The sequence below is a fragment of the Methanocalculus alkaliphilus genome, assembly GCF_024170505.1.
GTDB classification, from domain to species: Archaea; Halobacteriota; Methanomicrobia; order Methanomicrobiales; family Methanocorpusculaceae; genus Methanocalculus; species Methanocalculus alkaliphilus.
The window spans coordinates 1-55,557 of sequence record NZ_JALJYG010000010.1 but is presented as its reverse complement, the minus strand read 5'-3'; the positions used below and the strand labels follow the sequence as shown (position 1 = coordinate 55,557).

Sequence of the window (55,557 nt, the reverse complement as noted above, 5' to 3'; positions counted from 1 at the left end):
GGATCTTTGCATATCGCCCCTTCAGCGCCCCATCGGGGTCGATGAGGAGGGTTGTATTCTTCACACCGCTGCCAGATAGTTCCCGGTGTGACCCTGCAATCCAGGCACCATACTCCTCTGCGATCCGGCGCCACCCGGTTATAATCGGGCCGTCATCACCCTCGGCATGGCGAGTGGATTTCGGATCCCACCCGGTGGCATACTGTTCAGGAAAGACGATAAGATCAGCGCCCCGGCAGACAGCCTCGGATACTGCTCCATCAGCCTTCTGAAGACTGGCATCCGGATCATCAATAACGGATGCAAGCTGGGCCAGGCAGACCTCCATCTACTCCCCCCGCCCTTCCTTACCTGAAAAATACCCGGTGAGGATGACCACAACAGCGACCATTGCAATAAGCATCGCGATTGTGATGAGTACAATAGGAGTGTAGTGTACCTCATACCCAAGTGTCATCAGCCCGACAAGTCCTGCTCCGATGATCATACACCCCCCGAGGAAGAGGAAGAAGAGATCAAACCCGTTTATATGCACCATTATAGACCTCCAACAAGGATCGGAAACGCCGTCCTGAGCCCGGTAATGACAAACTGAACAGCTATGGCGATCAACAGTATCCCCATCAGCCGCCCGATCACACGGTACTCCCTCGGGCCAATATATTTTGTTATGATATCAGCGTTCTTCATCATATAATAGCTGATCCCGATGACGAAGGGGCAGAGAAGGATAACGATGGCATATGCATACATACCAAGATACGATGCCTCGTTCATCAGCACAATGACTGTTGTGATCGTGCCGGGACCCGATATCATCGGAACCGCCAACGGGACGATCGAGACCTCATCGGTATCAATCCCTTCATACTTCTCGGTGGCGGTCATCTTCGTCCGCGATGTCTTTGCGTAGACCATCTCCATCCCGATCCCGAAGAGAAGGATGCCGCCTGCAACCCGGAACGCCTCAAGGGATATCCCGAAGAGCTGGAGGATCAAACCCCCTGCTATTGCAAATGTCAGCACCACAAGGAGAGCGACACGGCTTGCATCGTATGCAACTTTGAGCCGGTCCGTCTTCTCCATCATATCCGTCAGGCTTACATAGATAAGTGCCACTGCAAGTGGATTGACGATGATCAGGAGTGACGAAAGGGAGAGAAGCCCAAAGGTCAGAAGATCAGCCATTGATCTACGATTGAACCTCTATGTTTAAGGCATTTCTGGAAGTGGATGAAAAAGAAGAGTGTGGAGGTGATAGATCTTATTCGTACAGCATCGACTCAGCGATACCAGAATATGCTACGAGATCATCGCTTCCGAAATGGATGGCAATCTCGCGCTCTCCTGATGCCGGTGAATCGGAAGCATGAATGACGTTTCTGCCGATATCAACTGCAAAGTCGCCACGGATGGTCCCGGGAGCCGCCTCAACGGGGTTAGTTGCACCAACAAGCGACCTGATGATACCGACCGCATTCTTTCCCTCCCAGACCATCAGAAAGACCGGGCCGCTCATGATATAGGTCTTGAGACCGGGGAAGAAGGGCTTCTCAAGGTGCTCGTTGTACTGTGCTGCAACCCGGTCCTCAGGGAGGCATTCGAATCTGGCAGCGAGCATCTTCAGGCCTTTTCTTTCAAACCGGGAGATGATCTCACCGATGAGTCCTCTCTGGACACCATCAGGTTTAATCATCACAAAGGAGCGTTCCATTAGGATCACTCCTTGCCACGGGCCTTACGGCCTGCTGCGGTCCATTCGACACGGCGCGGAACTCTGCGGAGCCTGTAGTTGCTCTGGCACTTTGAGGAGCAGAAGTAGAAGATCGCGCCGTCCTTGCGGACGAAGAGTTTACCAGTACCTGGTTCGAGCTGATCGCCACAGAAACTGCAGGTGTACTTCTCGACCATCCTGCTCACCGCCTCGAGAGCTTCTTCGCTTCACGTTCAGTCTCAAGGAGCATCAGGATATCACCCTCCCGGATTGGACCGAAGGTATTGCGGGTGATGATCCGCCCCTTGTTTGGGCCATCAAGGATCCTGCACTTCACCTGGGATGCCTCACCGTGCATCCCGGTAAGCCCGATCACTTCGATGACTTCTGCCGGCGTTCCATTATCAGCCATAGAACACTCAGCCTCTCAGTGCAGTAACTTTTGTTACAATCTCTTCAACGAGATCCTTGGCTTTTCCGGATTTAACGATTGCAACTGCTGCTGATCCGACATCAAGACCACAAGCGGCACCGATCTCGGACTGTTTGGTAATGAAGATGAATGGAATCTCTTTCTCCATGCAGAGCGGGGGGAGGTGCATCACAATCTCTTCCGGCTCGACATCTCCGCCGACCAGCACAAGCTGGGCGATGCCGCGTTCCACAGATTTTGTTGCCTCGTTTGATCCTTTCTTGATCTTTCCGGTATCACGTGCAAGCTCGAGCGCTTCAAGCGCACTATTCTGAAGTTCTTCGGGAACCTCAAATTTCTGGTACATCTTTGACATAACTCACCTCATTCAGGAGGAATATCCTCCCTCATCACTCATCAGCGGTTCAGGAACCGATGCTGGCGTAACCATATTATTATGAAGAGAACGGGGATAAAGGTTGTTCTCATCTGATCAGGGAGCGACCTCATAGACCAATGTCCCATCCGCTTCAAAGACAAGAATAAGCCCTTCATCCGGGAGATGAACCCTGTATCGTTCATTCTCAAGTGGTCCGACGATGAGGTGCGTAATACCATACTCTTCAAGGAGAGGAAGGGATCGCCCAGGATCCTGATAGATAGAGCGGACATCGGCGATCCGCCTGCCATACCATCCATCTTCATTACTCCGCCATACCAGTTCATGACCCTGCCATCCAAGGATCGTCGGGATCCCTGTAAACGAGGAGATCCGCCCTGCATAGGAGTACCCCTCCCCGACAGCCTCAATGATACGGAGATCCCCGTCAAGGGAACGGAGATACGTGATCGCCGCTGCATCGCCCGGATGCGCTTCCTGAAGCCATGCTGATCCATCGAGGGTCTGCGTGGCATATCCATAGGTGAGCGGGGTAAACGGGGGGATCACAATCAGGAACAGGATGCCTGCTGCCAGAGCAGAACGGACAGCCCATGGTGGAAGGGCGCATGGCCATGTCTGCCGGGAGAGCCACCTGCCGATGATGATAGTTGTTGAAAGCCCCATCATCACCCAGGCGACCATCGAGAACTTAAAGACGGTATTCATCCGGTAGTAGAACTCCCCCATGTTATCCTTCAGATAGATGAGTTCACAGAAGATGATGACAGCAAGGCCTGCCATCCCGAGGATCTCTTCCGGCCGGCCGGATCGCCGTACCGCAAGGAGCAGGAGTACCATGCCGGCAAGACCTGCCGCCCCATATCCGGTGAGAAGGCCGAGGAGGGGGAGCGCCAGGAGCCAGGGATACCGGCTCAGATCCTTCAACCCATACATAAGAAAGATGGCAAGGAAAAATCCGTGCACCAGGATGAATTCCACGAGGCTGCTCCCCTCTGGCACAATACCCACCCCAAGAATTCCTGCCCCCTCAATCGCAGCCAGAAATGGCGCATACAGAAGGATGGAGAGGGGAGGGACAGAAAGGAGCGGCAGCCACCCCCGGAGATCCCACCCTGCATACCGGATGCCGGTCAGGAGTGCGATCAGGCAGTAGAAGGGAGCATAGAGGAGGACATCCCAGGAGTTCACCCCCGGCATGGTACCAAGAGAGAGGGCCAGAAGGAGAGCAAGAACATAACGGGATCGAAGAGAGAGGTCGCCATATCCGAGATAGAGGACCATACAGAGGGTGATGAAGAGTATCTGATTGAAGATACCGAGGATATGGGCGTGAGGATCACCCCAGAAGAAGGAGAAGAGAGGATATTCAGTGATTGTCCCGGTGATGACACGGGTGCTCTCCCAGGGGAGTACATCAACGGGGGTGCCGGCGATCAGATGCCAGACCGCAGCAGGGTTTGGGATCAGAAGGACGGCGGCAGGAAGGTAGAAGTATCGCGGGATCAGGAGATACCCAAGAGCCGCTGCAGCCACGACCGCCATACCTGCGACGGTCGGGAGCATCAGGTTAAAGACGACAACCGACTCTCCGCCAATTGTGATACCAAGTGCCCCGGCCATCCAGTGACCAAGATAATAGTAGATGGAGAGATCCCCCCCCGCAAACCAGGGGTCAGGAGGCGGAACCACCGGGTTTCTCATCACCGAGGCGAGGAAGGCGTGGTCCATGAACTTCTCAGCAAACGAGATCGATGGATTGAAGAACCGGATCTCAAGGAGATAGAGGAATCCGGCAAGGAAGACCGCATCCCATCTGAGATTTCGCTTCAGATCCTCTGGCACATACTCCTTACGGATGAGCATGACAGACCCGAGGAGAAGAAAGAACAATGCCGCAAGCTGTACCGGAAGATGGAGCAGACCTGCATACCATGAGAAGAGGGTAAATGCAAGGAGTGAGAGGGGATAAGAGAGCGGGTAGGCGATCTCGCCAAGGGTGGGTCGGAGGAGGGGATAGATCGATATCTGAAGTATTTTCAGGGCAATGAGCCAGAGGATGACCGTCAGTACCTGGGCTTCAGCTCCGACCATTGATCTCTCCCCTGATATCCCCTGAGTATGCCCGCTTCAATAATGCAAGCGTCCATTCCCCAAAGTAGTAGATGGAAACGACCCCGCCTGCAAGCGTCACCAGATTCTTGATGAGATGATCGATGATGGCAATAAGAACCGCCGTTCCCGGTGTAACCCCGGCAAGCTCAAATGTCAGGGCAAGAGCAAGCTCATAGGTACCAACACCGCCCGGGGTAATCGGAACAGCCTTGACGAGGTTGCCGATGACAATGGCTAAAACGATCACCTGAAAGGGTACCACTTCTCCAAACATCATCGCAACCATCGCACAGATGATACAGTCGATGATCCAGATGGCAATGGATGAGACTGAAAGAATCGCGAGGGCAGATGTGGTTCCTGAGACGGTGCGGATCTCATCCAGGATCTTCAGAATCTTTCCAAAAATACGGTTCTCCGAAGAGAATCTTCCGGAGAAGAGGAGAACCATGATGAAGAGAAGCCCTCCAAGCAGTGTAACACCGATGAGCGTTGAAAACCATGTCGCCTGGGTGACGACGAACGGAAGCGCAATTGCACCGATAAGGGCGATGGTGATGATATCAAAGACACGCTCAACGATGAGGGAGGAGAGACCGGTCGAGTAGGTCGTCCCCTTCTCATGCCTGAGGATCAGAAGTCTGATGAGATCCCCCAGCCGTGCCGGGATGATCAGATTTGCCGTCTGGGAGACAAAGATACAGGCTGTCGAGAAGATGGCCCCGACTGCTATTGAGAGTCGGGAGAGGATGAACCGGTACCGGCAGCCCCGAAGGTACCAGGCAGCAAGGCAGATGAGAGTTGCAAGAAGGAGAAACCGGAGATCTGCTTCATGGAGCGTGATGAGAAGTTCATCCCATACACGGGAGAGGAGAAAAATGATTAATCCAGCCGCAAGGAGCGTTGAAAGAATGACGGTACTAATCTTTCGAAGCATGGAGGCGCCACCAGAGTTTCAGGATGTCTGATCCCATTCCGGTTACATCGGAGAATTTCACTGTTGTCTGCTCACCCTGCCTCCAGACAACGGGGAACTCGCAGACACGGTACCCTGCACGCTCTGCAAGCACAAGGATCTCGGTGTCCCAGAACCAGTGTGGTGCCTGGACAGCGGGGAGGAGGGAGGTGAGGAGATCCCGGGAGAATGCCTTGAAGCCGCACTGATGATCATAGAGGCGGCTTCCCAGGAAGAAACGGACAAGGGCGTTATACCCTCTGCTTGCAATCTCACGCCCATGGCCCCGATCGATTGCCGAATCCGGCATCAGTCGGGATCCGGTTGCGATAGCACAGCCATCACGGATGGCACCAATGAGATCGGCAAGATGTACCATATCGGTTGCAAGATCAACATCATAATAGCAGAAGATTTTTCCTTGTGACTCCGCAAACGCACGATTCAGCGCACGGCCACGTCCGAGCCGTTCATCGGCATGAAGGAGGCGGACACGGGGATCGCGCTCTTCCCATGAACGGACATATTCAGCACTCCCGTCATTGGAGCCGTCTTCGGCAATGAGAAGCTCAAATGATCCGGTGATCTCCTCAAGTCGCCGGATAGATTCAGGAATTGCTCTTTCAAGTGCCTTTCTGTCATTAAACACGGGAATGACCGCTGATACCTCCATCATGACAACCACCCCATAACAGATTGGGCAACCGCCTCGCCCGCTGCAACGGATCCATCCATACTTCGTTCCGGATAATTCTCAAACGAAAACATCCCTGCAATGAAGAGACCAGGGGCAGGATTCTGATCTGGTATCATTGAACGATATCCGGTCAGATAGACGGGGCCTGCATACTGCTCGATGCGGAGGCGGTGCCAATGGATCGAGGATCTCGGAACCGAGAAGCGGGAGCAGAAGTCCGAGAGGAAGAGCTCCTCACAATCTGCCGGAGGGTCTCCTGAGAAGTAGGATGCGATGTAGACAATATGCTCTCCATATCTCTCAAACGGTACCAGGTTTGTATGCGTAATCACGGCACCATAGGGGGCAGAATCTCCGATATTCACCCAGTAGATCCCCTCCGTCGGATCGGAGGATGTTGCAAGGGTGAGGCAGGCAGACCCCTGGTATGGAAGAGGTGAAAGGGGAAGAGAGGAGAGACGCCCCGTCTCCTGTGGAGAAAGGGTTGATATGACGCAGTCATACCTCTCACCATCCACCAGCCATCCATTTTCTGTTGCCTCAAGAGAGGAGACCCGGTGGCCTGTCTGCACCATGCAGCCCATCTCATCCAGCCTCAGGAGGAGAGCATCGATGAGCTCTGCAAACCCATTTTGAAGATAGCCGAGCCGTTCACCCTCTGATCCACGATCAGATCGGATTGCTATCCTGCTCATCAGCCAGGCAGCGGAGACCTCCGAACGCCTCTCTCCAAATTTTGACCTGAGGAGCGGCTCAAAGAAGGAACGATAGATCTGATCACCCAGTTTTTCCCGGATGAATCTCTCTGCCGGGATCTCATCAAGGCTTTTGTAATCCGTATTCTTTGATCCAAGAACAAAGAGACCGAGCCGGATCTTCTCAAAGAGAGAGAGATGAGGGTAGCGAAGAATTTCAAACGGAGTAGTGAGCGGTGAGATCCTCCCTCCGACCATGTATCCGGTACTCCCTTTCAGCCATTCGAGTCGGTCAGTAAGACCAAGCTCATCTATAAGAGAGAGCAGATGCCGATCCCCGGAGAAGCAGTGATGGTACAGCGACTCGATCGCGTAATCAGGGAGCCGATAGGATGAGAGGCACCCCCCGGGCTCTTCATCCATCTCAAGAACAGTCACCGTATGATCTCCGGAGAGCCGTAGTGCCGCCGAAAGGCCGGTGAGTCCTCCACCGATTACGCAGATATGCATGTAATAATTGTGCTATCAGGAGCATAAGAAAGTTTTTGAATCTCTTAACCCAATAAACTAAGAAGTCATATATAGTGAGGATACCAAAGGTAAAATCATTAGTATGGATGGTGTCATCTAAATGCGAGTATTTTTCATCGGATTCGGACAGGCCGGGGGGAAGATCGTTGATATGTTCCTTGCCATGGATCGGAAACTCCAGTATGGCAGTTTCCGTGGTATTGCCGTAAATACGGCACGAACCGACCTGATGGGCCTGAAACACATCGATATGAAAGACCGTCTCCTTATCGGCCAGACTGTGGTTAAAGGGCACGGTGTGGGGACCGATAATGTGACCGGTGCCAAGATCGCAGCGGACGAGATCGACACCATCATCAATGCGATCGACACCAGAGGAACCCATGATATCGATGCTTTCGTCGTCGTCGCCGGCCTGGGCGGTGGAACGGGATCCGGGGGAACCCCGGTGCTCTGCCGCCACCTGAAACGCATCTACAGGGAACCGGTCTATGCCCTCGGAATGATTCCAGCCCCCGAAGAAGGGCGACTCTACTCGTATAATGCCGCCCGCAGTCTTGCCACCCTTGTCAATGAAGCTGACAACACCTTCATCTTCGATAACAGTGCGTGGAAGAACGAAGGGGAGAGCGTCAAGAGCGCATATGAGCGTCTGAATGAAGAGCTGGTCCGCCGGTTCGGAGTTCTCTTCCGTGCGGGAGAGGTTGGAAAGCTGGGTGTTGGTGAGATGGTCGTGGATTCGTCTGAGATCATCAACACCCTCAGGGGCGGTGGCATCTCAACCATCGGCTATGCAATCTCTGATGTGATCACAAAGAGCAAACCCAAGAAGAGTATCTTCTCAGCATTTACCCGGAAGGATAAGGGAGAGAATCTCCTTACCGGAGAGGATAAGTCCGCGAAGATCATCGGACTTATACGAAGAGCCATGCTCGGCCGCCTGACCCTTCCCTGTGACTACACAACCGCCGAACGTGCGCTCGTTCTGGTTGCCGGACCACCCGATGAACTTGACAGAAAAGGTGTTGAGAAGTCAAAGTCATGGGTCGAAGAGAACATTGCAGGGGTTGAGGTGAGAGGCGGCGACTATCCTGTCGATTCGACATACATCGCAGCTGTCGTCGTCCTCGCCACGATCGGGAATGCCCCCCGGATCACCGAACTGCTTGAAGTAGCAAAAGAGACAAAACAGGACGTCATCAGATCCAAGGAGCGGCAGTCGACGATGTTTGAAGATGCCATTGATCCGCTCTTTGAGTGAGGAGAAAATATGAAAAAAGGACGATTATTACTGATACTTATCGCCTTCCTGGCACTCTGTGCCGTATCGGTTTCTGCCTTTACGGTTCAGCCGCCATCAGGCATACCAACTGGAGATCTGGCACCCGGAACGAAACTGACCATCGATACAACTGTCAGCTTTAAACATACAGATGGAACTACCATCCCGGATGATAATTCCTTACAGCTCTTTACAGATCTCGACTCTCCACGGTGGACCTATACAATTGTTCTTGATGGGATCGATAATCCACGTCAACCGACAGGTTTCAGGACAACAAGAATATCGGGTTGGGAGCTTAATTACCCGTTCGATGTGAGTGTTCGTGTCAACCTTGAAGGAACAGTGCCGGAAGTATCGACAACCGGGGATAAATCCATTATTCGAATTCGCCAGCTCGGTTCTTCTGATAATGTTCGGGAAGAGTTCCTCGTAACCAGAACGGTCATTAATCCGGCAGAAGTACAAACCAGAATTGTCTCAGCAAAGTCAGATTTGCAGGTATTAAAAACAGCTATCGACAATGCTCATGACGACGGGGTTGATACTGCAAATATTGATACAAAATATAATGCTGCAAAAGTCTCCCTTGAGAGTGCGGAGGCCGCCGGAGCGAATGTTGCAACTGCACAGACACATTTGAACGCTGCACAGACACAGATCGCAGAGGCAGAGACTCTCCTCGAACAGACGATCGTCCAGCACTCTATCAGCAAAGCAGAAGGATACGTTGCCGAGATCGATGGTATCATCGACTATCTCTCAAATGAACGAGGAAGAGCAAGCGACTCCCGTGTCATCCTGCTCACCTCCAAGCGGCAGAGTATCAAAAATCTTGTTGATACGGCAAAAGACTCATACGAGACCGGAAATTATGCACGGGCCCAGACCCAGGCACGGGATGCAGTAGCGGATGGGGAGAGAGTGCTTCAGGAAGCACGTGATCTGAGAGAGGATATTGAATCTCTCCCCGCCGTTGTTGATCCGGGCAAGCCGTTCCTCTGGATCATCGTCGGGGGTGCGATCATCGGAGTGATCGGATTCGTTGTTATAAAGAAGCGGCGTGCCTGGGATGAACTTGGATAGCTGCACAGCCAAATCACTGGTATAAGAAAAAACCTGGGAAATAACCCCCCTTTTTCATCTTGTATGCCTGTTGCCCGTATGGGCATCATGAGCTTTTTTTCGATCTCTTCTTTACCACGACTCTTCTGGTAATCATGATGGTATCTTGTTGATCCATCAGCACAATAGACAATGGGTATGAGGCTCCTTCGTCGTAATCTCTCCCTGAGCAGGGGAAAGGACGAGATTGAGCTGTCTTTGGAGAAAGAGATGGAGACGTCAGAGAGTGGTGGAGGACAGCGTCAGATCCCTCTGAGAGAGAGTATCCAGGGATGACCCTGATCAGACAGGTATCAGGAGAGGGAAGGATAATCCCTGAGAGCAAAACAAAGAGAGAAAGAGCAGAGACAGAGCCTGCTCCTATGCCACCCGCCTGAAGACATCATAGTTCTGACCCCCGGTCGGGACCTGCCGGGTGAAGTAATACCATACCAGGTTCCCCTTCACCTCGTAATAGGTCACCCAGTAGCTGTGCCGTAGTGTCACTTTCTCATATCCGGGGAGTGCATCATAGCTGTTCCTGTCATGGGTGATGATGAGATCATAATTGCCGGCCAGAAGGGATCCTTCATTCGGCCTGTCACCAAAGAGGGTGAACGGCCCCCACCGATCCCCGCGATAATACCAGGGAAGCGGCCAGTAGATATCAGTCGCTATGGCGACACGATCAGATTCATCGATCCAGTCCATCAGAATACGCAGGTCTTCTGAATTCTGCACCTGGACAATCGGCTCAGGAATATCTGCCGGGGTAAATGCAACATGCATCGTCATCCCAAAGAGGAAGATGATGCCAAGGCCGACGATCACCATCTTGGTCCGATCCAGCATATATGTGGCAACAAAGATCATCGGGAGGAGCTGATGGAGGATGAGCCAGGGTACCTTCTCACCAATATATGCATAGACGGCAAGGGAGGTGATCATCCACCAGATTGAGAAGCGGATGAACTCCATCTTCGGATCATAGGTAATGCCGGGCTCGGGGCGGCGGAATATTGATCGGATCTCATCGGGTATGGCAGATGGGGCGAGGGGCAGCATCTGATCAGATGCCCCCTTCTCCCGGAGAGAGCGGATACGTTGTATGATCGTCCCCCCGAGGATGAAATGGATCATACCAAGTGCGGCCAGAATGAGGATCGGCACCTCATAGAGGACCAGGAAGACAAAATAAAAGTACCAGGGTCCTCCAAGCCGTTCAATCCCATGCATCTCCATCCAGTGGGAGATCGCCATCTGTCCGGCATAGAGGACAATCTCGGGATGTGAGCCAAAGGACGAATAAAAGAGGGCGATGATACCTGCACCAAGGAGGATCGCAGCAGTGAGATCCCGCCGCCAGGTGACCGGAAAGACCAGGCGCCTTGTCCAGATGGCAAAGAGGAGGTACGAGCCGAGGATCACAAGGACGATCGGCATATTCTCTTTACTTGACATGCCAAGGGCCGCCGCAACAGCGGCCAGCAGTGCATACCTGAGTTTTTCATATCTGAAGTACGCACACGCAGCGACGATGAGAAGAAGTGTGAAGAAGGCGATGAAGATATCGTTTCTGAGGAACCTCGAAAAATAGACCATCTCCGGCGAAAGCGCGAGGAAAGCCGCGGCAACAAGCATCTGCCGTGCATCAAGATATTCCATCCGGTAGAGCGGATAGACGAGTGCTATAAGAGCGGTTCCAAGAAATGCAGGAAGCAGTCTCCCGACAAGATCCGAGTCTCCAAAGAGGGAAAAAAGCCCCGCCGTCACATAGAAGAGGAACGGACCATGAAATTTTGGATCATAGATATAGGTTCCTTTCGTCAGGAGTTCATAGGCAAACCATGCATGAACTGTTTCATCATGGTGATAGAGTTTCAGATCCAGAAAGGCAAACCGAAGGATGCCCGCCAGAAGAATGATGTAAAAGAGTAGCAACTCCGGTGAAAGGAGCCGCTGAAAAATTGGTGTATCCGTTGCGGCTTTCATGCCGCTATCTCACGATGATCATCCCTCAAGGACGATCTCAATGCCGATGTCCTTGGGCACCTGTATCCGCATCAGCTGACGGAGTGCACGCTCGTCGGCATCGATATCGATAAGCCGCTTATGGACACGCATCTGCCAGCGATCCCACGTAGCCGTCCCTTCTCCATCCGGGCTCTTCCGGATTGGGACAATAAGACGCTTCGTCGGGAGTGATATCGGACCTGCTAAATTAACACCGGTTCTTTCAGCAATCTCACGGATGCGGGAGCAAACCGTCTCAATTTTTTCGTAATCTGTCCCGGTCAGGCGTATTCTGGCTTTCTGCATAGGGGGTCACCGTAAAAGATGAGAGTTTATCTCATCTGCTTCGCTTTAATATCGAGGACAATACCTGCAGCGATGGTGGATCCCATATCACGGACCGCAAAGCGGCCGAGCTGCGGAAGCTCTTTTGCCTTCTCGATGACGAGTGGGCGGGTGGGAACAATCTTGACGATAGCAGCATCTCCTGCTTTGAGGAAGGCAGGGTTCTCCTCCTTGACCTGGCCACTCCGTGGGTCAAGCTTCTTCTGAAGCTCAAGGAAGGTACAGGCAACCTGGGCTGTGTGGCAGTGGAAGACCGGGGTGTACCCGATTGAGAGGACACTTGGGTGCTGAAGAACAACGACCTGGGCAGTGAACTCTTCTGCAACGGTTGGTGGTGCATCGACCGGACCACAGACATCTCCACGGCGGATATCGTTCTTTGCGATACCACGAACGTTGAACCCTACGTTGTCGCCGGGTCCTGCCTGTGCGTGCTCCTCATGGTGCATCTCGATGGATTTTACCTCACCCTCTTTGTTGGCAGGCATGAACGAGACCTTCATTCCCTTCTTCAGGAGACCGGTCTCAACACGGCCGACCGGAACGGTTCCGATACCGGAGATGGTATAGACATCCTGGATCGGGAGACGGAGCGGCTTGTCGGTGGGCTTCTCAGGCTCTTTGAGCGTGTCGAGTGCCTCAAGAAGTGTCGGGCCATTGTACCATGGAGTATCCTTGGACTTCTCTTTGATGTTGGCACCGGCAAATGAGCTCATCGGGATGAAGATCGTCTCATCAACCTTGAATCCGACCATCTTGATCAGATCGCTGACCTGCTGTTTCACTTCATTGAACCGCTTCTCATCGTACTTAACAGCATCCATCTTGTTGACGGCGATGATCAGCTGGGTGATACCGAGGGTCCTTGAAAGGAAGACGTGCTCTTTGGTCTGCTCCATCGGACCGTCAGGTGCAGCGACGACAAGTACTGCTGCATCTGCCTGCGAGGCACCGGTGATCATGTTCTTGACGAAGTCACGGTGGCCCGGGCAGTCGACGACGGTGAAGTAGTACTTCGGAGTGTCGAACCTCTTGTGGGCGATATCGATGGTGATACCACGGTCCCGCTCCTCTTTGAGGCTGTCCATAACCCATGCAAATTCGAAGGAGCCCTTGCCCTTCGACTCGGCCTCCTTCTTGAATGAGTCAAGAACGTGCTGGGCTACAGCACCGGTCTCGAAAAGAAGGCGACCAACCGTAGTTGACTTTCCGTGGTCAATGTGGCCGATAACGGCTAAATTCATGTGTGGCTTTTCTGCTGCCATTCTCAATCCTCCACTCATATAGAGACAGTCAAGCGTGCAGCCTGTCCAATGCGAGTATAATAGATAGGAAAGGCAACTATATAAAATATTTCACTTTTTACCCGAAATCCCTAAAGGAAACGATACAATGATGAACTATCCGATCCTATCCTCCCGTCATGAAGACGCTTCCTTTTATTCGAGGACCAAATGACCGTATCACCGTTGAGTGCGCGACAGGTGAGGTCGCGATACATATCCGGTGCGCTTACTGCAGGCACTGTGCCGGGATACGGATCGCCAGAAGGCTGACACCGTCGCCGCTTCTTCAGACCCATGAGAAGCTCCGGCGCGGCCGGGCATCGGATCATGATCTCCTCACCGCAGCGATGATGTTCAACCAGCTGATCGACGACCCCCGCGCAGAAGCGATCGAGTGTGCCGATGAGAAGGGGACCGGCTTCTCCCACCTCTCAGCACGCTGATTTTTTTCAGGCGAGCATAATCACAAGTGTGAGGAGCACGACAGCCCTCACAATCTCATTTGATGCCCCGACGAGATCACCGTTGATCCCACCGAAGAGACGACGGGCACCAGCAAGCAGGATCCCTGTTGCTGAGGCTGCAGCTCCCAGCGCCACGGTAATCGCCACCCATGGAAGGGGGAGCAGAAAGAGCGGCATCGCGAAGAGCCAGGCGGGAATCAGGAACCACCATTGTGCGCGTTCGTAGAGAAAGCTATGAATTCCGTCACGAAACGGTGCACCAAGAGCCGTCAGGGTTGCCATTGATGCCTTCGATGCAACCTCGGCGATGAGGAGAACAGCCGGGATCGCAGCGAGCGCAGAGAGCGATCCAAAGGAGATGAGGGTGATTGTAAGCCCCATGGCGACACCCCCCGCACCAATCTGCCGATCCGTCAATGCCCTGACCCGGATCTCCCTGCTCCCGTGTGCCATCAGACCGTCCCCAAGATCAAGGAGGCCATCGAAATGGTTGCATCCGGAGAGGAAGAGGAGAAGGCCGATTGAGAGGGCTGCTCCTGCCAGAGGGTTTGGAATGATGAAGAGCGGGAGGAGGGCAACAGCCCCGATCAGGTACCCTGCAAGCGGATAAAGATAGGATCGCTTCGCAAAAGCCTCAAAGTCTGCTGATCGCCCAACCGGAAGGATGGTTGAGAACTGGAGGAGCGCCCTGACACCCTCAAAGAGACTCATTGACCGTCACTATAGAGCTTTGATGTACAGCCTGCGATGAGGCCGGCGATCGCATCATCCATGAAGGGGCCCAGCTGCGAGAGGATACCCGGTTTCTTCTGGTCGTACCTGGTAAACTCAAATCTCGCATAGGTGCCTGCGATGATCTCCGCAATCGCCATCCCGATGATCTCATCTGCAAGGAGGAAGACGGGATCGTCAGCGATCTCCGAATCCTTCCGCTTCGCGTACAGCTCCTCTTCAAGGAGGATCGCAGAGAGGAGCATTGCAGAGACATTCGGATCTCCAAGGGCACGCCGGATATTCTTCTCAAGAACCAGTCGTCCTTCTTCTGCCGTAAGCCCGTGGGGAACATACAGCTCCATTCCGGCATCCAGTATCGCATCCATATCCACGCCAAGGGCAAGAAGGCGTTCCTCTATCTCAAACATGATGACTATTATCTGGGAGGCAGGCAATCATTAACCTATATGGCATTTTTATCCGAAGAGATCACATACCATCCGAAAAGACCTGTTTTTGCGCCTATCCTGGCAAACACAATGCTTTCAAAGGTGCCGGGGATATCCGGGGCAGGCCCGTCCCCTGAAAAGACCGTCTTTACCCCCATCCTTGATGCGGAGCTGATCGCTGACGGGAGGATCACCAGTATGCCGATCCGGCCGAATACCCCGACAGGGTGCCCGACACCCGCCACCATCACGCGGGCGATGATGCAGCTCTGCGGCCTCACCCCCCTCTTCATCAACGCCGGTCTTGAGCATCCGGCAACAACACCAACCTACCATCTCTGTGGCGAGCCGGGAAGAGACCCCCGGATCTCCGATGCCGTCCCGATGGCAGGGATGCTCTATCAGAGGGGCAGGGAGCTTGGAGCGTTCCTCTCGCAACTCTCGGATATGCTCGTCATCGGAGAATGTGTTCCGGGGGGAACGACGACATCCCTCTGCGTCCTGCGCGGCCTCGGATATGATGCCCGCGTCTCAAGCAGTTTCATTGACAACCCGCATTCACTCAAAGAAGAGATTGCAGGGGCGGTTCTCCGGAGGATACAGGACGAAGGAATCACCGATCCCCTCGACATCGTCGCTGCTGCCGGGGATCCGATGATCCCTGCCGCCGCCGGGATGGTGGAAGGCTTCTCCGGAGAGGTTCTCCTCGCAGGGGGGACACAGATGCTCTCTGTCGCCGCATTGACGAAGGCGAGAGGTATCCGGCTTCCGAAGATAGCCACGACCATCTATGTTCATGATGACCCGTCTGCGAACTTCAGGGAGATTGCAGGAGAGATTGGTCTCTCCCCCATCTACGTCGATCCCGGATTTGGCGAAACCGGCCACTCCGGCCTTGCCCGGTACTGTATCGGGGAGGTGAAGGAGGGGATGGGAGCAGGCGGTGCGATGTACCTTGCCAGAGCCATGGGGCATACAGGAGCAGTGATCCGTGATGCAGTTATGAGAACTGTCGCGGCCTACTCCTGAAGAGATAAGAGGGACCAGCATCAATATTTCACCAGGAATATGCAACCCATCTTTGTTGTCAATAACCATGGGCAGTTTAATCATCTCATTCACCGGATGCTCCGCGATCTTGAGATTGAGGTGAAGATGATCCCAAATACCACCCCCCCGGATGAGGTAGCGGACGGATGCCGCGGGATCATCCTGGGAGGCGGGCCAAGCATTGAGCGGACCGGGCGGTGTGCCGAATATCTTGATCTCGGCATACCCGTCCTCGGAATATGTCTTGGGCATCAGCTTATCGCCCGATCCCTCGGTGGAGAGACAGGGTCGGGACGAAGCGGAGGATATGGGGGGGTAGATGTGACGATCGTAGATCATGGAACGATCCTTACCGGCTATCCTGACGCCATTCATGTATGGGCATCCCATACCGATGAGGTGAAGCGCGTGCCGGAAGGGTTTACCATCCTTGCCAGATCCCCAATCTGCGATGTTGAGGCGATGGGATCGCAGGAGCGACGAATCTTCGGCCTCCAGTGGCACCCCGAAGTGAGCCATACAGAAAACGGCAGCCTCATCTACAGGAACTTCGACAGGATATGCAGAGAGTGAGCGACCTCGCAGGGGCAATTGCAGAGATCGGGTTTGTCTGCACCGGATGCGGAGTCTGCTGTCGTGGAGACGAGGAGTCAGGCAGGGTGATCATCTCCCCGGATGAGATTGGAGAGATATGCTCTGCAACGGGTTGGGAGAGAGATGATATCGCAGCACCCTATCCCGAGTATATTGAGGGGGAAGGGGGAAGCCGGTTTACCTTTGCCTGGTGTCTCCGGAGGAGGGATGAGCGGTGCATCTTCCTCTCTTCCGAAAAGCGATGTACCATCTATCACGCACGCCCCTGGATCTGCCGGACCTACCCTTTCGCGCTTGAGGGAGGGGAGCTGAGCGTCTCAGAATGTCCGGGTCTGGGAGGGAATATTACCGAGGCGGACGCACGATTACTTGCAACGGCACTCCTCAGACGAGAGGAGGCAGAAGAGAGGGAGGAGCAGGCGATCCGCAGGATCTTTTCAGAATCAGCAATTCCGGCGGGTGAGACCGTCGTCTTTGACAGTCAGGGTATGTGGAGCATTCATGGGTGAACTGAGGATAATCGGGACTGCACACGTCTCACAGAAGAGTATCGACGAGGTCATTGCCGGAGTGGCAGAATTTGAGCCGGATATCATCGCAGTTGAGCTTGATCCCCCCCGCTACGCCGCACTGAAGCAGCAGGATCCCGGAGGTGAGGCGCCAGGGGTCGGTGAGATCCTGAAGTCAGGTAACTTCACCCAGATGCTCGTCCAGTGGCTTCTTGCCTATGTCCAGCGGAAGATCGGGATGAACGTCGGGATTGAGCCTGGCGCAGAGATGAAAGAGGCGATCCGGCTTGCAGAAGAGCGAGGGATCAGAGTCGCCCTCATTGATCGCGATATCAGGATCACCCTCTCCCGTTTCTGGGATGGGATGACATTTCGTGAGAAGTTCAGGATGATCCATGCCCTTGCAGTCTCAGCGACTGGGATTGGAGGGGAGGAGATCGATATCGATGCCCTCACCGATCAGGATGTCGTCACCCTTGCACTTGAGGAGTTCCGGAAGTTCTCGCCAAACGGGGCACGGGCATTAATCGATGAGCGGGATGCATATCTTGCCCACAGCCTCATTCCACTTGTGCGGGGAGACCAGAAGGTCCTCGCCGTCATCGGTGCCGGCCATCTGAGGGGTGTCACCGGATACCTGTCAGAGCCTCAGACACTCCCTCCGATCCGGGATCTCACCATGCAGACGAAACGCCTTCCATGGGGAAAGATCATCGGCCTGGGCGTCCTCGCCCTCTTCATCTCCCTCTTCGTTATCATTGCATTCTCAGGAGTGGGTGTTGATGTCCTGGCAGTAGCATTCCTCTGGTGGATCGCAATCAACGGCACACTCGCAGCCCTTGGAACCATCCTTGCACGCGGCCATCCTATCTCAGCGGGTGTCGCCTTCTCTGCCGCGTGGCTCACCTCGCTCAATCCCCTGATGGCGGCCGGCTGGTTTGCTGCAATCGTCGAGGCGAAGATCCGAAAACCTGCGTTCTCGGACTTCAAAGCCATCAGTAAAGCAGAGAGTATCACTGAGATGAGCACAATTCCACTCTTCCGGGTCGTTCTCGTCGCAGCACTTGCCAACCTGGGGAGCACCCTTGGAACCGTCCTCTACTTCCTCTTCATCTTCCCGCTCCTTGGAATCGATCCGACGGTCCTGATCGGGGAAGGAGTGGCGAATATCTGGGAGAGGATCTCAGCGTTCTGGTAAAAAGAATCATAATAAACCCTATTTTTGCAGAGATTCCACACCATCAACAGAGGAGCAGCAACGGGAAAGACTCATGTAGGGGGAAGGGATCTAAAGAGTAATATGAAAGAAAAGAGATCCTATAGAAAAATCAGTATTCCTGGACTGGCCTGTATTCTGGCCATGCTCCTCATCACCCCGGCAACGGCTGCCATATCCGACATCCCTGCCGGAGGAACCGTATTCATCGGGGAAGAGGGGCTTGATGTTACTGCCTGCGGAGTAGCAGATGGCGATACACTCGGCTGGTTTGCGCCAGGGCGATCCCCGGCTACCGGGGATCCTGATGCCACCGTCGTCGTCAGTGATGCAACCTCGTTCTTCGTATCACCACAGATCTTCTCGGATCGAATCGGGGTCTGGTATAATCTCTCAACCGGGAATCCTGCATTCATGGTTGCGGATCCGTTCCTACATATTCGGGTATTTGATGTCGATTACGGAGCCATCGACCGGACCGGGCTCTGGGTCCCGATGGATTTTGAACTACAGTTTCGGATAACAACGAACCTTGATGCGATGGCACAGCGGCCAGGGGTTGCCGGAGCCCCAGTCGAGGTTCGTATCACTGGAGAGGAGGGTATTGAGTATTCTATGCTCAGAAACAGAGCTGGTGTCAGCACCCCCCTCCTCTTCGATGTCGACCGGTCACCATTTATGACCGGTGGGATCTGGTATCCGGATGCCGGATACAGTCGTGGAGTGTACGACTTCTATGCCTTCTGTGACGCAAATAATATGAAGGATAATTATCAGGTTATCGGAAAGACGATCACAACCCGCGATGAGTCGGTATCACTCTCACGGACAACCACGCCAACAACCACCACTCCACCTGTGACACCTGTTCCGACGACACCACCCGCAACCCTGGAGCCGACCACACCCCCGGCAACGCCAGCGCCGGTAGAGACACCACCAACACCTCCGGTCACCGAGACTCCGGTACCAACACCAACGCCGGAGCCGGCGCCAATGGGTGCTCTCATCGCCCTTGCAGCCCTGACGATAGTGACATGTCTTTTGATACGAAAATAATAACCATAAGAACAATACTCTGATGTACTATGATCCAGAACAAGAATATCGCGAACTTCGGCGTGACCATCATTCAGGCACGCCACAGTATCAGGCACTTCAAGGACACCCCGATCCCAGAAGATATCATCAGGAAGGTCCTTGACTGTGCAAAATCCGCACCATCTGCACGAAATATCCAGCCCTGGATATTTGGGACGATCACCGATCAGACGCTCAGGAGTCAGATCGCTGACCTCACGACGCATGGTAAATTCATCGCCGAAGCTCCGGTCTGCTTTGCCGTCTTCGGCGAGCGCGACCAGGAGTATGTCCTTGAGGACTGTTGTGCGGCAACCGAGAATATCCTCATCGCCCTGACCGGATATGGGATCGGCTCCTGCTGGGTTGCCGGCGAGGGCAAAGAGTATGCCGAGCCGATCAGAAAGCTCCTTGGCGTCCCTGAGAAGTACAAACTCATCTCCCTCATTGCTGCTGGTGAATCAAAGACTGAAGGGTTCGTCCTTGCAAAGAAGAAGCTCCTCGCGGATATCACCTTTAAGAACCGGTTCTCAAACGAGTGAACCATCCACCCCTCTTTTCTCTCAGGATGGTGGCCATTTCAGACCAGCATTTATGCCTGATAAAAGACCCAAGATTTATCCATGACACCACCGGTTCTCCAGGTTGCACTTGATATCCTTGATCTTGCCCGTGCCTATGCGATCACTGAAGAGGCGATAGCTGGAGGCGCTGACTGGATTGAGATCGGCACCCCGCTCATCAAGAGCGAGGGAATGGGTGCTGTGCGGGAGATCCGACGACGAAACCCGAAGATAACCATCATCGCTGATATGAAGATCAGCGATACAGGAGCCCTCGAGGTCGAGATGGCGGCAAAAGCAGGGGCAGATATCATCTGTATCCTCGGGGATGCAGACGACTCGGTCATCCGGGAAGCAGTCCGGGCAGCAGATCTCTATGGCGTACGGCTGATGGGTGATATGATGACGGTCAGAGATCCCATCACCCGGGCTCAGGAACTTGAGGAGATGGGGGTGCATATCATCAACGCCCATGTTGGCATCGATCAGCAGATGGTCGGAAAAAGCTCCCTTGATCTTCTCGACCGCCTCAGCGGCGCGGTATCGATCCCGATTGCGGCTGCCGGCGGCCTTGATGCTGCGCGGGCGGCAGAGGCAGTGACACATGGGGCAGAGATCGTCATCATCGGCGGAGCGATCATCCGATCCAGCGATGTCACCGCGTCCACCGCCCAAATCCGATCCGCTATCGATGCACCGGAGCCACGATCCCATCACAAACGGAATCAGACCGACGAGATCCGATCAATGCTGGAGGAGGCTTCCTCATCAAATGTCTCCGATGCGATGCATCGGAAAGGGGCGATGAGCGGTCTCAAACGGTATTCCGGAACCGGGAAGATGATCGGGCGTGCCGTCACCGTCCAGACCTTCGCCGGAGACTGGGCAAAACCCGTCGAGGCGATCGATGTCGCATCCCCCGGGGATGTGATCGTCATCAACAACAGCCGGGATACCACCATCGCTCCATGGGGAGAGCTTGCGACACTCTCCTGCCAGAATAAAGGTGTCGCTGGCGTCATCATCGACGGGGCGGTCCGTGATCTTGACGATATCCTCGAAATGACAATTCCACTCTATGCAACCGCAGCGGTCCCGAATGCCGGAGAACCAAAAGGGTTTGGAGAGATCAATGCGGAGATTGTTTGCTGCGGTCAGCAGGTGCGGCCGGGCGACTGGATCATCGGGGATGCAAGCGGTGTCGTTGTCCTCCCCAAAGAGCGGGCATATGAGATCAGCCGGCGGGCAGTCCTTGTTGCGCGGACCGAGGAGCGGCTTCGTGAGGAGATCAGAAGGGGTTCCACCCTCTCGGTTGTGATGGAGCTCCTCCGCTGGGAGAAGCAGTAACCAGGGGAGACGGAACTACCGGGATAGTTCCGGAGCAATCACTTTTCTTTTATCAGAACAATTATTATCCAATCGAATCCGGATCACCTTTACCGGGGCGGTCAGGGATTCGTCCTCTCCGGAAGAGAGAAGTGAATGAAGGAACGGAGTCACGCAGATGTTACATGAGGCAAAGGAGACGCTGCGGGAGGTGGTACAGGCGGTCACCCCCATTGCTGTGATCGTATTTCTGGTATTACTCGTTCTGATTGGATCGAGCGCAACAGAAATCATCGACTATATTCTCGGGGTCATGATGCTGACAGCGGGAATCACGCTCTTCCTCATCGGTGTGAAGAGCGGCCTGCTCCCGATGGGAGAGGCGATCGGATCAGATCTCCCCAAACATGGATCGATCTATCTCGTCATCATCACAGCATTCCTGCTTGGATTCTTTGCAACCGTCGCCGAGCCTGATGTCAGGGTTCTGACGAATATGGTCGATCTGGTATCCAACGGAGAGATTGCCCAGAACCCGCTCGTCCTCTCCATCGCAATCGGTGTCGGATTCTTCGTCATGCTTGCAATGCTCCGTATCGTCCTTGGCATTCCGATCACCTGGCTCTTTGCAGCAGGGTACCTGGTTGTCATCATCCTCTCCTTTCTGGCACCGGCAGACTATCTCCAGATAGCATATGATGGCGGAGGCGTCACCACCGGCCCGCTGACCGTCCCATTCATCCTCGCTCTCGGTATAGGTCTCAGTTCGGTCCTTGCGGGAAGATCGACGCTCACTGACGGGTTTGGACTTATCGGGCTTGCTTCGATCGGTCCGATCATCGGGATCATGGTGCTGGGGATACTCCTATGATCGGAGAGCTTGGAATCCTGAGCGGTATCAACCATGTCATCCTCGAAGCGATCATCGCACTGATCCCGCTCTCAGCCTTCTTCATCCTCTTTCAGATTACCTATCTGAAACTCCCCATAGGGCATGTCATCAATCTCTTCAAGGGAATTATCTTCACCCTCTTTGGGATGATCCTCTTCCTCCAGGGGGTGAAAGTCGCCTTTATCCCGGCAGGAGAGGCGATCGGATCCTTCTTCAGCGCTATCGGGAAACCCTGGATCCTCATCCCCTTCGGTTTTCTCCTCGGACTCCTTGCAACCTATGCAGAGCCTGCTGTCAGGATCCTCTGTTACGAGATCGAGAACTCGTCAAGCGGGTTCATCAGGGGAAGACTCATACTCTACACACTCTCCCTCGGGGTAGGGGTTGCTGTTGCATTCGGGATGGGACGGATCGTCTATGGATTCTCATTCCTCCCGATCATTATTACCGGCTATATCATCGCTATCATCCTCCTCTGGTTTGCGGACCGTGACTTCGTCGGGATCGCATTCGACTCAGGCGGTGTTGCAACAGGCCCGATGGCAGTCACCTTCTTAATGGCACTTGCCGTTGGGGCAGCAGCGGGGATAGAAGGGCGCGATCCGGTGATCGACGGGTTCGGGCTGATCGCACTCATTGCACTGGCACCGATCCTCTCCATCCTCATCCTTGGTATCTACTTCAAAAAGAAAAAGGTGAATGTATCATGATCTGTGAAGGTTGTAAAGTACTGATTGTAACAATCGTCAAAAAAGGCTGGTCACAAAAGGTGATCGAGGGATCCCGTCAGGCAGGTGCATCGGGCGGAACGATAATTCCCGGCCGAGGGACAGGGATCCATGAGATGCAGACACTCCTTGGACTTCGGATCGAACCTGAGAAGGAGATTATCCTCACCATTGTCAATCCTGAACAAGCCGATACGATCCTTGAGGCCATTGTTCAGGCCGCAGACCTTGAGAAGCCGGGCAGCGGGATCGCATTTGTCATCAATCTCGACAAAGTCGCCGGCCGCGTCCACATGTTTACAAAAGAAGGAGAAGAGTAGAGGAGAAGAGTAGGTTTCTTCAGCCAAGGTCGCTCTCTCGAAGGAGGGAGCCGCCTGCAGCCTGAATCTTCGAGATCGCCTCACCGGCCTGGCTCACCCTCAGGATAAGCACCGCAGCTTCCCTGCCGGAATACGCATACGCATACTCGATATTAATGCCGGCATCACCGAGGATCCGGGCAACCTCATGAAGACCCCCGGGCGCATCCTTCATCCGGACCGCAATAACATCCGTGAACTGGACAGCAAACCCAAGCTTCTCAAGAACCAGACGCGCAGTCTCGGGTGTATCGACAAGTGCACGAACAACGCCGAAACTGCTCGCCTCTGCGATAGAGAAGGCAAAGATATTCACATTGCTCTTCTGGAGGGCTTCTGCGATCGCAGCGAGCCTCCCTGGTTTATTCTCCGAGAAGACGGAGATCTGTTTGATGATATACTCTTCCTGCATCAGATAACCCTCCGGTCGATGACACGTTTTGCTTTTCCCTCAAACCGGGGGAGTGATCCCGGTTCTGCAAGCTCCACAACGACAGCCACATTCAGGGCACTTTTAAGCGTATGTTCCACTTTCTTTTTGATGTTGATGAGATCATTGATCCTATCACTGAACGCTTCAGGGGCAACCTCAACCCTGACGATCATATCATCAAGCGAGCCTTTCCGGTCAACCTCGATGATGAAATGGCCTGCAAGTTCAGGAATTCCAAGGAGTGCATGTTCAACTGCTGAGGGGAAGACGTTGATACCACGGATGATCAGCATGTCATCGACGCGGCCGGTGATCCGCTGGATCCGGGGATGTGTTCTGCCACATGCACAGGCCTCATCATCTATCCGGGTAATATCCCCGATACGGTACCGGATCATCGGAAGTGCCTCTTTCTGAAGGACGGTCATAACCAGTTCGCCCGACTCCCCGGGTTCAAGCACCTCCCCGGTTACGGGATCGATGATCTCAGGATACGCGATATCACCCCAGATATGGATGCCCTGCTGGGCAGTGCATTCAGAGAACATCGGGCCGGATATCTCGCTTGTACCATAGATGTTGTACGCCCTGACCCCCATCGTCTCATAGATTCGTGTCCTCATCGATTCTGACCAGGGTTCGGCACCGATGATGGCAGAGCGGAGATCGGTATCGTTTTTGATAGAGATACCCATCCGTTCTGCCGCTTCACCGATATGGATCAGGTATGATGGTGTACATGCGATGGCAGTCGCCTTCAGATCCTGCATCAGCTCGATCTGCCGCTCCGTGTTGCCGACGCTTGTCGGGAGGACGGCCGCACCGATCCGCTCAGCCCCATAATGGAGGCCAAGACCCCCGGTGAAGAGGCCATACCCATACGAGACCTGGATGACATCCCCCCGCCCAAGGCCACAGGAGGTGAGGGCACGTGCAAGCGAGGTCGTCCAGAGATCGAGATCTCTCCGGGTATACCCGACGACGGTCGGCTTCCCGGTCGTTCCGGAAGAGACATGGTAGCGGACGAGCTCATCATGGGGTGCACAGAATAACCGGTCCGGATAGTTATCCCGGAGATCATGTTTATACATGAACGGGAGGAGGCGGATATCAGAAAGAGTCCTGATATCATCCGGATGTACACCCGCCTCCTTCATTCGTCGATGGTAGAAGTCTGAGAAACTGTACAGCCGGTAGACGAGTGTCTTGAGGAGCCTGTACTGAAGCCTTTCGAGATCGTCCTTTTGCATCGTCTCAATCCGTGGGTCCCAGCAATGCATCAGAGATCACCCCTCCGGTCAATAACACGCTTCGCCTTCCCCTCAAACCGTGGAAGTGAGCCGGGTTCGACAAGCCTGACGGTCGTCCTGAGGGTGAGGGCTTCCTGCAGTTTCTGCTGTATCTGCTTCTGAAGTCCGACAAGGTCGCCAAGTTCACCTGAGAAGGCAGAGCGGTTCATCTCAACATCAATCGTCATCTCATCAAGATGGTGTACCCGGTCGATATATACCATGAACTGATCCCCTACCTCCGCAATGCCGAGGAGAACATGCTCAATCTGGGATGGGAAGACATTGATCCCCCGGATAACAAGCATATCATCACTCCTCCCCATAATACGTGCGATCCGCAGACCCCGGCCGCATGGGCATTCATCCTCGATGAACATGGTGATATCGCCTGTACGATACCGGATCATCGGCATCGCCTCCTTTGACAGGGATGTGATAACCAGCTCACCCTTCTCACCGGGGCCAAGCGTCTCGCCGGTCGCCGGATCGATGATCTCCGGGAGATAGCAGTCCTCCCAGATATGCAGACCATGCTTCTCGGTACATTCAAAGGCGACACCGGGGCCGTACATCTCGCTCATCCCGTAGCTGTCATAGGCATCGATGGCAAGGCGGGTCTCAAGCTCATGCCGCATCGTCTCAGACCATGCTTCCGCACCAAAACAGCCGATTCTCAGTGAATCAAGGGTCACACCCATCTCTTCAACGACTTCAGTGATATGGAGCGCATATCCCGGTGTACAGTGAAGTGCCGTCACCCCGAAGTCCTGGATCATCTCGATCTGGCGCTTTGTATTTCCTGTCGCACTCGGAACGACCATCATCCCTGTACGTTCCGCCCCGTAATGGAATCCAAGACCGCCGGTGAAGAGGCCATAGTTCACTGCATTCTGGAATGTATCGTCTGCGGTCAGGCCGACCATCGTCAGGTTTCGTGCAATCAAATCCGACCAGGTATCAATATCATGCCGTGTATAGCCGACGACCGTTGGCTTCCCGGTTGTTCCGGAGGTCGTATGGACTCTCACAACTTCCCGGCGAGGAACCGCAAAGAAACCAAACGGATATCCCTCCCGGAGATCGGTCTTCTTTGTGAACGGAAGCCGTGTAAGATCACCGGTGCTTCTGATATCGCCAGCAGATATACCGGCTTCACGAAGCCTTTCCCTGTAGAAGGGGACGTTCTCTGCGAGCGATACCGTCCATCTCAGCTGTTTTGCCTGGAGTTCCTCAAGGGGCTTCCCACGAAGAGTCTCTCTCTCTTTATCCCAGAACATGGCCATCCCTGTCATTACCTCTTCTCATTTGTGTGTAACTATACTGCAATAGACTTTGTCAGATGCTGACATGGCACACGGAGGTACATACTCCGGGCAATACTTGATATACCGGCTGGGAAAAAGAGAATATGATTGCTATGGTTGATAAAGCAGGATTGGGCAGTCTTATCGCAGGGCTGGTTCTGATAGCACTTGGAGCCTATGGTATCTTCATGTATCTCCCCGATGTCATCACCGTATTGAAGGGATCGCTTGGAATCATCGCCCTTCTTATCGGCATCTTCCTTGCCATCATCGGGGTTTTCATCATGAAAGAGTGAGACTCTATCGTCTTACAGGCCAGATATACCACTCCTCTGCCTCAACGGATGTTCCATGCGGGAATGTGGCCTTCACATGAATCCTTCCGATGCCACGATCCTGTTCGTTGAAGGAGATTTCATGGTATGGAATCCAGATGCCCCGAAGCGGGAAGTCCCCTTCAGGCAGCGAGCGGCTGACGGTTGCAAAGCCCCGGTACAGAAGACGCGGAGAGATCCGAAGACCCCTGCGATCTGTATCCGGGGTGTACACGGAGACCTCCATCGAGACGGAGGAGCCTTCGAAGGTGACGTGGTGGTTATTCCCGTCATAGAACCTGTATTTGACGATTAGACCATCAAGGTCACCAAACCCTCCAAGATCTGCAGGCTCTGCCCAGATCAGCATGCTCGAAATGGTGCGTATTCCTCCAGGTGCAGGAGCAGCCGGTTCAGGAGTTGCTGTGGGGTCCGTTTCACCAGATGGTGGCGCTGGAGGCAGTTCAGACACAGAATCTGCGTCACGATCACCGGGGAGTGGTAGTATCCCCGTATATACTGCCAGAGAGACCCCAAGAATGACCGCAATGGCAACGACAACGATTGCACGAGTATCCATATCTGAACCTTCTGCTATAACAGCAGATAATGATTCGTGTCATGAGAAAAGGGGGGAGTAGGATAAGCGAAGAGAGAGATCAACTACCAGAGGCCATCAGGAGATTCATTGTACGATACACCCGGCCCCGAGGATATCAATCAGTCCTCATACCATGGATTGGGGATGTTGCATCATATGTATCCCTTTTTGACGAGATCGGAGCAGCGCGGCTGGTTGCGATCACCCGGCACCCCGAAGATCCAAAGAGGGAGGGGATTCATCTCATTGAGGGTGATACAGACGAGATACTCTCCACCTGCAGTGAGAGATATGATCTCATTATTGCAGTTCCACCTATTGAAAGACCGGATTTTGCCATGGATGCCGGGGTTTACGAAAAGCAGAATATCAGCCCTGGCAATGCAGAGAGAACGGCAATGTTGATCCGGGCAGGAGGACTTCTCTCCCCTGACGGAGCGCTCTTCTGTATCACCGATCCGGATTTCTTTGCAGGCGGAACGAGTGCAGGCATCCTGAAAGAACACGGACTCTTCCCACAGGCAACACTTTCCCTGCCACGCGGAGTCTTCACCCCCATCGACGGGAGGAGATGCCTCCTTGTGATCATCCGGCAGGGAGCGGGGGAGAGGATGATGGCAGGAGAACTCTCCCCAGAAGACGGGCGGCAGGAGATTCTGATCCGGAATCTTCTGAGTGGAAAGGATGGAAAGACAGCACAGCATGGGAGATTCATTCACCCGTCTGCGTTCCGCAGCCTTGGAGAGATCCTCCTTGAGGACGAGGTTCAGAGGCTTGCAGAGGAGCATGGCACAGCCCCGGTTCCGTTCTCCGGTCTTGTCAGATCGATGACAATCGGGGCATGCGGGCTGCCGCAGGATGCAGGCAGGCGGCTTTATCTCCCCTACTCCCCGGCAATCCCACCGGCAACCCGAGATGAGGATCTCGCCATCGCCACCACTGAAGCCGCATGCATCCTCCTCAGGCCGGATGCCGTCGATCCCGGATACCTCACCCTCTTCTTCACCACACCGCTGGGCAACGCCATCAGGGAACTGATAGCACGAAAGGCAGGTGATATCAGCCGGTTCCGTAAGGAACTCTCACTGGCAACGATCTATCTTCCACCCCCGCAGGTGCAGGCTGAGGTGCTTGGAATCCACGGTGAGATCGAATCCCTGAAACAGAAGCTCGATGAAATCGGGGATGATCTCCTGAATCATCCTCATTCATCCCGTTCCGCTCGAGAGAGGGTGAAAAACCTGCTGGAAGGGGATGGCATTCACGACTGGACAGAGACCCTGCCATTTCCACTTGCTTCCATCATCTGGGCATATATTGCTGAGGAATCTCCAGAGAAGAAACAGAACCATCTCTTCCATCTCTTCGAAGCATCTGCCGAGTTCTTCTCCCTCATCCTCATATCCGGAGTCGCCCCTCTCATACAGGCGGAAGGTATTGACCTCCTTGACGAGAACCCTGAGTTTCGTGATATCTACCGGTATGCGACGTTTCGGAGCTGGATCATACTCTGCAGGAGGGCAGGGAGGGTTATCAGAAAGAGGCTTGGATCCCCGGAAGAGCGGGACGAGATCATGGCACTCTTCGGCAATCCGCCCCGAGGCTTCATCGATCTCATCACCGATAAGCGGCTCTTCACGCTCTTTGACGAGGTTGCGGATCTCAGAAATGACTGGAAAGGACATGGGGGAATTGTGAGCATTGCAGGGTATGAGGAGCGGGTCGCAACGCTTGAAGAGTACCTGAAGAGATATCAGCGGATCCTGCGGGATCATTTCGCGGATATGGCCCTTGTACTCCCCGGCACAGGAGAGTACCGGAATGGAATCTTTACCTATACGGCAGAGTCGCTTACAGGGTCCCGCTCCCGGTTCCGGACGATTCATCTCCAGACACGTATCCCCCTTGATACGGGAAAAGTGTATCTTCATGCGCAGGGGAGTTCGGAACCGCTTGAACTCCTTCCACTCTTCAGGATTGAAAGACACTCAAAGACAGGAGCGCCTGCATGGTACTTCTATAACCGGATCGACGGGAGAAACGTCCGCTGGGTATCATATCATTATGAGGCGGCACCGGAGTTTGAGGAGGAGAATAACGACGTGTATCTGATGATGAGGCGCCTTCTGCTCATCACCGGGGAGGAGTGATGGAGCACTGCAGGAAACTCACCCTTGAAGGATCGGCACTCCCGTTCGATCTCGATATAACACTCCGGTGCGGCCAGGTCTTCCGCTTCGAGAAGATCGGGCGCTGGTGGTGCGGCGTCCTCGAAAACGAGGTGATCAGGATCCGGCAGGAGGGAAGAGATCTCCACTTTGCAGGCACCACTGAGGATCAGATCATCAGGTATTTTGATCTCGATCTGGATCTTGAGGGGATACTGAGGGGATTTCCTGATGATCCCCTGCTTGCCTCGGCAGTCAGGCATGCATACGGGCTCAGGATCGTCCGCCAGCCGGCCTGGGAGTGTGCTGCATCATACATCGTGGCAACCTTTGCAAACATACCCGGAATACGCACCCGGATACGCCTCCTCTGTGAACGGTTCGGTGAGGAGATCCGGGCCGGGGAGTTCGCCTTCCCGAAGCCCGGCACCCTGGCATCATCTCCGCTCTGTGATATCCGGAGCTGTCGTGTCGGGTACCGCGACCGCTTCCTCTGCGGGACCGCAGGGATGGTCAGCAATGAGCCCGGGTGGGATGAGAGGATCGCCGCTCTCGAATACAGGGATGCCAGAAGAGAACTGATGAGGTTTCCGGGTGTCGGTAGGAAGGTCGCTGACTGTATCCTCCTCTTTGCCTTTCACCGGTTTGAAGCGGTTCCGGTTGATGTCTGGATCGATCGGATCATGCGGACTCATTACCTCGAGGAAGGGGGGCGGTACAGCTATGATCAGATCGCAGATGAGGCACGGGCAATCTTTGGCCCCTATGCCGGATATGCACAGGAGTACCTCTTCGCGGCACGGAATCAGATAAAAAAGTGAGACGGTTATGTTCCGGCATCCCAGGAAGCCATATATTCCTCCTGTTCAGCGGTAGGGGTATCGATACTGCATCCGAGTGAGGCGAGCTTTAACCGCGCAATCTCCTCATCGATTGCGGTTGGAACATCATGAACACCGGGAATGAGATTCTTTCCATATCTGAACATGTACTCCGTCGAGAGTGCCTGGACGGCAAAGGAGAGATCCATCACCTCGATCGGGTGGCCCATCCCTTTTGGAACGGCAAGGTTCACCAGCCGGCCCTCTGCAAGAACGTGGAGCGTCCGGTCGCTGAAGGTGTACGAATCGATCCCGTCCCGGCGGCTTATTGTATCTGCATTCGTCTCAAGATACCCGATATCGATCTCGACATTGAAGTGGCCGGCATTACAGAGGATCGCACCATCACGCATCAGGGCAAACTCTGCCTCTTTCAGGATACCGATGTTTCCGGTTGTGGTGACGAAGAGCTCGCCAATCCGGGATGCCTCCCTGATCGTTATCACATCAAATCCGTCGAAGTGCGCCTGGAGGGCACGGCGGGGATCGATCTCGGTGACGATGACCCGTGCGCCGAGTGCCCGTGCCTTCGTTGCAAGACCCCGGCCGCAATACCCGTACCCGGCGACGACGACGTACTTTCCTGCGATCAGACTATTCGTCGTCGCCATGATGGCAGTCAGCGCACTCTCGCCGGTACCATGGACATTATCGAAGTAGTGCTTCATCGGGGTATCATTGACAGCGATCACCGGGAACCGGAGTTTCCCCTCCGCTGCCATCGACTTCAGCCGGTGAATCCCGGTCGTCGTCTCTTCACACCCCCCGAGGACGCCGGGGAGAATATCACGCCTCCCTGTATGAAGCCGGTGGATGAGATCCATCCCGTCATCAATGGTGATCGAGGGGCGCGCATCAAGGACCTTGTCGATTGCCTCATAATATTCCTCAAGCGAGCAGGCACGTTTCGCATAACAGTGGATCGTCCCTCCTGAGAGGGCGGATGCCACATCGTCCTGGGTCGAGAGGGGGTTGCAGCCGGTAATATGTACCTCTGCACCGCCGGCTGCAAGTGTCCGGGCCAGGATGGCGGTCTTCGCCTCGACATGGAGTGCCATCCCGATGACGACTCCTTCAAATGGTTGTTCTTTGATAAACCGGTCCCTGATGACGTTCAGAACCGGCATATACTGCTCCGCCCAGCGGATCTTTGCTTCACCTGTCTGCATTCTGTACCCCTGTACTACCACTATGTACGCAGGATCTCTTAATCAATCCCGATGGGAACAGACGCTTGATAAGAGGATGCGCCCTATGATCTGATGATGGCTTTAACACGCAGAATCATCCCATGTCTCGACCTGAAGAATGGACGGGTCGTGAAAGGGACACATTTTGAGGACCTCAGGGATGCGGGCGATCCGGTCGAACTGGCGGCGCGGTACAATGAACAGGGGGCAGACGAGGTGGTCTTCCTGGATATCACCGCATCGAAAGAGGCACGGAAGACGATCATTGATCTCATCTCGCGGGCTGCGGACCAGCTCTTCCTCCCCCTCACCGTCGGGGGCGGTATCAGGACAAACGATGACATCACCGCCATTCTCAGGGCAGGGGCTGATAAGGTCTCCATCAATACCGCGGCGGTTCAGAACCCGGCGATCATCTCCGAAGGTGCGGCGGCATTTGGCACCCAGTGTATCGTCCTTGCGATGGATGTCAGGCGGAATTTTGAGGAGACGGAAGGAACGACCCAGATCAGGCTCCCTGACGGAAGAACCTGCTGGTACGAGGTTGTTACGCATGGCGGGAGCAGACCGACTGGCATCGATGCCATACGGTGGGCACAAGAGGGGGAAGAGCGGGGAGCGGGCGAGATCCTCCTGACATCGATGGAGACGGACGGGACGAAGGAGGGTTTTGATATTCCGATCACCGAGGCGATTGCATCTGCAACCAGCATCCCTATCGTCGCCTCCGGAGGGGTCGGTACACTTGAGCACTTTTATGACGGGTTTGTCCATGGCAAGGCAGATGCCTGCCTCGCCGCATCCGTCTTCCATTTCGGGGAATATACAATACGCGACGTAAAAGAGTATCTTGCCGCAAAGGGCGTCCCTGTGCGGCTATAAAGATTTCAGAGGAAGGGCCGGAGATCGAGCTCGAAGCCGATGACCGGGTGTTCCAGATCAAAAGCAAGGATCACATCGGGGTGGAGCTCACCAAACGATCCCACCACCTCTGAACCGATAGATATCGCCCCCTGCCTGCCGGGAAGGTACGCGGGATCCTCTGAGGCGGCAACACTCGTTTCAATGCCGCATTCCCGGAGTAATGCATCGACTGTTGCATACACCTCCGAGAAGTCAGCACCCGGATGCGTCGCCGCACCTGCCACCTTCTGATGGGTTACGATATGATCATTCACATCTCCGACCGCGAAGATCCGCTGCGGCAGTTCACGGTGTTTGTTCGCTGAGAGGATCTCAAGAAGTCCGGGGAGGAGATCGGTCCTGAGCATTGTATTCTCAAGGGAGATGGGATGGAGCACCCTCAGGGCGCGATCAGAGACCGGCCGCTGCATATACTCATAGCTGACCCGGTCGTTTGTCAGGGTAAACGGCATCACCTCGGTGTACCCAAGGCCAATTGCCACCTCTGAGACGATTCGGGCAAGCTCCATCGCGGGATCGGCCCTGCCTATCGTGAAGGTGGGTGGAAGATCGCCGGAGAAGTGATTGAAGCCCCATGCGATCGCCACATCCTCAAAGACATCCCAGTCATGCATGATGTCTGCCCGGTAGCAGGGAACCGTCACCCGGACAGAGGATCCGTCAAGAGGCTCTGCACCAAACCGCATCTTCTGAAGGAGGGGGATGATCGAGTCCCGCGTCACCGGGATGCCAAGGAGCCTGGCACAGGCATCTGCATCGATGATCCGCTCAACGGGTGCGAGGGAGGGGCATGGAACCCCGTCAATTCTCACCGACTCTATCCTGCCGCCGGCCTCGGCAAGTGCCGTACAGATGATTGAGACGGTCTTTTCAACCGCCCGCTCATCGGTACCGGTGACATCAAGGAGGATGTCGGTCGTCTCTTCGGTGATCCGGGTCAGCTCGCCGTTGATGATCGGGGGGAACGAGAGGACGGCATCCTCTGCATCCACGATCAGGGGGAAGCGGTCAAAGTCCGAGACAAGACCCGCAAACATCCTCCCCTTCGGATGGTCAGTCAGCATCTCCTCCATCGTCATCTCACGGGTCTCATCGAGGGGGACGAAACGGCGGTCCCGTGGGGAGGCGATATACCGGAATGGCGGAGTGATCGTCGAGAGATCATGCACCCCGATCGCCACCTTCGACCGTCCCCGGCCTATCGCCCAGTGAAGCGCCTCCTGAAGCGCCATCAGCGACTCGATCGATGCCTCATCAAAGGAGAGGCCACGGATAACCGCCGATCCAAGGCAGGGACGAATTTCGGCAAGCCCGGGATCGACGGAGAAGGTGATCCCCGACTCGCCGACCGGGTAGTCGGGGAGACCGGTCTCTATCCCGAGGAATCCACGCATTGCCCGGGCAACCCCCTCAACCGAGTAGAGATCGGTTCTGTCCGGGAAAAACTCGACATCGGCGTGATCTTCTTCGAGCCGTTCGATATCGGATCCAATCATCGGGAGTGCGGCAAGAATCGTCTCACGATCGGTCCGGCAGAGCCGTTCGAGATACGCATAATCCAGTGTTATAATCGCCATGATTCAGGCCCTCCTGTATGACGGAGCTGAACGCACCCAGTCGATATCGCTCTTATAGAGCTGGCGGAGATCAGAGAGTCCAAGCCTGAGCATCGCAACACGGGAGATCCCAAGCCCCCATGCGAGGACCGGTTGTGTGATCCCAAACGGTGCGGTCACCTCTTCACGGAAGATACCGGCACCCCCAAGCTCAACCCATCCAAGACCATCGACCCAGACCTCCGGCTCGACCGAGGGTTCCGTATAGGGGAAGTAAGCCGGACGGAACCGGACATCTGAAAAGCCCATCCGGTGGTAGAACTCCTTTAAAAAGCCGAGCAGATTATTGAAGGTGACATCCTTATCCATAACAATCCCTTCAAGCTGTTCAAACTCGGCGAGATGTGTCGGATCAATCGACTCCCTCCGATAGACGCGGGAGAGCGAGAAGGCCTTCACCGGCGGTTCCGGGTGCGCGGCGAGATACTGGATCGAGAGAGCCGTTGAATGTGTCCTGAGGACCGAGGCGCGTGCCTTCTCAGGGTTCCATCTTCCACCCCAGCCTGTCGATGAGGTCTCCCCGCCATGCTCATGCATATCGCGTATCTTCTCCCATCCATCGGGCAACGGGGAGGTAACATCAAGATAGAAGGTATCCTGCATCTCTCGTGCCGGATGGTCCTGCGGCTGGAAGAGGGCATCAAAGTTCCAGAATGCACTCTGGACGATATTGCCTGAGAACTCCGAGAAGCCCATCTCAAGGAGGAGTGTCCGGACCTCGTCAAGGATCCTGCGGTATGGATGGATCTTGCCGGGATAGATCCTCCGTGGCGGGGTGGCAAGGCTGTAGCGGCGGAGGGACTCCTCTCTCCATGATCCGGAGATGATCTGCTCACGGGTCAGTGTTCCGATCTCCGGGCGGAGATCAAGGCCTTTCCTGACGATTTCATCTCCCTTCGGGGTGATGGAGATATTCCACCGGACCTCCTCGGAGATGGTGACCAGGCCACGGGATTTCAGATCACCAATGCCGGAGATCTCACCTTCACCAGAGGCAATAGCCCTGAGTGCCCGTTCATCATCCGTCTCAGGGATGGAAGCGGCCTTCTTTGCGATCCCAGCCTCGATCCTGATCCACCCGTTCTTCCGCATCCACCCGATTGCCACCTTCGCAAGGGGGTGGCGGGAGAGCTCTCCCATCGGTATTTCGCCATTAATGCTCTCGATGACCTGCCGCTCAGGGAGGCCTTCCTCTGCGTAACGCTCCCCTTCTTCCGTCAGATGGTATCTCTCACGGACATCCCGCCTGATCTGAACGAGATCCCTGCCTGCGGCGAGGTGAGCCCACTGGACCACCGAACCGGGATCCGCATCCAGATCATCCGCAAGCAGCTCCGCATCAGCAGATGTATGCTTCTGAAGAATGAGGAGGAGCCGTTTCTCATTTGCCGTTAACTCCATGATTCACCCCGTCACCATATGCCGGACAGACTCCCGCCGTTCCTTAAAGTCGGTAAGGAATTCCTTCACCCGCTCAAATGTTGCCTTCTTGCAGGTACCGCAGAGGAGCGTGCCTCCGAGGCATGCCGATCTGATCTCAAGCAGTTCATCATCATCTGCGACCATATGGAAGAGGTTGAGAAGATAGATCGGGCATCCATCCGGTTCACCCCCGCATCTCACCTGCTCCTCTTTTGTCATCCTGCCGCCGGTGAGAGCTCCCATCACCTTCTTTTTGACATCCGAAACCGGCTCATCGAAGAAGAAGAGGCTGTCAGGGATGCTGCTTGACATCTTCCCGCCCTGGAGACCCTTCATGAAGCTATGGTAGGTTGAGGAGGGGGTGATGAACCCATATCCTCCGTTTGCCGCCTCAATCTGCCGAACCTGCTCCGAGACAAGGAGAATATCTGCACCAGGGATATCAAGATGGCCTTCATACCGCTTCGATCCAGGAAATGCTGCTGCAACGGCATCCATGGCATGGAGAGGTGCATTTTTGGATCTGACACTGATATACTCCCCCCGATCCAGAACCGTGAACCATCGCATCTTATGGGCAATATCTCGGGTAAGCCTGATATGCGGATCCTGATCGATCCCGACGGGGACGACCGTCGGGGCGGGCCCTGAGACGACCTGGGGATAGAGGATGTCCGCAACCTGTGTCGCTACCGAGTCGGCATGCGCAAGGGAGGTCTCCGGCGTGAATCCATAGATCGCCTGGAGATCCGAGAAGTTGATCTTTATCCCGGCCTCAAAGGCGAGATCCTTCAGCAATGCATTCTCGCTCTGGTAATAGGTGGTTCCCTCAAACCCAAGTGCGTAGAGGCATTCAAGATAGAGAGCACCATATTTTTTGCAATCATCCCAGGAGAGGCCACGAACCGCGTGCGCTTCCCGATCTGCGATGGATATAAAACCTGATCCACCCTGCTCCACATGCCAGACGACTTCGCGCATCACCATCAGGTGTCCAAGGTGAGGATAGCCGGATGGCATAAACCCGGTCATCACATTGAAGGGGGAACCGGTGTTGATCGCCTCAACAATAGGGGCATAGTCACGGTGGCCGACGACGATCTTTCGCCTGAAGAATGCAGGCGCTGAAGAGAGGAGAGATGCCTCAGCTTCAACAGGCTCGATACCAAACTCCGAGAAGAGGCGGTCGATATCGACAGCAGGTGTGCTTGACCAGGGGTTGATCACAGAATCCATAGGGGTACGCTCACAATTTTATCCGTGCAAATTCGATGTACACGATCTCGTCACTTTGTACACAGGCAAACAACATCTTCTTTTTGACACTGTGTGCCATTCTGACTGAACGTGAGATGGTACTGATTGCAAGCTCCGCACCATCAGGGATCGCATGGACGAGCATCTCGGAGTGGCGGTCACTCTCTGTATAGACCCTGAAGTGGTGGCCGAACTTGTATCCGGTACGGGGCGTAAAGCCGAGGTTTCGCAGCATGGTATAGACGAGGAGCTTCTCGACAAGTTCGGTGTCGCCGGAGAGGGCAGAGGCGTAATATGCATCACGAACGGTTGAGCCGCCGTTGAAGAGGAGCACACCGGTGTCGAGGAGATACAATGCTTCAGGGGGCGAGAGAAGGAGGCGGCCCGGATCGAGCCGTGTTCCATACCACTGAGACTGGAGCTGATCGCCCCCTTCGCCATGAACGATCACCTGTGTTCCAAGAGGAATACCTTCAATACCTTCAGGGAGAGGGATGACATCCCGTGCTTTTGGGCGATGAAATCTGAGATCATAATAGGTCAGTTCCTCTTCATCATCGACGACGGCAAGGAGGTAATTCTTCCGCATATTCTCAGCCGTTGCCACCTCACGAAGGAGTGATGAGAAGATGATGGGATCGCGTTCCGAGAGGACACGGACGAGGTACTGGGTCGTCCCCTTCCCCGGCTTCTGACCGCGCCGGAAGACCCGGAAGTCATGGGGACCTGCCTGTACCGCATATCCGCGCTCACGGATATCACGGTAGACGATGAATGACCGCAGAAAATTCTTCTTCTCTGCGGACTTCCGGAGAAGTGAGTCGAAATCAAACCCGACCGGATCGATCTTCCCTCTCTGAAGGAGGTAGAGCGCCTCTTCAGGAGAGAGGGAGAGGCCCGCTGGTGTCGGCCGCCCATACCCGCCCTGCTCATAGAGAGATCGCCCCTCTGTGCCGGTATGAATCATTGTTCCATCGTATGTCGCCTTCACTACCTCTGGTATAGGCGGTTATCCGAGATAAAAACACGTCAGATGAGAAATGCTTTCAAAGTAAGATTATAACATTATTCAAAGAACTGTGGTAGTATGATGTGGAAAGCATTTTCAGGAATTTTGAATTGGAAAATTCTACTGGTACTCTTTCTTGTTACCCTCCCTATAACGGTATCCGGAGGGGATGTGACCGGACAGGAAATTATTAACCGGACATACCAGCAGGGACTATATACTGACATCCATGCAATTGAAGAGACTATGGATGGAGGCTTTCTTCTTGGAGGATATGCTGCACAGGACGGTCCGGAATCATCTATCCTTATAAAAACAGATGCACGTGGTGGGATTCAATGGGAACAATTGTATCCTGGCGACTGGATCGTTGCTATCAAAGAAGGTAATGATACAACAATCTATGCTGCAGGCATCGAATGGGATATGGGGGAGAGTCCGGGTGACAGAATAACAGGAACAAGTCATATCATGGCAGTTGATCATGACGGGGCTCTCCTCTGGAGAGAAGAGTTATCTGGATTTTCCCCGAGGCGAATTCTGACGACAGATGATGGGATCCTTGTTGCCGGCTGGCTATGGCCATCTGATGAAGACGAGTCATTAGTCTCCGGCTTTCTGGCAAGGTATAGTAATGATGGGACTCTCCTCGGAGGATCAGAGTATGCTGAGATGGCCATTGTTGATATGATCGCTGCCCCGGACGGGGGATATCTTCTGGTTGGAGGTAGCGGCAGCACAACAGATGGCGAGAGGATTGAATATGGCCACCTTACAAAAGTCGATGATGAGGGCACGCCACAATGGACAGAAACATTCAGGAACCTGAACATCTTCTCGATCGCAGAGATGGATGACGGGTATATCATGGTGGGAAGTACCAAACCCTTCTGGACATCACAGGGTCAGACACGTGCAATAGGAACAACAGATGATGGCACAATCCTCTGGGAGAAGGATCTGGAGGGGTATGCAGCATACGGAGTCGTTCCATATGGAGATGAGTTCCTCATCGTTGGAGGGACAGGACCAAAGAACCCTCTCATCATAACTATGCAGCCGGACGGTTTGGTGACGTCCTCAAAGCGGTTCCCAGAGGCTGACGGACGCTTCACAGCGGTTGCACCGCTCTCGGATGGTTCTGTTGCGGTCGGCGGCTGGTCCCGCCACACCGGAAGTGTGGAGGGATGGCTCCTCGTCCTTGACCCCACCATTGTACCACAAGAGCCGGAGCCTGCCGAGGCAGCAGGATTCACCCTCATCAGCGCCGCAATCGGGCTTTCCGGTGCAGCGATCTGGCTCAGGAGAAGAGAGGGGCGTTAGGCAGCAAGCCTGCGGACCTCTGCGATATTGCCGGCATCATCCCGGCGATCATCCTCCGGCGTCTCCATGATGAAGAGGAGATGCCGGAGCCGGGGGTGGTGGAGGATAGCCCGAATCCCCTCCTCCCCGATGGCACCAAGGCCAATATGCTCATGCCGGTCAAGCCCAGACCCGAGCTGCCCTTTTGCATCATTGAGATGGATGATGGAGAGGCGATCAAGGCCGACCTCCGCATCGAAGAGATCGAAGGTTGTACCGACCGCTTCCTCTGATCTGAGATCGTACCCTGCCGCATGGGCATGACAGGTATCAAAGCAGACGGCTATCCTCTTCTGATCCTCGATCTCTCCAATGATCGCCGCAAGCCCTTCGAGATCACTCCCGACCGAGTTCTTCTCACCGGCAGTATTTTCAAGAACAAGGGTGACGCCGGGATCAGCCGCATGAAGAGCGGTATTAATGGCATCAACAACCCGCTTCTGCCCATTCGATTTCCCTGAGATACCATGGTGGCCGAGATGGGTTACCAGGTAGGGAATCCCAAGCTGTGAACAGCGCAAGAGCTCCACATTCAGGCTTTCGACGGACTTTTGGTATATCTCATCTTTTTCTGAGGAGAGGTTTGGGAGGTACGGCATATGAACAACAGGAGAGGAGATGGCCGCCGCGGCACATGCCTCCCGGAAGCCGGTTGCCAGGTCATCTGGAAGAGGTTTATACTGCCATCCGCGCGGGTTTCGTGAGAAGATCTGAAAGGTATCGCAACCCTTCCCAACAGCACGCGAGACGGCACGATCGATCGATCCGGCGATCGAGACATGGACACCGACACATACCATGCAGAAGGTGTTCTCCGCAAAACGATGAAAGGATATTGGTGGGGGCAACCGGGAGGTCAGAATCCGAGTGCCAGAAGAAGAGCGGCTCCAAATTCCTCTGTCGTTGCCTCTCCACCGAGATCGGGGGTTCTGATCCCTGAGTGGAGGAGAGACAGTATCGCCTCCTCAATCCTCGCTGCCTCACCGACATACCCGAGGTGATCGAGGAGCATCGCCGCACTCCTGACGGCGGCGATCGGGTTTGCGATGCCCTGGCCTGCGATATCCGGTGCCGAACCATGGACAGGCTCAAAGAGGGCATGCTGATCCCCGATATTGGCTGAAGGGAGCATGCCGAGCCCGCCGACGAGATACCCGGCGACATCGGAGAGGATATCCCCGAAGATGTTGGTGGTTACGATGACATGGTAGCGACCCGGATGCATCAGGATGTCAAGGGCGAGGGCATCGATGTACCGTGATTCATAGGGCACCCCTGCCCGGGATGCCTCGGCCGAGCAGATCTCCCGGAAGAGGATATCAGATTTAATGACATTTGCCTTATTCCCGATGGTAAGGGGAACCCCTCGTGCCGCTGCCAGGCGGGAGGCGTACCGCCCGATACGCATACTCCCGGCGACCGAGACGACGCGGACCGTGCAGGCGCGATCCCGCTCGCGCCACTCGATCCCGGAGTAGAGGCCCTCTGAATTCTCACGCACCACCATGATATCAAAGCCCTCACCTTTCACAGGGCGGAGGTTGGCATAGAGATCAAGGTCCTGCCTGATCTTCAGGATGACGGAGTCATAGCAGGGATCAGGAGGTGTCGTTACCGCACCAAAGAGGATCGCATCCGCACTCCTCATCGCCCTGATATCATCATCTGTGCATGCTGTTTTTTCCCTCTGCCATCTGGCATACCCGACCTCGACCTCAAAGAAGTCCCAGTCGGGGTGAAGGGAGGCGAGTACTGCCTGTGCAACCGGGATCACCTCACTTCCGATGCCGTCGCCGGGAACAACAGCGATCCTAACCATGATGTTCCCTCCATGCCGCAACCATTCCATAGACCGCATCGAGGACGGTCTTTGGGGAGGCGCCCCAGTGAACGACAGCACCAAAATACCCGTTATACTCTCCGATACCACTCCTCTCTTTTCTGCAGCATCTGGCTATGAACGGCTCTTCATTGACCTGCGAGAGGGGGCAGATATCGATACGTGAGTAGTTTGTGCCATAGCACTCCTCATACAGCTGTTTCCCGGTCAGACATCCGGCGACCCGTTCACCCCCTGTCATCCGGTCCATATCAAGTGTTCTGGTGAAACCTCCCGCCCGGCAGGGGAAGACATCGGCATTGATCGTTGAGATATCCCTGATGTGATGGGAGAAGGTGCAGTTGAGTTCTCCAAGAAGCCCGGCCTCTTCAAGCTCCTCGATGGTTACCGAGAGGTTCGCCCGGGGTGGCCGAATATCATAGACATGGACTTTTTGAAAGAGGGAGAGATCCGGATCGAGGACGAAGTTCATATGCTCATCCATCGCCCCGAAGATGGTACACCGTTTTCCGGTCGAGAGAGCCCGCCGGACCATGCCTGCCCGGTCATGCTGATTGACCCTCTCTGAGTACAGGACCGTCTCATCCGCGGTCGAGAGCACCTCTTCATGAAGAATATCGCGCATCATCCCGGTGCCATCCGGATCCGGGGTGACTTTCAGGAGTTCAAACCCGTCCTCGACCCTCCTGACGAGGTATTCGGAGAGGAAGTACACCTTATCTCCAACAGGCTTCTCAAAGGCATGACCGACAACCTTGCATTCGGGAGGAAAGATCATGCCTTCCCCCTCCAGTAATTGACGAGGCCTCCGGCATGGAGGATCTCGCGCATACGGGGGGAGAGGGGGGTGAACGGGTAGGTCGTTCCACCCAGCTCAAATGATCCGGCTTCGAGATCAATGGTGATCTCATCACCATCGCTGCATGACGGGATATTGGCCTCAAGAACCGGCAGTCCGACGTTGATTGCGTTTCTAAAGAAAATACGGGCGAAAAGGGGAGAGATGACGGCAACAACCCCTGCTTCCTTCAGGGCAATAGGTGCCTGTTCACGTGATGAGCCGCAGCCGAAGTTCCGGCCTGCGACGATGACGGCGCCTGAGAGCCGGGGGGCGAGTGCCGGATCGAGATCCTCAAAGACATGGGCTGCCCATACAGCCTTCTCCTTCGTCCTGAGATACCGGCCTGCAATGACAAGATCGGTATCGATGTCGGATCCAAGGCAGATTGCCTCTCCTTTAAGCATGGAAGACCTCCGGTTCGGTGATAACGCCGCTCAGGGCAGTCGCCGCGGCGGTCGCGGGAGATGCCAGGTAGATCTCTCCACCGACGCCCATCCGGTTTTTGAAGTTACGGTTTGCCGTCGAGAGGCAGACCTCCCCTTCACCGAGGACACCACTATGAATGCCAAGGCAGGGACCGCACCCCGGTGTCACCACCATGCAGCCTGCAGCGATGAGATCGGCGATGATACCATCCTCTGTGGCACGGAGGAGGACCGGGGCGGATGCCGGGACGACGATCGTCCGGACCTTCACCTTTGATCCCCGGACCATGCCGGCAAACCGTTTGAGATCTGTATACCTGCCGTTTGTGCAGGTTCCAAGGAGAACCTGGTCCACCTCTGTCCCTGCCAGATCAGCGACCGGACGGGTCGAATCGACACGGTGGGGAAGCGCAACGAGCGGGACGATATCATCGAGATCGATAGTACACTCTTCGCGATAGGAACAGTCTTCCGGCACCTGCGTCTCAACGGAATGGCCATATCCTGCCAGGTACTCACGACAGACCGGGTCTGCATAAAAAAGTGCATTTTTTGCCCCGGTCTCAACACCCATATTGCAGATGCAGAGCCTCCCATCCATATCGATCGTTTCTGCACCCGGACCGGTGTATTCGAGTGCCGCATATGTGGCACCCTCCATTCCAAGGCGTGATACGACGGTTAATGCGACATCTTTGGCTTCTGCACTCTGCGAGAGGCTGCCATCCAGTGAGATCCCGATCGTCTCGGGAACCCGGAACCATGTCTCTCCCGAAGCCCAGATTGCTGCCATGTCTGTGGCGCCGACACCGGTTGCAAATGCCCCGAATGCACCGCCTGTACAGGAGTGTGAATCTGCACCTACCACCACCTCACCGGGGAGGATACACCCTTCGCTCATGATCTGGTGGCAGATTCCCCCGCCACAGTCTGAGAAGAGGACGCCTGCTGATGAGGCGTACTGCCGGAGTTCGCGCTGGAGATCTGCGGTCGTTCCATTGTTCGCCGGGCATATATGGTCAAAGAGGACCGAGATCCGTGCCGGGCCGATTCCTATTGGCACGCCCATCTCACGAAACGAGGCGAGGGTAAGGACCCCGGTTCCATCATGAACATATGCCCGGTCCACCCGGGCATCGACATACTCACCGGCATTCCCTTGCAGTATCCGCTCTGTGAGGGTTCTGCTCATCGCAGCACCTCAGCCTCTGCCTGATGGATGAGCGAGAGGAGGAGGTCATGGGTGATGCTGCATTTGCTCTCCCCCCTCGATTTGACCTGATCGAGGATCCAGCAGATCTGTGCTTCGGAGATCTCATGGCCCATCGATCTGAGGATATGGGCGACCGCCTTCTTTCCGGTATGTTTTCCAAGGATGTAGTGCCGCTGCCCCCCGACGAGTGCGGGATGGATATATTCGTAGGTCGAGGAGTCCTCGATGAGTGCGGCGATATGTATCCCGGATTCATGGGCAAAGGCATGCTCTCCGACGATTGCCTTCGTCTTTGATATGGGAATTCCTGATGCCTCCGAGACGGCAGTGCTTAGTGTCAGAAGGTGGGAGAGATCATACCGGTCAACACCCCCTTTGAACCGGACTGCGGTCAGTACCTCCTCAAGCGATGCGTTTCCGGCACGCTCACCGATCCCGTTGACGGTGGTGTGAAGCTGGTATGCCCCCCGTTCTGCTGCGGTGATGGTATTTGCAGTTGCACACCCCATGTCATCGTGACAATGGATGCAGAGCGGAATAGGAAGATCAGTGAGGAGATCATCGACGACCCGGCTCATCTCAAGGGGTGTCAGGCATCCGACGGTGTCGGCATAGGAGACATAATTCGCACCGTATTCAGCACCTTGTGCGTACATCTCACGGAGGAAGGAGAGATCCGTTCGTGATGCATCTTCTGCTGCAAAACGGACCTGGAGACCATGGTCATGAGCATACTCGATCATCTCAAGCGCCCCTGCAAGGACCTCTTCCCGCGGCTTTTTGTACTTGATCTTCATATGCAGATCCGATGTAGCGATGAAGATGCTGACCATATCAATGTCGCAGCGGATCGCACAGTCGATATCATCCTTCAATGCTCGTGAGAGGCAGCAGATCCGTGCATCTAGATCCAGATCAACGATCTTCCGGACACAGGCGGCCTCATTCTTCGAGACGACGGGAAAACCCGCCTCGATGACATCAACACCGACGCTGTCAAGTAATTCTGCAATCCGGCACTTCTCCTCGGCGGAGAATGATACACCAGGGGTCTGTTCACCATCCCGGAGCGTTACATCACATATCTCAACATTCCACTTTTTCATAACAGGCACCCTCCGGGCATGAACCTTCAACGATGACGATCTTTGGGCCTTCCACTGGAAGGGAAAGGATTGTTTCAAGGGCGTCGGTATCTTCAGCAGGGATGATGACCGGATCTGCCCATGCCAGGTACCGGCGGATATCATATGATCTCTGGCCGCCGGTCATTGCCATACAATGGTTTTCAAGGACGATACAGAGGAGCGGATAGCCCATCTCATAGCAGTCGATGAGGGCATTCAGTCCTGAGTGAAGGAGAGCGCCATCACCGATAACCGCAACCCGGGTACTCTTCGCCGCAACTGCAATGGAGGAACCCAGACCATAACTTGCAATACCTGCCTGATAAGGAGGATTCAGCAGGAGGAGTGAACAGCCGATATCCGGGATGACCTTCATGCCCCGCTTCACCAGAACCGAGAAGAGCGGGCGGTATGGACAGGCTGTGCAGAATGTCCGGTAGTACCCGCGATCTGAGAAGCGTTCTGAGTTCCTGGAGACCGGCGGGGGGAGAAGCGACTGGTGCTCCCGCACAAACGGCCTCCCGATCTCAAGGATCTTCGAACCGGGAGGTAGTTTTGGCGGAGGATAGGAGATGGTGACATGCGAGGGTGCCAGTACGGCGCCGACACCGGTATCACCCTCTCTGATCCTGTTCAGCCCGGATCCGGCAGCCCATGCGAAGAGTCCGCCGGTTCCCTTCTCAGCACGGGTCACCCTGCCCGCTATCGTCAGGTCAGCCTCTGCAAGACGTCCTTTTCGTATCATCTGGATGGTATCGCCACATTCGGTCTCAGCATCAAGAAGTTTTGGGGTGACCCGAAGGATTGTAATCCTTGAGAAGCGTTCCGATACTTCAAATGCGGTTGCCACCGCCTCGTTCACCGTCTCTTCCCCAGGCTCGATCACCGGGCATTGTGCAATCTCACCATAGTACCGTGAGTCCTGGGCATTCTGAGAAGATACAGCAAGAGGATCATCACCGGCGATGATGACGACACCAGCGATGAGCCCCTGGGTTGTAGCATTGATGAGGGGGTCCGCGAGTGCATTCATCCCGACATGTTTGACGATGACCGCAGAACGCCGCCTGGAGAGGGAGTCACCCAGGGCATACTCAAGGGCGACCTTCTCGTTAATGACCGTCTCTGCGGATACCACAGTTCCAATCTCCGTTACCGGATAACCGGGGACGGTATAGATCGCCTCGGCACATTCCTTCAGATGGTGAGCAATCACCTCATACCCTTTCATGGACAGTCCCTCCCCGGAACGATGTCGCATCCTGTGCAGAGGGTGCACATCGTCTCTGCAGTCCGTGTATCAAGCCCCGCCTTCTTCAGCCATCGGGCATGGAGAGCTGCGGTTCTGAGCAGGCGATCTCTTCCCGGACGCGAAAAGGACTGCAGGGCAGCGGCGGGAGTGAGGGGGCGGAGCACCGGGATCACCCCCCTCCCGGTGAGGAGTTCGATACATGCCTCCATCTCCTCATCGCTCTCTCCAAGGCCGATTATAACATTTGAGAAGACATGCCCTTCCCCAAAGAGTTCGACTGAACGATCGAGTGCCCTGATAACACCATCCCAGGAGAGGGGCGGGCACATCTCTTCAAAAAGGGTGGGTGTTGCCGCCTCAAGATTGAACTTCACCTCTGAAACACCGTCTGCATAGAGATTATCCGGCGTATCCCGGCCCGGATAGATGGAGACCCCGATCGGTATCTCCACCTCCCCGATCCGTCTCAGAACCGCACGCACCCGCCGCTCCTCATCATCGATCGATTCAAGGACGCCGCTTGTCAGGGATATGGCATCGATCCTCTCCCGGACACCGGCGATCATTGCTGCAATCTCATCCGGTGTTTTGATCCGCCCATCAGTTCCGGGGACGGGGCAGTATCTACAGGAGAAGATGCACCTCCCGGTGACGGTGATATATGCCTGGCGGGGGCAGTGAAGACCGACCTGCTCAAGGATTCCGGTGCACTCTGTTGATCCGTGCCGAAGGATCGCCTCTCCACCTCCAAGATGCCGTATCTCAATTGGAGAATCATGGGAGATGGAGAGACGGATTCTCCTGCCACCTGTTGAGAAGAAGAGTGAGCCGGAACCGCCGGCGCCCGGTCCGGCAGCGGACCGCTCAATATAGGATGATGCATCGGCACCGGTGACTCTGCATGATCCGGTTGCAAGGAGCCCTGCCTTTAGTTCGTGCCATCGCATAAGAGGAGTGCCTCATCAAATCGTGTCGCAAACGGAATCGCCGCAACTGCACCGATCAGCCCCCGCCCGGCGGCTCTGACATCGAGAAGCGGGAGGAGGTCGTCCATCTCCGACCGGGTGATCTCACCACGTTTCACCTTCCAGCCATACTCAAGGAGAGGGGAGGGATCAAACCCGGTGTATGCCGCCATCCCGGTCTCATCGGAGAGGGTATGCTCCATGAGAAGGTTCTCAAACCGATCGATACATCCGGCAGGGTCGGCCGTTGCAAATTCGCACGCAACCGCGACACAGTTCTTCGTCCTGTAGGCGACAGGGTAGAGCTGGGTGATGGTATGGGAGAGGTATCGGGTCGCATCGTCGCAGACTGCCTCTGCGATATTATGGCAGAGGGTCCAGGTTGCCCCTGCATCAGGGGTATCGGTATCGTCAACACCAATGATCAGCCGCTGGCGGCGTGGAAGGACGATCCGTGAGCCTGCAATCTTTCCACCACCACAGGGATCCGATTCCGAGCGGATCACGCCTGTTGCACCGGCACGGCAGATGGAAGCCCCGACGCCACCACCACCCATCCCGATGTAGGTGATCCCGATCTCAGAGTCAGAGGCTGAAACCCTGGCAATACCAGCGGGGAAGCGTGAACCGACGAGATCGAGATCCACTGCCCCGGGTGTTAAAAAGTACCGGTTCGTCAGCCCGAGGGTCCTGACATGCCGGACAAGGGGGCTCTTCGCGTAGTGATGCCTCACCCACATCGCCCCCCCGATACAGTCAAACCGCTCGATCAGTTCGACAGAGGTTCCATCCTCTGATGCAATCCCGAGGATCTCGGGGTATATGATTGAATAGGGGTCATTGATACTCTGCATGATGAGCCGCCAGTATGATTATTCAATGTACGGTGAGTCGTACGATCATATCGGCTGAATGAATGAAGCCGCCACCCCCGGAAGGTGTCAGGCATTGGATTCTGAGCCACTCTTATTGCCGATAATTTCGTTAACAGAATAATCGGCTACAAGATCATATAAGATGTTCGATCCTGCGGGAAAAAAAGGATTAGAAGAGTTCATGAAGCTGGAACTTGAAGGGACCGAGGGATCCGCCGTAGTTTCCAGCAGAGATCTGTTTGACACCAGGTACCTTGCATGCCGCTTTGACACCGGCCGCCATCGCTGCCTTCACGGCTGCCTCATCGACACCATCGATGACGATCTCGTAGATCGAACCGACACCTTCAGGAACTTCGGTACCCTCGACCTTCTCACGGATGGTCGGACAGAATGCCTCGTTGGTGGAGGCTCCCATGAACTTGTACTTCTTGCTCCCGACTTTTGAGCCGCTTGAGACAATGCCACCGGGGAAGGGGGTGATGACACCGGGTACGAGGGCGATTGCATCGACCGCTGCCTCTGCTGCAACGAGGGCTGCCATCTGGTTTTCACCTAATATCAGGAAGTTTCCACCAGCAACACCCTTCACTGCTCCGTACTCCTCCTCGATGATGAAGTCGCCACCCATGATCGGGATCGACCAGCAGTCACGGTCACCAACGGTCACCTTGGACTCATACCCGTCACCGAAGAAGTGAAGCTTCACCGGAAGTTTCTCTTCTGCATCAAGACCATTGAATGCCGCAGTCGTCGGGGCTGTCAGAACACACTCGGCGATACGCTCAACAAGCTGCTCCTTCAGCTTCTTCTTTCCGACACAGATAAGGATGGCATAGCCTGGCCGGCCGTCGGGGGTCTCTTCTGCAGGAACGAACCGCTCGATGCCGGCCTCAGCGGGGCATCCGATGGTGGATGTCGCAAATCCGGTTGCTTCCACTGCTGCCTTGTAGGCCCATTCCTTCGTCACTGCGGTTATGATTACGCGGGAGACCCAGGTCGGGAACCCTTCTGCGTAGGTATTCTCAATAATGACTCCATTGTACTCCATTATGACACCTTCGTCTATGATCAGATGTGGGAGATGGATAAAAGAAGATTTCTCTTTGTACTTCAGACAGAGTACCCCCAGAGAAGAGCACCCAGCTCAGGCATAATAATAAATGATCAGATCAGGGGTATTGATTCCTGCATCCTCAACAACCGGCCCCGGGTGTGTTGCACCGGCAGGTGATGATACATCACCTGGAGATCATCCGACACTAAACCCCATGCGATCTATTCTCAAAGTCAGAGGATCAAAGGTGAAAGACCAGACCTGCTGACATTTCATTACATAAAAATTAAACAATAAATATCTTCATTTCCCGTATCAGAGCGCATAATGAACCCCCTTAAAGAAAGCACTTTGGCAGGATCGGAAGGGGAAATTAACTACTATATCTTAATTTAGGGGGATTATCATGGAGATAAACTCCAGAAAAATTAAGAAAGTTTATCTATCTTATCTAACAACCATTCCTGTAATCGATTGTATATCGATAGAAAGGCTGGTGCATGATAGCATGGCGTTTGCAATGCATATCAATTTGGAGCGTTGTACTGGTTGTAACAATTGTGTTGTTGCATGCCCGGTAAACGCATTGGAGCTTTACACAGTAGATCCCGTCACAAATGACAAGATCTACTCTGTACGCGACGGAAAGGCGATCGTACTTGACGTCAACAGCGAGCTCTGCGCCGGATGCGGCGTATGCGTCGAGGCATGTCCATACAATGTTATTCGACTGGTAGGACCGTGGGAGACCATCCGGGCGCCTGTTCAGGGTGCCGGAGCTTACCACTGATTGGAGGAGAAGAGAGGGATTTTACAATGGCTATGAGCAATTTGTACCCAAAATTCTCCAGGACAAGAGATGGCGTAAAGGTTGTTATGGAGCAGAAGCTCCTGCAGCATACCAATAACCTGATCTTAGACAGCGAAACCTGCACAGGATGTGGCATCTGTGTCGAGGCCTGCCCGGAAGAGGCAATTACCCTCGGCCTTGTCGGAGCCATCCGCAGGGGAGCAGTATCACCAGTAGACGACGCCCCCGTGAGCGTCGATGCTGAGAAATGCTCCTACTGTGGTGTCTGCGTCATTATGTGCCCGTTCAACGCACTGTCCCTGGAGATAGACGGAGAAGAGAAACTCCCGATTCTGGAGAACGAAGGCTTCCCACAGTATGATATGGTCACAGAGATCGATGACGAGAAATGTGTCCGCTGTACCATCTGTGACGAAATCTGCCCACGTGAGGCAATTGACCGCGACGTCCCTGTTTTTGAGGGAGCAGATGACGAGGGTGTTGCACGTCAGAACGCACTGACGGCGAAGACCGACTTTGTCGTTGATGACGAGAAATGCAACTACTGTGGCATCTGCGGCGCAATCTGCCCCGCAATCTACGTGAAGCACAAGCCATTCACCCCCGAGACAGGGGCTGTTGATGGAGAGGTTGTCTGGGACGAGAGCCTCTGTGATACATGCAAGGTCTGTGCCGAGGCATGTCCGGAAGAGGCGATCACCGTCGAGAGGACGGTCGAGTCCAAGAAGCTCCCCGGAACCGTCACGATCATCCAGGAAGAGTGCTGTACATGCACCTGGTGTTCGAAGAACTGTCCGGAAGAGGCGATCACCGTCGAGAAGATCTTTGAGGGAGACATCACCTTCAATGCAGAGAAGTGCCCGTCAGGGTGTTCAACCTGTGTCGAGGTCTGCCCCTGCAATGCAATCTATCTGCCTAGCCCCAAGCCCGCAAAGGAGCTGAAGAGGGAGCAGGAAGACGTCATTGCCGTGAACAAGGACTTCTGCATGCTCTGTGGCGCATGTGTCAACGCCTGCCCGGGTGAAGATATCATCGTTCTCAAGAGGACCGGAATCAGGGTCAAAGGCAAAGAGACGGACCTTTTCAAGACGATCAAAGCGAAGCTTCTGACTCCACGGACCTCACAGGTGCGGGAAGACCAGGCAAAGATCGGAGAGGTTCAGCTGAAGAGAATGGAGACTGCGTGAGGTTTTCATTATGGCAAAAGCAAAAGGTTACTCCGACGAAAACCTGTCTGTCCGGCTCGCCGACAGATACTACCGTCCAGAAGAGTCATCCGAAGACTTCCTCAAGAATGTTGAGAAGATCGGGATGACCGTCGCCCATATGTGCTACCAGTGTGGTACCTGCACAGGGTCATGTCCATCAGCACCGAGGAGCTCCTACCGGATTCGGAAGTTTGTTCGCCGGGCTGTCCTCGGACTTGAAAATGATGCACTGACCGACCCGGATCTCTGGCTCTGCACCACCTGCTACTCATGCACTGACCGGTGCCCCCGTGATATCGCCCCGACCGATATTATCATGGCGATGAGGAATCTGGCATTTAAACGCGAGATTGTTCCACGGAACTTCTTAAACACCGTTCAGTTCATCTATAAGACCGGGCACGGGGTTCCAAATAACGATGTGAACCGTGCAGCCCGTGTCAGACTCGGACTCGAAGCCGAACCTGAGACGACAGCAAAATATCCGGACTTTATCCCAGGAATTCAGAAGATCCTCGACCACTATGGCCTGAAGGACAAAGCTGATGAAATTCTGGCGGAGGGTCAGTAATGTCAGGAAAAGCACATCAATACGCATTCTTCCTTGGATGCATCGCACCAAACCGGTACCCTGGCATTGAGGCAGCAGCCATCAAGACCAGTAGGAACGTTGGTATCGACCTTGTACCTCTCAAAGGAGCATCATGCTGTCCTGCACCAGGTGCATTCGGATCCATCGACCTGAAGGTCTGGATGTCAATGGCAGCACGGAACCTTGTCCTTGCAGAGCAGATGAATATGGATATCGCCCTCATCTGCAACGGCTGTTACAAGTCAATCTGGGAGGTTAACCACAAGCTCAAACACCATGACGAGCTCAGGGACGACGTCAACGAAGTCCTCAAAGAGATCGATATGGAGTTTAAGGGAACCATCGATGTCCGCCACCTTGCTGAGATCTACTATGATGAAGCGATCTGTGGTGTGGCAAAACTCGCCGACAGCGTGACAACACCCCTCAAGGGCGTCAAGATCGCCGTCCACTACGGATGCCACCTCATCAAGCCACGGAAAGACCGTGAGTTTGAGGTCGAGGCTGTCGGAGATACCGAGAACCCGATGTGGATGGAAGAGCTCGTTGGCGCACTTGGTGCAGAGCCGGTCCAGTACCGCAACAAGATGCAGTGCTGTGGCGCAGGCGGCGGTGTCCGTGGATATGATATCGCCCATGCCCTCGACATCACCAACGAGAAGCTGATCAATATGAATGAGGTCGGTGTGGACGCAATAACCGATATCTGCCCATTCTGTCAACTTCAGTTTGACCGTGGCCAGATCGAGATCGGAGAGAAGTTCGGTATGGAATGGTCAGTACCTGTTCTTCACTTCAGTGAGCTGCTCGGCCTTGCACAGGGCATGAGCCCGCAGGAGCTTGCGCTTGATCTCCATGGAATCTCCTGCGAACCATTCCTGAACAAACTCCAGTGAGGTGCACTATGGCTGACGAAGCAAAATCACAAAAACCACGAGTTGGTGTATATATCTGTCACTGTGGTACCAACATCGCTGGTTCTATGGACATTAAGGAACTTGAAGAGTATTCCAAAGAAATCCCGAATGTCGTCCTGGTAGATGAATACCAGTACATGTGTTCAACCCCGGGACAGAAGAAGATCGAAGAGCATATCAAAGAGCACAACCTCACCGGCATCGTTGTTGCTGCATGTTCTCCACGTCTTCACGAACCGACATTCAGGACAGCATCCAAAGAGGGTGGACTGAATCCGTTCAGGTTCGAGATGGCAAACATCCGCGAGCAGAACTCATGGGTTCACATGCACGACAGGCAGGGTGCAACCGACAAGGCGAAAGATGCTCTCAAGATGGCAGTTGCCAAGGCATCACTCCTTGAGGATCTCTATCCAAAGTCCGTGCCGGTCGAGCACGCCGCAATGGTCGTCGGAGCAGGTGTCGGAGGTATTCAGGCAGCACTCGATCTTGCAAGCTCAGGGATCAAGACCTATCTTATCGAGAAGTCCCCGACAATCGGCGGCAGGATGTCGCAGCTTGACAAGACATTCCCGACACTCGACTGTTCACAGTGTATCCTGACACCGAAGATGGTGGATATCGACAGGCATCCAAACATCGAGATGATGACCTATACCGAGGTCGAGAAGGTCGAGGGATATATCGGAAACTTCGATGTAACACTCCGGAAGAAGGCACGTGGTGTCCTCACCCCTGCCGAGGCTGAGGCACGCGGCATCGTCGGTGGAGGATGCAACGGGTGTGGCGACTGTGAAGGAGTCTGCCCCGTCATCAAGCCAAACCCGTTCGAGATGGGGATGGCACCACGCAAGGCGATCTATATCTACCACGCACAGGTCGTTCCGCTCATCTATACAGTTGACTTCGACTCCTGTGTGAAGTGTAACCTCTGTGTCGATATCTGTGGCGACAAGAAGGCCATTGATCTTGAACAGGAAGACGAATTTGTCACCGTCAAGGTAGGAACAGCAGTTCTCGCCGTCGGATACGAGCTCTTCCCAATCGAGAAGAAGACCGAGTGGGGATACAAGCGGTATGACAATGTCATCAACGCACTCGAGTTTGAGCGTCTCATCTGCGCATCCGGTCCAACCGGCGGCAAAGTAATCAGGCCAAGCGATGGAGAGGTTCCAAAGAGAGTCGGTTTCGTCCTCTGTGCAGGATCACGTGACAACACCGGCATCGGCAAGCCGTACTGCAGCAGGTTCTGCTGTATGTACTCGCTCAAACACGCCCACCAGATACATGAAAAGATCCCTGGCGCACAGCCATACATCTTCTACATGGATATCCGGTCATTCGGAAAGATGTACGAGGAGTTCTACTACCGTATCCAGGACGAGGGAGCCAAGTTCATCCGTGGACGTGTCGCCAAGATCGAAGAGGATCCGATCACAAAGAACCTCCGTGTCATCACCGAGGACACACTCCTTGGCCAGCCGGTTGATATCGAGCTTGATATGGTTGTTCTTGCATCTGCAGTACAGCCAACAGCAGAGACGACACATGTCAGAAACCTCTTTGGTATCTCATGCTCCGGTGACGGATGGCTCCTTGAAGGCCACCCCAAGCTGAACCCATGCGGTACAACGACAGCAGGTGTCTTCCTTGCAGGTGTCTGCCAGGGACCAAAGGATATCCCTGACACGGTCGCACAGGCAGAAGGAGCAGCGGCAGCAGCATCGATCCCGATCCATGTCGGAGAAGTCGAGCTTGAGCCATACTTCGCCATGTGTATCGATGACAAGTGTGCAGGCTGTGGCATGTGCATCGACCAGTGCCCATACTCAGCACTCGCCCTCGTCGAGAAGGATGGCCGCGAGGTTATGCAGGTGACAGAGGCAAAATGCAAAGGATGCGGTACATGCGGAGGGTTCTGCCCTGGCGGTGCCATCTGGATGCAGCACTTCACCACACCACAGATTGTTGCGCAGATTGATGCGTTCCTCCTTGGAGGTGAACAGTAAATGTCAGACGAGTGGAAGCCAAAGATCTTCGGGATCATCTGCAACTGGTGTTCCTACGCAGGTGCAGACCTGGCAGGAAGTGCACGGACACAGTACCCGCCTGACATCAGGACAGTACGTGTCATGTGTACCGGACGGGTCGATACCCTCTTCGTCATGAAGGCCTTCATCGACGGAGCAGACGGCGTTCTCATCTCAGGATGCCACTTCGGGGACTGCCACTACCTTGAAGGGAACTACAAGGCGGCAAAGAGGATGTTCCTCATGAAGAGTGTCCTCAAGAACATGGGCCTTGAAGACAAGCGGCTCAGAATGACATTCGTCTCAGCTTCTGAGGGAGCAAAGTGGGCAATGGTCGTCAGCGATGTCGTCAAGACAGTCAATGAACTCGGACCAAGCCCGCTGAAGGAGTTCGGATACGAATAGAGGAGGCTGAAAACGTGACAAAGATTACATTGAACCTGCTCACCGGACGAACCATTCAGCAGGGAGCAACGATGGAAGGCGGTAAACACAGAAAGGCCTATACAAAGGCCGCCGCCATCATCGAGATGACCCCTGAGGATATGAAGAGACTCAACGTCTGGAAGAACACAAACGTCCGCGTCTTTAACGAGTTTGGCAGCGTCATCGTCAAGGCCGTAGTAGCAGACCAGGGTCTCCACCCTGGCGATGCCTACATGCCGATGGGGCCATGGTCAAACATGGTCGTTGATCCAAACACACACTCAATCGGAATGCCGACCTTCAAGGGCGTACCAATTGAGGTTGAGGTTGCCATCAACGAGCCGATATACGACTCCCTGGAAGTTGTTCGCAGGGCATGCGGACTCAAGGTGTGAGGAAAGTCTATGGCAAATATCGTATCAGATGTAATATGCACCTTCTGCGGGACGCTCTGTGATGATCTTGAGATCGAGCTCTCCGATGACGGCAAGAAGATCAAGGAGGTCTATCATGCCTGTGCCATCGGTGCAGAGAAGTTCCTTCATGCTCAGGCAGAAGACCGGATCACCCGGCCCCGGATGCAGGATGAAGACGGGAACTGGACAGACGTCACCTATGAGGAGGCGGCAAAATACACCGCAAAGATCCTCTATGACGCAAAGAAACCCCTGATGTATGGCTGGTCATCGACCTCCTGCGAGGCGATAAGCGT

Annotated in this window: 60 protein-coding genes and 1 pseudogene (1 of these 61 only partly in view); 26 read left to right on the top strand and 35 right to left on the bottom strand. The window is 54.6% G+C overall.

The window, feature by feature from the left end:
- From J2T58_RS08020 to J2T58_RS07970, 11 genes are all read right to left on the bottom strand, one after another.
- A protein-coding gene (locus tag J2T58_RS08020; protein WP_253488633.1) for a nitrilase-related carbon-nitrogen hydrolase crosses the window boundary here: on the bottom strand, positions 1–328 show its 5' portion. The gene continues 470 nt to the left of window position 1, outside the view; only the first 328 of its 798 coding nucleotides appear in the window; it begins with the start codon at positions 326–328; its stop codon lies off the left edge, out of view.
- Positions 329–538 (bottom strand): hypothetical protein, encoded by a 210-nt coding sequence (locus J2T58_RS08015; protein ID WP_253488631.1) that lies wholly within the window; start codon positions 536–538, stop codon positions 329–331. It abuts the gene before it with no gap.
- Complete coding sequence (locus J2T58_RS08010; protein WP_253488629.1) at positions 538–1,188, bottom strand: MarC family protein; 651 nt, start codon at positions 1,186–1,188, stop codon at positions 538–540. The genes J2T58_RS08015 and J2T58_RS08010 overlap by 1 nt, the downstream gene beginning before the upstream one ends.
- Before the next feature lie 76 nt (positions 1,189–1,264).
- Positions 1,265–1,714 (bottom strand): nucleoside-diphosphate kinase, encoded by a 450-nt coding sequence (ndk, locus tag J2T58_RS08005; RefSeq protein WP_253488627.1) that lies wholly within the window; start codon positions 1,712–1,714, stop codon positions 1,265–1,267.
- A 5-nt stretch (positions 1,715–1,719) separates the two neighbouring features.
- Positions 1,720–1,911 carry a 50S ribosomal protein L24e gene (locus J2T58_RS08000; protein WP_253488625.1) on the bottom strand — a complete coding sequence of 64 codons (192 nt, stop codon included), beginning with the start codon at positions 1,909–1,911 and terminating at the stop codon, positions 1,720–1,722.
- Between the two features lie 5 nt (positions 1,912–1,916).
- Positions 1,917–2,126, bottom strand: coding sequence for a 30S ribosomal protein S28e (locus tag J2T58_RS07995; RefSeq protein ID WP_211530851.1), 210 nt, complete (start codon positions 2,124–2,126; stop codon positions 1,917–1,919).
- A gap of 7 nt (positions 2,127–2,133) precedes the next feature.
- Entirely contained in the window at positions 2,134–2,502 is a 369-nt protein-coding gene (rpl7ae, locus tag J2T58_RS07990; protein ID WP_211530852.1) for a 50S ribosomal protein L7Ae, read from the bottom strand.
- 117 nt (positions 2,503–2,619) lie between these two features.
- Complete coding sequence (locus J2T58_RS07985; protein WP_253488623.1) at positions 2,620–4,620, bottom strand: DUF2298 domain-containing protein; 2,001 nt, start codon at positions 4,618–4,620, stop codon at positions 2,620–2,622.
- Positions 4,607–5,578, bottom strand: coding sequence for a lysylphosphatidylglycerol synthase transmembrane domain-containing protein (locus J2T58_RS07980; protein WP_253488622.1), 972 nt, complete (start codon positions 5,576–5,578; stop codon positions 4,607–4,609). Before J2T58_RS07980 ends, J2T58_RS07985 begins: the two co-directional genes overlap by 14 nt.
- Positions 5,562–6,272 carry a glycosyltransferase gene (locus J2T58_RS07975; RefSeq protein ID WP_253488621.1) on the bottom strand — a complete coding sequence of 237 codons (711 nt, stop codon included), beginning with the start codon at positions 6,270–6,272 and terminating at the stop codon, positions 5,562–5,564. The genes J2T58_RS07980 and J2T58_RS07975 overlap by 17 nt, the downstream gene beginning before the upstream one ends.
- Positions 6,269–7,498: an NAD(P)/FAD-dependent oxidoreductase gene (locus tag J2T58_RS07970; RefSeq protein ID WP_253488620.1), complete on the bottom strand. Its 1,230-nt coding sequence runs from the start codon at positions 7,496–7,498 to the stop codon at positions 6,269–6,271. Before J2T58_RS07970 ends, J2T58_RS07975 begins: the two co-directional genes overlap by 4 nt.
- 121 nt (positions 7,499–7,619) lie before the next feature.
- Here J2T58_RS07970 and J2T58_RS07965 point away from each other — a divergent pair, with 121 nt between their 5' ends.
- Both J2T58_RS07965 and J2T58_RS07960 read left to right on the top strand, forming a co-directional pair.
- Entirely contained in the window at positions 7,620–8,780 is a 1,161-nt protein-coding gene (locus J2T58_RS07965) for a tubulin/FtsZ family protein (protein WP_253488619.1), read from the top strand.
- A 9-nt stretch (positions 8,781–8,789) separates the two neighbouring features.
- Positions 8,790–9,887, top strand: a complete 1,098-nt coding sequence (locus J2T58_RS07960; protein ID WP_253488618.1) for a hypothetical protein — start codon at positions 8,790–8,792, stop codon at positions 9,885–9,887.
- A 399-nt stretch (positions 9,888–10,286) separates the two neighbouring features.
- Here the strand turns inward: J2T58_RS07960 and J2T58_RS07955 are convergent, their stop codons facing one another.
- The 3 genes from J2T58_RS07955 to tuf are packed head-to-tail and all read right to left on the bottom strand — an operon-like array spanning position 10,287 to position 13,528.
- Entirely contained in the window at positions 10,287–11,897 is a 1,611-nt protein-coding gene (locus J2T58_RS07955; protein ID WP_253488616.1) for a flippase activity-associated protein Agl23, read from the bottom strand.
- Positions 11,898–11,915: 18 nt separating this feature from the next.
- Complete coding sequence (gene rpsJ, locus J2T58_RS07950; protein WP_211530860.1) at positions 11,916–12,224, bottom strand: 30S ribosomal protein S10; 309 nt, start codon at positions 12,222–12,224, stop codon at positions 11,916–11,918.
- Positions 12,225–12,250: 26 nt separating this feature from the next.
- The gene (gene tuf, locus J2T58_RS07945; protein ID WP_253488614.1) at positions 12,251–13,528 is read right to left on the bottom strand and encodes a translation elongation factor EF-1 subunit alpha; all 1,278 of its coding nucleotides are present in this window, start codon (positions 13,526–13,528) and stop codon (positions 12,251–12,253) included.
- 158 nt (positions 13,529–13,686) lie between these two features.
- Between tuf and J2T58_RS07940 the strand changes: the two genes are divergently transcribed.
- Positions 13,687–13,992, top strand: coding sequence for a hypothetical protein (locus J2T58_RS07940; protein WP_253488612.1), 306 nt, complete (start codon positions 13,687–13,689; stop codon positions 13,990–13,992).
- Between the two features lie 6 nt (positions 13,993–13,998).
- On the opposite strand, the gene cobS is transcribed toward J2T58_RS07940, so the two are convergent.
- Both cobS and J2T58_RS07930 read right to left on the bottom strand, forming a co-directional pair.
- Entirely contained in the window at positions 13,999–14,724 is a 726-nt protein-coding gene (gene cobS / locus J2T58_RS07935) for an adenosylcobinamide-GDP ribazoletransferase (RefSeq protein WP_253488610.1), read from the bottom strand.
- On the bottom strand, positions 14,721–15,155 hold the full coding sequence (locus J2T58_RS07930) for a phosphatidylglycerophosphatase A (protein ID WP_253488608.1): 435 nt from the start codon (positions 15,153–15,155) through the stop codon (positions 14,721–14,723). Before J2T58_RS07930 ends, cobS begins: the two co-directional genes overlap by 4 nt.
- Positions 15,156–15,194: 39 nt before the next feature.
- Between J2T58_RS07930 and cobT the strand changes: the two genes are divergently transcribed.
- From cobT to J2T58_RS07880, 10 genes are all read left to right on the top strand, one after another.
- Positions 15,195–16,205, top strand: a complete 1,011-nt coding sequence (cobT, locus tag J2T58_RS07925) for a nicotinate mononucleotide-dependent phosphoribosyltransferase CobT (protein ID WP_253488606.1) — start codon at positions 15,195–15,197, stop codon at positions 16,203–16,205.
- A gap of 39 nt (positions 16,206–16,244) precedes the next feature.
- Positions 16,245–16,799, top strand: coding sequence for a GMP synthase subunit A (locus J2T58_RS07920; protein ID WP_253488604.1), 555 nt, complete (start codon positions 16,245–16,247; stop codon positions 16,797–16,799).
- On the top strand, positions 16,787–17,329 hold the full coding sequence (locus J2T58_RS07915; protein WP_253488602.1) for a YkgJ family cysteine cluster protein: 543 nt from the start codon (positions 16,787–16,789) through the stop codon (positions 17,327–17,329). The genes J2T58_RS07920 and J2T58_RS07915 overlap by 13 nt, the downstream gene beginning before the upstream one ends.
- Positions 17,322–18,527: a TraB/GumN family protein gene (locus J2T58_RS07910; protein WP_253488600.1), complete on the top strand. Its 1,206-nt coding sequence runs from the start codon at positions 17,322–17,324 to the stop codon at positions 18,525–18,527. The genes J2T58_RS07915 and J2T58_RS07910 overlap by 8 nt, the downstream gene beginning before the upstream one ends.
- 102 nt (positions 18,528–18,629) lie before the next feature.
- On the top strand, positions 18,630–19,604 hold the full coding sequence (locus J2T58_RS07905) for a DUF3821 domain-containing protein (RefSeq protein ID WP_253488599.1): 975 nt from the start codon (positions 18,630–18,632) through the stop codon (positions 19,602–19,604).
- A gap of 29 nt (positions 19,605–19,633) precedes the next feature.
- Positions 19,634–20,167: a nitroreductase family protein gene (locus J2T58_RS07900; RefSeq protein WP_253488598.1), complete on the top strand. Its 534-nt coding sequence runs from the start codon at positions 19,634–19,636 to the stop codon at positions 20,165–20,167.
- Between the two features lie 81 nt (positions 20,168–20,248).
- The gene (locus J2T58_RS07895; RefSeq protein ID WP_253488597.1) at positions 20,249–21,535 is read left to right on the top strand and encodes an orotidine 5'-phosphate decarboxylase / HUMPS family protein; all 1,287 of its coding nucleotides are present in this window, start codon (positions 20,249–20,251) and stop codon (positions 21,533–21,535) included.
- Between the two features lie 157 nt (positions 21,536–21,692).
- Positions 21,693–22,385, top strand: coding sequence for a DUF1538 domain-containing protein (locus tag J2T58_RS07890; RefSeq protein WP_253488596.1), 693 nt, complete (start codon positions 21,693–21,695; stop codon positions 22,383–22,385).
- Positions 22,382–23,116: a DUF1538 domain-containing protein gene (locus J2T58_RS07885; RefSeq protein WP_253488595.1), complete on the top strand. Its 735-nt coding sequence runs from the start codon at positions 22,382–22,384 to the stop codon at positions 23,114–23,116. The genes J2T58_RS07890 and J2T58_RS07885 overlap by 4 nt, the downstream gene beginning before the upstream one ends.
- Positions 23,113–23,454, top strand: coding sequence for a P-II family nitrogen regulator (locus tag J2T58_RS07880; protein ID WP_253488594.1), 342 nt, complete (start codon positions 23,113–23,115; stop codon positions 23,452–23,454). The genes J2T58_RS07885 and J2T58_RS07880 overlap by 4 nt, the downstream gene beginning before the upstream one ends.
- A 19-nt stretch (positions 23,455–23,473) precedes the next feature.
- Here J2T58_RS07880 and J2T58_RS07875 read toward each other — a convergent pair whose 3' ends face one another.
- From J2T58_RS07875 to J2T58_RS07865, 3 genes are read right to left on the bottom strand one after another with little or no spacing between them, the layout of a single operon-like run.
- On the bottom strand, positions 23,474–23,905 hold the full coding sequence (locus J2T58_RS07875; protein WP_436262636.1) for an ACT domain-containing protein: 432 nt from the start codon (positions 23,903–23,905) through the stop codon (positions 23,474–23,476).
- On the bottom strand, positions 23,905–25,206 hold the full coding sequence (locus J2T58_RS07870) for a phenylacetate--CoA ligase family protein (protein WP_253488593.1): 1,302 nt from the start codon (positions 25,204–25,206) through the stop codon (positions 23,905–23,907). The genes J2T58_RS07875 and J2T58_RS07870 overlap by 1 nt, the downstream gene beginning before the upstream one ends.
- A complete protein-coding gene (locus tag J2T58_RS07865) occupies positions 25,206–26,495 on the bottom strand; it encodes a phenylacetate--CoA ligase family protein (RefSeq protein ID WP_253488669.1) in 1,290 nt (429 codons plus the stop codon). The genes J2T58_RS07870 and J2T58_RS07865 overlap by 1 nt, the downstream gene beginning before the upstream one ends.
- A 140-nt stretch (positions 26,496–26,635) precedes the next feature.
- On the opposite strand from J2T58_RS07865, the gene J2T58_RS07860 reads away from it, so the two are divergent.
- Positions 26,636–26,818, top strand: coding sequence for a hypothetical protein (locus J2T58_RS07860; protein ID WP_253488591.1), 183 nt, complete (start codon positions 26,636–26,638; stop codon positions 26,816–26,818).
- A gap of 4 nt (positions 26,819–26,822) precedes the next feature.
- On the opposite strand, the gene J2T58_RS07855 is transcribed toward J2T58_RS07860, so the two are convergent.
- Positions 26,823–27,416, bottom strand: a complete 594-nt coding sequence (locus J2T58_RS07855; RefSeq protein WP_253488589.1) for a hypothetical protein — start codon at positions 27,414–27,416, stop codon at positions 26,823–26,825.
- A 29-nt stretch (positions 27,417–27,445) separates the two neighbouring features.
- Here J2T58_RS07855 and J2T58_RS07850 point away from each other — a divergent pair, with 29 nt between their 5' ends.
- Both J2T58_RS07850 and J2T58_RS07845 read left to right on the top strand, forming a co-directional pair.
- Positions 27,446–29,587 carry a hypothetical protein gene (locus J2T58_RS07850; RefSeq protein WP_253488587.1) on the top strand — a complete coding sequence of 714 codons (2,142 nt, stop codon included), beginning with the start codon at positions 27,446–27,448 and terminating at the stop codon, positions 29,585–29,587.
- The gene (locus J2T58_RS07845; protein WP_253488585.1) at positions 29,587–30,426 is read left to right on the top strand and encodes a DNA-3-methyladenine glycosylase family protein; all 840 of its coding nucleotides are present in this window, start codon (positions 29,587–29,589) and stop codon (positions 30,424–30,426) included. The genes J2T58_RS07850 and J2T58_RS07845 overlap by 1 nt, the downstream gene beginning before the upstream one ends.
- A gap of 5 nt (positions 30,427–30,431) precedes the next feature.
- Here J2T58_RS07845 and J2T58_RS07840 read toward each other — a convergent pair whose 3' ends face one another.
- Positions 30,432–31,655 (bottom strand): adenosylhomocysteinase, encoded by a 1,224-nt coding sequence (locus tag J2T58_RS07840; RefSeq protein ID WP_253488583.1) that lies wholly within the window; start codon positions 31,653–31,655, stop codon positions 30,432–30,434.
- A 96-nt stretch (positions 31,656–31,751) separates the two neighbouring features.
- Here J2T58_RS07840 and hisF point away from each other — a divergent pair, with 96 nt between their 5' ends.
- Positions 31,752–32,558 carry an imidazole glycerol phosphate synthase subunit HisF gene (gene hisF / locus J2T58_RS07835; RefSeq protein ID WP_253488667.1) on the top strand — a complete coding sequence of 269 codons (807 nt, stop codon included), beginning with the start codon at positions 31,752–31,754 and terminating at the stop codon, positions 32,556–32,558.
- A gap of 5 nt (positions 32,559–32,563) precedes the next feature.
- Here the strand turns inward: hisF and pheT are convergent, their stop codons facing one another.
- Genes pheT through endA form a run of 4 tightly spaced genes read right to left on the bottom strand, consistent with a single transcriptional unit; the run spans position 32,564 to position 37,886 of the window.
- A complete protein-coding gene (gene pheT / locus J2T58_RS07830) occupies positions 32,564–34,177 on the bottom strand; it encodes a phenylalanine--tRNA ligase subunit beta (RefSeq protein ID WP_253488581.1) in 1,614 nt (537 codons plus the stop codon).
- A 3-nt stretch (positions 34,178–34,180) separates the two neighbouring features.
- A complete protein-coding gene (gene pheS / locus J2T58_RS07825; protein WP_253488579.1) occupies positions 34,181–35,617 on the bottom strand; it encodes a phenylalanine--tRNA ligase subunit alpha in 1,437 nt (478 codons plus the stop codon).
- Between the two features lie 3 nt (positions 35,618–35,620).
- Positions 35,621–36,874 (bottom strand): tryptophan--tRNA ligase, encoded by a 1,254-nt coding sequence (locus J2T58_RS07820; protein ID WP_253488577.1) that lies wholly within the window; start codon positions 36,872–36,874, stop codon positions 35,621–35,623.
- A 10-nt stretch (positions 36,875–36,884) separates the two neighbouring features.
- Positions 36,885–37,886, bottom strand: a complete 1,002-nt coding sequence (endA, locus tag J2T58_RS07815) for a tRNA-intron lyase (protein ID WP_253488575.1) — start codon at positions 37,884–37,886, stop codon at positions 36,885–36,887.
- Positions 37,887–38,075: 189 nt separating this feature from the next.
- Between endA and J2T58_RS07810 the strand changes: the two genes are divergently transcribed.
- A complete protein-coding gene (locus J2T58_RS07810; protein ID WP_253488573.1) occupies positions 38,076–39,227 on the top strand; it encodes a hypothetical protein in 1,152 nt (383 codons plus the stop codon).
- On the opposite strand, the gene J2T58_RS07805 is transcribed toward J2T58_RS07810, so the two are convergent.
- The 10 genes from J2T58_RS07805 to fhcD all read right to left on the bottom strand — a co-directional run bounded on the left by J2T58_RS07805 (position 39,224) and on the right by fhcD (position 48,855).
- Positions 39,224–40,066, bottom strand: coding sequence for a deoxyribonuclease IV (locus J2T58_RS07805; protein WP_253488571.1), 843 nt, complete (start codon positions 40,064–40,066; stop codon positions 39,224–39,226). The genes J2T58_RS07810 and J2T58_RS07805 overlap by 4 nt on opposite strands.
- A 56-nt stretch (positions 40,067–40,122) precedes the next feature.
- The gene (locus tag J2T58_RS07800) at positions 40,123–41,085 is read right to left on the bottom strand and encodes an isocitrate/isopropylmalate dehydrogenase family protein (protein ID WP_253488569.1); all 963 of its coding nucleotides are present in this window, start codon (positions 41,083–41,085) and stop codon (positions 40,123–40,125) included.
- Positions 41,078–41,884: a DUF7714 family protein gene (locus J2T58_RS07795; protein WP_253488567.1), complete on the bottom strand. Its 807-nt coding sequence runs from the start codon at positions 41,882–41,884 to the stop codon at positions 41,078–41,080. Before J2T58_RS07795 ends, J2T58_RS07800 begins: the two co-directional genes overlap by 8 nt.
- Complete coding sequence (locus tag J2T58_RS07790) at positions 41,881–42,351, bottom strand: LeuD/DmdB family oxidoreductase small subunit (protein WP_253488565.1); 471 nt, start codon at positions 42,349–42,351, stop codon at positions 41,881–41,883. The genes J2T58_RS07795 and J2T58_RS07790 overlap by 4 nt, the downstream gene beginning before the upstream one ends.
- A complete protein-coding gene (locus J2T58_RS07785; RefSeq protein WP_253488563.1) occupies positions 42,344–43,564 on the bottom strand; it encodes a 3-isopropylmalate dehydratase/homoaconitate hydratase family large subunit in 1,221 nt (406 codons plus the stop codon). The genes J2T58_RS07790 and J2T58_RS07785 overlap by 8 nt, the downstream gene beginning before the upstream one ends.
- Positions 43,561–44,691 carry a homocitrate synthase family protein gene (locus J2T58_RS07780; RefSeq protein WP_253488561.1) on the bottom strand — a complete coding sequence of 377 codons (1,131 nt, stop codon included), beginning with the start codon at positions 44,689–44,691 and terminating at the stop codon, positions 43,561–43,563. The genes J2T58_RS07785 and J2T58_RS07780 overlap by 4 nt, the downstream gene beginning before the upstream one ends.
- Positions 44,672–45,943, bottom strand: a complete 1,272-nt coding sequence (locus J2T58_RS07775) for a thiamine pyrophosphate-dependent enzyme (protein WP_253488559.1) — start codon at positions 45,941–45,943, stop codon at positions 44,672–44,674. The genes J2T58_RS07780 and J2T58_RS07775 overlap by 20 nt, the downstream gene beginning before the upstream one ends.
- A complete protein-coding gene (locus J2T58_RS07770; protein WP_253488557.1) occupies positions 45,940–46,911 on the bottom strand; it encodes a radical SAM protein in 972 nt (323 codons plus the stop codon). Before J2T58_RS07770 ends, J2T58_RS07775 begins: the two co-directional genes overlap by 4 nt.
- The gene (gene mmp11, locus J2T58_RS07765; RefSeq protein ID WP_253488556.1) at positions 46,893–47,783 is read right to left on the bottom strand and encodes a methanogenesis marker protein 11; all 891 of its coding nucleotides are present in this window, start codon (positions 47,781–47,783) and stop codon (positions 46,893–46,895) included. Before mmp11 ends, J2T58_RS07770 begins: the two co-directional genes overlap by 19 nt.
- 190 nt (positions 47,784–47,973) lie before the next feature.
- On the bottom strand, positions 47,974–48,855 hold the full coding sequence (fhcD, locus tag J2T58_RS07760) for a formylmethanofuran--tetrahydromethanopterin N-formyltransferase (RefSeq protein WP_253488554.1): 882 nt from the start codon (positions 48,853–48,855) through the stop codon (positions 47,974–47,976).
- A 514-nt stretch (positions 48,856–49,369) separates the two neighbouring features.
- Between fhcD and J2T58_RS07755 the strand changes: the two genes are divergently transcribed.
- From J2T58_RS07755 to J2T58_RS07720, 8 genes and pseudogenes are all read left to right on the top strand, one after another.
- Complete coding sequence (locus J2T58_RS07755) at positions 49,370–49,651, top strand: 4Fe-4S binding protein (protein ID WP_253488665.1); 282 nt, start codon at positions 49,370–49,372, stop codon at positions 49,649–49,651.
- Between the two features lie 32 nt (positions 49,652–49,683).
- Positions 49,684–50,859 carry a 4Fe-4S binding protein gene (locus tag J2T58_RS07750; protein ID WP_253488551.1) on the top strand — a complete coding sequence of 392 codons (1,176 nt, stop codon included), beginning with the start codon at positions 49,684–49,686 and terminating at the stop codon, positions 50,857–50,859.
- 10 nt (positions 50,860–50,869) lie between these two features.
- Positions 50,870–51,451, top strand: coding sequence for a CoB--CoM heterodisulfide reductase subunit C (gene hdrC / locus J2T58_RS07745; protein ID WP_253488549.1), 582 nt, complete (start codon positions 50,870–50,872; stop codon positions 51,449–51,451).
- Entirely contained in the window at positions 51,451–52,368 is a 918-nt protein-coding gene (hdrB, locus tag J2T58_RS07740; RefSeq protein WP_253488547.1) for a CoB--CoM heterodisulfide reductase subunit B, read from the top strand. Before hdrC ends, hdrB begins: the two co-directional genes overlap by 1 nt.
- An 8-nt stretch (positions 52,369–52,376) precedes the next feature.
- Positions 52,377–54,398, top strand: coding sequence for a CoB--CoM heterodisulfide reductase iron-sulfur subunit A family protein (locus J2T58_RS07735; protein ID WP_253488545.1), 2,022 nt, complete (start codon positions 52,377–52,379; stop codon positions 54,396–54,398).
- Entirely contained in the window at positions 54,399–54,824 is a 426-nt protein-coding gene (locus tag J2T58_RS07730; protein ID WP_253488543.1) for a hydrogenase iron-sulfur subunit, read from the top strand. It begins immediately after the preceding gene.
- 14 nt (positions 54,825–54,838) lie between these two features.
- On the top strand, positions 54,839–55,240 hold the full coding sequence (locus tag J2T58_RS07725; RefSeq protein ID WP_253488541.1) for a molybdopterin dinucleotide binding domain-containing protein: 402 nt from the start codon (positions 54,839–54,841) through the stop codon (positions 55,238–55,240).
- Positions 55,241–55,249: 9 nt separating this feature from the next.
- Positions 55,250–55,557, top strand: a pseudogene (locus J2T58_RS07720) (formylmethanofuran dehydrogenase subunit B); the annotation flags it as partial.

What these genes read in the sequence shown, in the direction of transcription:
- J2T58_RS08015 (WP_253488631.1), bottom strand. Translation starts at nt 538, where the DNA reads ATGGTGCATATAAACGGGTTTGATCTCTTCTTCCTCTTCCTCGGGGGG.
- J2T58_RS08010 (WP_253488629.1), bottom strand. Translation starts at nt 1,188, where the DNA reads ATGGCTGATCTTCTGACCTTTGGGCTTCTCTCCCTTTCGTCACTCCTG.
- ndk (WP_253488627.1), bottom strand. Translation starts at nt 1,714, where the DNA reads ATGGAACGCTCCTTTGTGATGATTAAACCTGATGGTGTCCAGAGAGGA.
- J2T58_RS08000 (WP_253488625.1), bottom strand. Translation starts at nt 1,911, where the DNA reads ATGGTCGAGAAGTACACCTGCAGTTTCTGTGGCGATCAGCTCGAACCA.
- J2T58_RS07995 (WP_211530851.1), bottom strand. Translation starts at nt 2,126, where the DNA reads ATGGCTGATAATGGAACGCCGGCAGAAGTCATCGAAGTGATCGGGCTT.
- rpl7ae (WP_211530852.1), bottom strand. Translation starts at nt 2,502, where the DNA reads ATGTCAAAGATGTACCAGAAATTTGAGGTTCCCGAAGAACTTCAGAAT.
- J2T58_RS07985 (WP_253488623.1), bottom strand. Translation starts at nt 4,620, where the DNA reads ATGGTCGGAGCTGAAGCCCAGGTACTGACGGTCATCCTCTGGCTCATT.
- J2T58_RS07980 (WP_253488622.1), bottom strand. Translation starts at nt 5,578, where the DNA reads ATGCTTCGAAAGATTAGTACCGTCATTCTTTCAACGCTCCTTGCGGCT.
- J2T58_RS07975 (WP_253488621.1), bottom strand. Translation starts at nt 6,272, where the DNA reads ATGATGGAGGTATCAGCGGTCATTCCCGTGTTTAATGACAGAAAGGCA.
- J2T58_RS07970 (WP_253488620.1), bottom strand. Translation starts at nt 7,498, where the DNA reads ATGCATATCTGCGTAATCGGTGGAGGACTCACCGGCCTTTCGGCGGCA.
- J2T58_RS07965 (WP_253488619.1), top strand. Translation starts at nt 7,620, where the DNA reads ATGCGAGTATTTTTCATCGGATTCGGACAGGCCGGGGGGAAGATCGTT.
- J2T58_RS07960 (WP_253488618.1), top strand. Translation starts at nt 8,790, where the DNA reads ATGAAAAAAGGACGATTATTACTGATACTTATCGCCTTCCTGGCACTC.
- J2T58_RS07955 (WP_253488616.1), bottom strand. Translation starts at nt 11,897, where the DNA reads ATGAAAGCCGCAACGGATACACCAATTTTTCAGCGGCTCCTTTCACCG.
- rpsJ (WP_211530860.1), bottom strand. Translation starts at nt 12,224, where the DNA reads ATGCAGAAAGCCAGAATACGCCTGACCGGGACAGATTACGAAAAAATT.
- tuf (WP_253488614.1), bottom strand. Translation starts at nt 13,528, where the DNA reads ATGGCAGCAGAAAAGCCACACATGAATTTAGCCGTTATCGGCCACATT.
- J2T58_RS07940 (WP_253488612.1), top strand. Translation starts at nt 13,687, where the DNA reads ATGAAGACGCTTCCTTTTATTCGAGGACCAAATGACCGTATCACCGTT.
- cobS (WP_253488610.1), bottom strand. Translation starts at nt 14,724, where the DNA reads ATGAGTCTCTTTGAGGGTGTCAGGGCGCTCCTCCAGTTCTCAACCATC.
- J2T58_RS07930 (WP_253488608.1), bottom strand. Translation starts at nt 15,155, where the DNA reads ATGTTTGAGATAGAGGAACGCCTTCTTGCCCTTGGCGTGGATATGGAT.
- cobT (WP_253488606.1), top strand. Translation starts at nt 15,195, where the DNA reads ATGGCATTTTTATCCGAAGAGATCACATACCATCCGAAAAGACCTGTT.
- J2T58_RS07920 (WP_253488604.1), top strand. Translation starts at nt 16,245, where the DNA reads ATGCAACCCATCTTTGTTGTCAATAACCATGGGCAGTTTAATCATCTC.
- J2T58_RS07915 (WP_253488602.1), top strand. Translation starts at nt 16,787, where the DNA reads ATGCAGAGAGTGAGCGACCTCGCAGGGGCAATTGCAGAGATCGGGTTT.
- J2T58_RS07910 (WP_253488600.1), top strand. Translation starts at nt 17,322, where the DNA reads ATGGGTGAACTGAGGATAATCGGGACTGCACACGTCTCACAGAAGAGT.
- J2T58_RS07905 (WP_253488599.1), top strand. Translation starts at nt 18,630, where the DNA reads ATGAAAGAAAAGAGATCCTATAGAAAAATCAGTATTCCTGGACTGGCC.
- J2T58_RS07900 (WP_253488598.1), top strand. Translation starts at nt 19,634, where the DNA reads ATGATCCAGAACAAGAATATCGCGAACTTCGGCGTGACCATCATTCAG.
- J2T58_RS07895 (WP_253488597.1), top strand. Translation starts at nt 20,249, where the DNA reads ATGACACCACCGGTTCTCCAGGTTGCACTTGATATCCTTGATCTTGCC.
- J2T58_RS07890 (WP_253488596.1), top strand. Translation starts at nt 21,693, where the DNA reads ATGTTACATGAGGCAAAGGAGACGCTGCGGGAGGTGGTACAGGCGGTC.
- J2T58_RS07885 (WP_253488595.1), top strand. Translation starts at nt 22,382, where the DNA reads ATGATCGGAGAGCTTGGAATCCTGAGCGGTATCAACCATGTCATCCTC.
- J2T58_RS07880 (WP_253488594.1), top strand. Translation starts at nt 23,113, where the DNA reads ATGATCTGTGAAGGTTGTAAAGTACTGATTGTAACAATCGTCAAAAAA.
- J2T58_RS07875 (WP_436262636.1), bottom strand. Translation starts at nt 23,905, where the DNA reads ATGCAGGAAGAGTATATCATCAAACAGATCTCCGTCTTCTCGGAGAAT.
- J2T58_RS07870 (WP_253488593.1), bottom strand. Translation starts at nt 25,206, where the DNA reads ATGCATTGCTGGGACCCACGGATTGAGACGATGCAAAAGGACGATCTC.
- J2T58_RS07865 (WP_253488669.1), bottom strand. Translation starts at nt 26,495, where the DNA reads ATGTTCTGGGATAAAGAGAGAGAGACTCTTCGTGGGAAGCCCCTTGAG.
- J2T58_RS07860 (WP_253488591.1), top strand. Translation starts at nt 26,636, where the DNA reads ATGGTTGATAAAGCAGGATTGGGCAGTCTTATCGCAGGGCTGGTTCTG.
- J2T58_RS07855 (WP_253488589.1), bottom strand. Translation starts at nt 27,416, where the DNA reads ATGGATACTCGTGCAATCGTTGTCGTTGCCATTGCGGTCATTCTTGGG.
- J2T58_RS07850 (WP_253488587.1), top strand. Translation starts at nt 27,446, where the DNA reads ATGATTCGTGTCATGAGAAAAGGGGGGAGTAGGATAAGCGAAGAGAGA.
- J2T58_RS07845 (WP_253488585.1), top strand. Translation starts at nt 29,587, where the DNA reads ATGGAGCACTGCAGGAAACTCACCCTTGAAGGATCGGCACTCCCGTTC.
- J2T58_RS07840 (WP_253488583.1), bottom strand. Translation starts at nt 31,655, where the DNA reads ATGCAGACAGGTGAAGCAAAGATCCGCTGGGCGGAGCAGTATATGCCG.
- hisF (WP_253488667.1), top strand. Translation starts at nt 31,752, where the DNA reads ATGGCTTTAACACGCAGAATCATCCCATGTCTCGACCTGAAGAATGGA.
- pheT (WP_253488581.1), bottom strand. Translation starts at nt 34,177, where the DNA reads ATGGCGATTATAACACTGGATTATGCGTATCTCGAACGGCTCTGCCGG.
- pheS (WP_253488579.1), bottom strand. Translation starts at nt 35,617, where the DNA reads ATGGAGTTAACGGCAAATGAGAAACGGCTCCTCCTCATTCTTCAGAAG.
- J2T58_RS07820 (WP_253488577.1), bottom strand. Translation starts at nt 36,874, where the DNA reads ATGGATTCTGTGATCAACCCCTGGTCAAGCACACCTGCTGTCGATATC.
- J2T58_RS07805 (WP_253488571.1), bottom strand. Translation starts at nt 40,066, where the DNA reads ATGGTATGTGTCGGTGTCCATGTCTCGATCGCCGGATCGATCGATCGT.
- J2T58_RS07800 (WP_253488569.1), bottom strand. Translation starts at nt 41,085, where the DNA reads ATGGTTAGGATCGCTGTTGTTCCCGGCGACGGCATCGGAAGTGAGGTG.
- J2T58_RS07795 (WP_253488567.1), bottom strand. Translation starts at nt 41,884, where the DNA reads ATGATCTTTCCTCCCGAATGCAAGGTTGTCGGTCATGCCTTTGAGAAG.
- J2T58_RS07790 (WP_253488565.1), bottom strand. Translation starts at nt 42,351, where the DNA reads ATGCTTAAAGGAGAGGCAATCTGCCTTGGATCCGACATCGATACCGAT.
- J2T58_RS07785 (WP_253488563.1), bottom strand. Translation starts at nt 43,564, where the DNA reads ATGAGCAGAACCCTCACAGAGCGGATACTGCAAGGGAATGCCGGTGAG.
- J2T58_RS07780 (WP_253488561.1), bottom strand. Translation starts at nt 44,691, where the DNA reads ATGAAAAAGTGGAATGTTGAGATATGTGATGTAACGCTCCGGGATGGT.
- J2T58_RS07775 (WP_253488559.1), bottom strand. Translation starts at nt 45,943, where the DNA reads ATGAAAGGGTATGAGGTGATTGCTCACCATCTGAAGGAATGTGCCGAG.
- J2T58_RS07770 (WP_253488557.1), bottom strand. Translation starts at nt 46,911, where the DNA reads ATGCGATGGCACGAACTAAAGGCAGGGCTCCTTGCAACCGGATCATGC.
- mmp11 (WP_253488556.1), bottom strand. Translation starts at nt 47,783, where the DNA reads ATGCAGAGTATCAATGACCCCTATTCAATCATATACCCCGAGATCCTC.
- fhcD (WP_253488554.1), bottom strand. Translation starts at nt 48,855, where the DNA reads ATGGAGTACAATGGAGTCATTATTGAGAATACCTACGCAGAAGGGTTC.
- J2T58_RS07755 (WP_253488665.1), top strand. Translation starts at nt 49,370, where the DNA reads ATGGCGTTTGCAATGCATATCAATTTGGAGCGTTGTACTGGTTGTAAC.
- J2T58_RS07750 (WP_253488551.1), top strand. Translation starts at nt 49,684, where the DNA reads ATGAGCAATTTGTACCCAAAATTCTCCAGGACAAGAGATGGCGTAAAG.
- hdrC (WP_253488549.1), top strand. Translation starts at nt 50,870, where the DNA reads ATGGCAAAAGCAAAAGGTTACTCCGACGAAAACCTGTCTGTCCGGCTC.
- hdrB (WP_253488547.1), top strand. Translation starts at nt 51,451, where the DNA reads ATGTCAGGAAAAGCACATCAATACGCATTCTTCCTTGGATGCATCGCA.
- J2T58_RS07735 (WP_253488545.1), top strand. Translation starts at nt 52,377, where the DNA reads ATGGCTGACGAAGCAAAATCACAAAAACCACGAGTTGGTGTATATATC.
- J2T58_RS07730 (WP_253488543.1), top strand. Translation starts at nt 54,399, where the DNA reads ATGTCAGACGAGTGGAAGCCAAAGATCTTCGGGATCATCTGCAACTGG.